The organism is Stenotrophomonas sp. YJH_SMC_53 (assembly GCF_059369995.1).
Genome location: NZ_JCAFTF010000005.1, coordinates 283,113 through 338,303 on the forward strand (window position 1 = coordinate 283,113; position 55,191 = coordinate 338,303).

56 protein-coding genes (2 of these 56 running past the window's edge) are annotated in these 55,191 nt (G+C 67.9%); 19 read left to right on the forward strand and 37 right to left on the reverse strand.

What is annotated here, in order from left to right; genetic code table 11:
* Positions 1-141 carry the 3' portion of a dihydrofolate reductase gene (locus AC5P7X_RS10390; RefSeq protein WP_495214784.1) on the forward strand. 351 nt of this gene lie to the left of the window's left edge, so the window shows 141 of its 492 coding nt (coding positions 352-492); the start codon falls outside the window, past its left edge; its stop codon occupies positions 139-141.
* 86 nt (positions 142-227) lie between these two features.
* Here the strand turns inward: AC5P7X_RS10390 and AC5P7X_RS10395 are convergent, their stop codons facing one another.
* The 10 genes from AC5P7X_RS10395 to AC5P7X_RS10440 form a co-directional block, all read right to left on the reverse strand.
* Positions 228-875 carry a DUF1287 domain-containing protein gene (locus tag AC5P7X_RS10395; RefSeq protein ID WP_346608023.1) on the reverse strand — a complete coding sequence of 216 codons (648 nt, stop codon included), beginning with the start codon at positions 873-875 and terminating at the stop codon, positions 228-230.
* A complete protein-coding gene (locus AC5P7X_RS10400; RefSeq protein WP_005415345.1) occupies positions 872-1,894 on the reverse strand; it encodes a symmetrical bis(5'-nucleosyl)-tetraphosphatase in 1,023 nt (340 codons plus the stop codon). Before AC5P7X_RS10400 ends, AC5P7X_RS10395 begins: the two co-directional genes overlap by 4 nt.
* A 15-nt stretch (positions 1,895-1,909) precedes the next feature.
* Positions 1,910-2,293 carry a Co2+/Mg2+ efflux facilitator ApaG/CorD gene (apaG, locus tag AC5P7X_RS10405; protein ID WP_008268668.1) on the reverse strand — a complete coding sequence of 128 codons (384 nt, stop codon included), beginning with the start codon at positions 2,291-2,293 and terminating at the stop codon, positions 1,910-1,912.
* A gap of 13 nt (positions 2,294-2,306) precedes the next feature.
* Positions 2,307-3,110, reverse strand: a complete 804-nt coding sequence (rsmA, locus tag AC5P7X_RS10410; RefSeq protein ID WP_053500476.1) for a 16S rRNA (adenine(1518)-N(6)/adenine(1519)-N(6))-dimethyltransferase RsmA — start codon at positions 3,108-3,110, stop codon at positions 2,307-2,309.
* Positions 3,107-4,087 carry a 4-hydroxythreonine-4-phosphate dehydrogenase PdxA gene (gene pdxA / locus AC5P7X_RS10415; protein ID WP_005415348.1) on the reverse strand — a complete coding sequence of 327 codons (981 nt, stop codon included), beginning with the start codon at positions 4,085-4,087 and terminating at the stop codon, positions 3,107-3,109. Before pdxA ends, rsmA begins: the two co-directional genes overlap by 4 nt.
* Before the next feature lie 3 nt (positions 4,088-4,090).
* Complete coding sequence (locus AC5P7X_RS10420) at positions 4,091-5,434, reverse strand: peptidylprolyl isomerase (RefSeq protein WP_053500472.1); 1,344 nt, start codon at positions 5,432-5,434, stop codon at positions 4,091-4,093.
* On the reverse strand, positions 5,431-7,911 hold the full coding sequence (lptD, locus tag AC5P7X_RS10425) for an LPS-assembly protein LptD (protein ID WP_111129210.1): 2,481 nt from the start codon (positions 7,909-7,911) through the stop codon (positions 5,431-5,433). The genes AC5P7X_RS10420 and lptD overlap by 4 nt, the downstream gene beginning before the upstream one ends.
* An 89-nt stretch (positions 7,912-8,000) precedes the next feature.
* Positions 8,001-8,939 (reverse strand): histone deacetylase family protein, encoded by a 939-nt coding sequence (locus AC5P7X_RS10430; protein ID WP_188247877.1) that lies wholly within the window; start codon positions 8,937-8,939, stop codon positions 8,001-8,003.
* Positions 8,940-8,948: 9 nt separating this feature from the next.
* Complete coding sequence (locus AC5P7X_RS10435; RefSeq protein WP_053500465.1) at positions 8,949-9,503, reverse strand: cob(I)yrinic acid a,c-diamide adenosyltransferase; 555 nt, start codon at positions 9,501-9,503, stop codon at positions 8,949-8,951.
* A gap of 8 nt (positions 9,504-9,511) precedes the next feature.
* On the reverse strand, positions 9,512-10,096 hold the full coding sequence (locus AC5P7X_RS10440) for a hypothetical protein (protein ID WP_005415353.1): 585 nt from the start codon (positions 10,094-10,096) through the stop codon (positions 9,512-9,514).
* A gap of 109 nt (positions 10,097-10,205) precedes the next feature.
* On the opposite strand from AC5P7X_RS10440, the gene ubiH reads away from it, so the two are divergent.
* Positions 10,206-11,414 (forward strand): 2-octaprenyl-6-methoxyphenyl hydroxylase, encoded by a 1,209-nt coding sequence (ubiH, locus tag AC5P7X_RS10445; RefSeq protein WP_206621025.1) that lies wholly within the window; start codon positions 10,206-10,208, stop codon positions 11,412-11,414.
* Entirely contained in the window at positions 11,411-12,592 is a 1,182-nt protein-coding gene (locus tag AC5P7X_RS10450) for a UbiH/UbiF family hydroxylase (protein WP_053500461.1), read from the forward strand. Before ubiH ends, AC5P7X_RS10450 begins: the two co-directional genes overlap by 4 nt.
* 176 nt (positions 12,593-12,768) lie before the next feature.
* Here the strand turns inward: AC5P7X_RS10450 and AC5P7X_RS10455 are convergent, their stop codons facing one another.
* The 6 genes from AC5P7X_RS10455 to AC5P7X_RS10480 form a co-directional block, all read right to left on the reverse strand.
* A complete protein-coding gene (locus AC5P7X_RS10455) occupies positions 12,769-13,164 on the reverse strand; it encodes an EF-hand domain-containing protein (RefSeq protein ID WP_495214785.1) in 396 nt (131 codons plus the stop codon).
* A gap of 49 nt (positions 13,165-13,213) precedes the next feature.
* Complete coding sequence (rlmM, locus tag AC5P7X_RS10460) at positions 13,214-14,281, reverse strand: 23S rRNA (cytidine(2498)-2'-O)-methyltransferase RlmM (RefSeq protein ID WP_329843637.1); 1,068 nt, start codon at positions 14,279-14,281, stop codon at positions 13,214-13,216.
* Positions 14,265-14,825: a nucleoside deaminase gene (locus AC5P7X_RS10465; protein ID WP_005415358.1), complete on the reverse strand. Its 561-nt coding sequence runs from the start codon at positions 14,823-14,825 to the stop codon at positions 14,265-14,267. The genes rlmM and AC5P7X_RS10465 overlap by 17 nt, the downstream gene beginning before the upstream one ends.
* Positions 14,826-14,921: 96 nt before the next feature.
* Entirely contained in the window at positions 14,922-15,644 is a 723-nt protein-coding gene (locus tag AC5P7X_RS10470; RefSeq protein WP_053501225.1) for a DUF6348 family protein, read from the reverse strand.
* Positions 15,645-15,692: 48 nt separating this feature from the next.
* Positions 15,693-16,346: a hypothetical protein gene (locus AC5P7X_RS10475; RefSeq protein ID WP_053501222.1), complete on the reverse strand. Its 654-nt coding sequence runs from the start codon at positions 16,344-16,346 to the stop codon at positions 15,693-15,695.
* A 43-nt stretch (positions 16,347-16,389) separates the two neighbouring features.
* The gene (locus tag AC5P7X_RS10480) at positions 16,390-18,138 is read right to left on the reverse strand and encodes a glutamine--tRNA ligase/YqeY domain fusion protein (RefSeq protein ID WP_053501255.1); all 1,749 of its coding nucleotides are present in this window, start codon (positions 18,136-18,138) and stop codon (positions 16,390-16,392) included.
* 212 nt (positions 18,139-18,350) lie between these two features.
* Between AC5P7X_RS10480 and AC5P7X_RS10485 the strand changes: the two genes are divergently transcribed.
* Positions 18,351-18,614 carry a putative signal transducing protein gene (locus tag AC5P7X_RS10485; RefSeq protein ID WP_005415362.1) on the forward strand — a complete coding sequence of 88 codons (264 nt, stop codon included), beginning with the start codon at positions 18,351-18,353 and terminating at the stop codon, positions 18,612-18,614.
* A gap of 30 nt (positions 18,615-18,644) precedes the next feature.
* The gene (gene msrA, locus AC5P7X_RS10490) at positions 18,645-19,310 is read left to right on the forward strand and encodes a peptide-methionine (S)-S-oxide reductase MsrA (protein ID WP_495214798.1); all 666 of its coding nucleotides are present in this window, start codon (positions 18,645-18,647) and stop codon (positions 19,308-19,310) included.
* A 576-nt stretch (positions 19,311-19,886) separates the two neighbouring features.
* On the opposite strand, the gene AC5P7X_RS10495 is transcribed toward msrA, so the two are convergent.
* The 5 genes from AC5P7X_RS10495 to ahpC form a co-directional block, all read right to left on the reverse strand.
* Positions 19,887-20,843 (reverse strand): transaldolase, encoded by a 957-nt coding sequence (locus AC5P7X_RS10495; RefSeq protein ID WP_495214786.1) that lies wholly within the window; start codon positions 20,841-20,843, stop codon positions 19,887-19,889.
* A 50-nt stretch (positions 20,844-20,893) separates the two neighbouring features.
* Entirely contained in the window at positions 20,894-21,298 is a 405-nt protein-coding gene (gene rnk, locus AC5P7X_RS10500; RefSeq protein WP_053501173.1) for a nucleoside diphosphate kinase regulator, read from the reverse strand.
* A gap of 123 nt (positions 21,299-21,421) precedes the next feature.
* Positions 21,422-22,384 (reverse strand): LysR substrate-binding domain-containing protein, encoded by a 963-nt coding sequence (locus tag AC5P7X_RS10505; protein WP_049414506.1) that lies wholly within the window; start codon positions 22,382-22,384, stop codon positions 21,422-21,424.
* 85 nt (positions 22,385-22,469) lie between these two features.
* Entirely contained in the window at positions 22,470-24,062 is a 1,593-nt protein-coding gene (ahpF, locus tag AC5P7X_RS10510; protein WP_005415367.1) for an alkyl hydroperoxide reductase subunit F, read from the reverse strand.
* Positions 24,063-24,287: 225 nt separating this feature from the next.
* A complete protein-coding gene (gene ahpC, locus AC5P7X_RS10515) occupies positions 24,288-24,851 on the reverse strand; it encodes an alkyl hydroperoxide reductase subunit C (protein ID WP_005415368.1) in 564 nt (187 codons plus the stop codon).
* Positions 24,852-25,206: 355 nt separating this feature from the next.
* Between ahpC and prmC the strand changes: the two genes are divergently transcribed.
* From prmC to AC5P7X_RS10530, 3 genes are all read left to right on the forward strand, one after another.
* Positions 25,207-26,064, forward strand: coding sequence for a peptide chain release factor N(5)-glutamine methyltransferase (gene prmC / locus AC5P7X_RS10520; RefSeq protein WP_372485449.1), 858 nt, complete (start codon positions 25,207-25,209; stop codon positions 26,062-26,064).
* 48 nt (positions 26,065-26,112) lie between these two features.
* The gene (pip, locus tag AC5P7X_RS10525; protein ID WP_019661138.1) at positions 26,113-27,054 is read left to right on the forward strand and encodes a prolyl aminopeptidase; all 942 of its coding nucleotides are present in this window, start codon (positions 26,113-26,115) and stop codon (positions 27,052-27,054) included.
* A 370-nt stretch (positions 27,055-27,424) separates the two neighbouring features.
* Entirely contained in the window at positions 27,425-27,712 is a 288-nt protein-coding gene (locus tag AC5P7X_RS10530) for a hypothetical protein (RefSeq protein WP_495214787.1), read from the forward strand.
* A 163-nt stretch (positions 27,713-27,875) separates the two neighbouring features.
* Here AC5P7X_RS10530 and AC5P7X_RS10535 read toward each other — a convergent pair whose 3' ends face one another.
* The gene (locus AC5P7X_RS10535) at positions 27,876-28,760 is read right to left on the reverse strand and encodes a LysR family transcriptional regulator (RefSeq protein WP_329843626.1); all 885 of its coding nucleotides are present in this window, start codon (positions 28,758-28,760) and stop codon (positions 27,876-27,878) included.
* A 105-nt stretch (positions 28,761-28,865) separates the two neighbouring features.
* Between AC5P7X_RS10535 and AC5P7X_RS10540 the strand changes: the two genes are divergently transcribed.
* Entirely contained in the window at positions 28,866-30,278 is a 1,413-nt protein-coding gene (locus AC5P7X_RS10540; protein WP_053500500.1) for an MFS transporter, read from the forward strand.
* Between the two features lie 73 nt (positions 30,279-30,351).
* Here the strand turns inward: AC5P7X_RS10540 and AC5P7X_RS10545 are convergent, their stop codons facing one another.
* Genes AC5P7X_RS10545 through AC5P7X_RS10560 form a run of 4 tightly spaced genes read right to left on the reverse strand, consistent with a single transcriptional unit; the run spans position 30,352 to position 33,206 of the window.
* Positions 30,352-31,149, reverse strand: coding sequence for an N-formylglutamate amidohydrolase (locus AC5P7X_RS10545; RefSeq protein ID WP_329843624.1), 798 nt, complete (start codon positions 31,147-31,149; stop codon positions 30,352-30,354).
* Positions 31,142-31,696 carry an NUDIX hydrolase gene (locus AC5P7X_RS10550; protein ID WP_065179592.1) on the reverse strand — a complete coding sequence of 185 codons (555 nt, stop codon included), beginning with the start codon at positions 31,694-31,696 and terminating at the stop codon, positions 31,142-31,144. The genes AC5P7X_RS10545 and AC5P7X_RS10550 overlap by 8 nt, the downstream gene beginning before the upstream one ends.
* The gene (locus AC5P7X_RS10555; protein WP_053500496.1) at positions 31,693-32,628 is read right to left on the reverse strand and encodes a 5'-3' exonuclease; all 936 of its coding nucleotides are present in this window, start codon (positions 32,626-32,628) and stop codon (positions 31,693-31,695) included. The genes AC5P7X_RS10550 and AC5P7X_RS10555 overlap by 4 nt, the downstream gene beginning before the upstream one ends.
* Entirely contained in the window at positions 32,625-33,206 is a 582-nt protein-coding gene (locus AC5P7X_RS10560) for a nitroreductase family protein (RefSeq protein WP_005415376.1), read from the reverse strand. Before AC5P7X_RS10560 ends, AC5P7X_RS10555 begins: the two co-directional genes overlap by 4 nt.
* Before the next feature lie 331 nt (positions 33,207-33,537).
* Between AC5P7X_RS10560 and pacR the strand changes: the two genes are divergently transcribed.
* Complete coding sequence (gene pacR / locus AC5P7X_RS10565) at positions 33,538-35,859, forward strand: PacR family protein (RefSeq protein WP_495214788.1); 2,322 nt, start codon at positions 33,538-33,540, stop codon at positions 35,857-35,859.
* Between the two features lie 51 nt (positions 35,860-35,910).
* Positions 35,911-36,990, forward strand: coding sequence for an NAD(P) transhydrogenase subunit alpha (locus AC5P7X_RS10570; protein WP_005415378.1), 1,080 nt, complete (start codon positions 35,911-35,913; stop codon positions 36,988-36,990).
* A gap of 62 nt (positions 36,991-37,052) precedes the next feature.
* Here the strand turns inward: AC5P7X_RS10570 and AC5P7X_RS10575 are convergent, their stop codons facing one another.
* The 3 genes from AC5P7X_RS10575 to AC5P7X_RS10585 are packed head-to-tail and all read right to left on the reverse strand — an operon-like array spanning position 37,053 to position 38,425.
* A complete protein-coding gene (locus AC5P7X_RS10575; protein ID WP_053500492.1) occupies positions 37,053-37,514 on the reverse strand; it encodes a DUF3106 domain-containing protein in 462 nt (153 codons plus the stop codon).
* Between the two features lie 3 nt (positions 37,515-37,517).
* Positions 37,518-37,844, reverse strand: coding sequence for a hypothetical protein (locus tag AC5P7X_RS10580; RefSeq protein WP_053500490.1), 327 nt, complete (start codon positions 37,842-37,844; stop codon positions 37,518-37,520).
* On the reverse strand, positions 37,841-38,425 hold the full coding sequence (locus AC5P7X_RS10585; protein ID WP_171958462.1) for an RNA polymerase sigma factor: 585 nt from the start codon (positions 38,423-38,425) through the stop codon (positions 37,841-37,843). The genes AC5P7X_RS10580 and AC5P7X_RS10585 overlap by 4 nt, the downstream gene beginning before the upstream one ends.
* Positions 38,426-38,523: 98 nt before the next feature.
* On the opposite strand from AC5P7X_RS10585, the gene AC5P7X_RS10590 reads away from it, so the two are divergent.
* Complete coding sequence (locus tag AC5P7X_RS10590; protein ID WP_171958463.1) at positions 38,524-38,844, forward strand: NAD(P) transhydrogenase subunit alpha part 2; 321 nt, start codon at positions 38,524-38,526, stop codon at positions 38,842-38,844.
* On the forward strand, positions 38,841-40,301 hold the full coding sequence (locus tag AC5P7X_RS10595) for an NAD(P)(+) transhydrogenase (Re/Si-specific) subunit beta (protein WP_053500486.1): 1,461 nt from the start codon (positions 38,841-38,843) through the stop codon (positions 40,299-40,301). The genes AC5P7X_RS10590 and AC5P7X_RS10595 overlap by 4 nt, the downstream gene beginning before the upstream one ends.
* Before the next feature lie 111 nt (positions 40,302-40,412).
* Here AC5P7X_RS10595 and AC5P7X_RS10600 read toward each other — a convergent pair whose 3' ends face one another.
* Positions 40,413-40,832 carry a membrane protein gene (locus AC5P7X_RS10600; RefSeq protein WP_032953950.1) on the reverse strand — a complete coding sequence of 140 codons (420 nt, stop codon included), beginning with the start codon at positions 40,830-40,832 and terminating at the stop codon, positions 40,413-40,415.
* A 122-nt stretch (positions 40,833-40,954) separates the two neighbouring features.
* On the opposite strand from AC5P7X_RS10600, the gene sufT reads away from it, so the two are divergent.
* The 3 genes from sufT (at position 40,955) to AC5P7X_RS10615 (ending at position 44,853) form a co-directional block, all read left to right on the forward strand.
* Entirely contained in the window at positions 40,955-41,506 is a 552-nt protein-coding gene (sufT, locus tag AC5P7X_RS10605; RefSeq protein ID WP_005415385.1) for a putative Fe-S cluster assembly protein SufT, read from the forward strand.
* Between the two features lie 59 nt (positions 41,507-41,565).
* Complete coding sequence (locus tag AC5P7X_RS10610) at positions 41,566-42,660, forward strand: branched-chain amino acid aminotransferase (protein ID WP_005412326.1); 1,095 nt, start codon at positions 41,566-41,568, stop codon at positions 42,658-42,660.
* 450 nt (positions 42,661-43,110) lie between these two features.
* A complete protein-coding gene (locus AC5P7X_RS10615) occupies positions 43,111-44,853 on the forward strand; it encodes a S8 family peptidase (RefSeq protein WP_329843622.1) in 1,743 nt (580 codons plus the stop codon).
* Positions 44,854-45,042: 189 nt separating this feature from the next.
* Here the strand turns inward: AC5P7X_RS10615 and AC5P7X_RS10620 are convergent, their stop codons facing one another.
* From AC5P7X_RS10620 to wrbA, 3 genes are all read right to left on the reverse strand, one after another.
* Positions 45,043-45,528, reverse strand: a complete 486-nt coding sequence (locus AC5P7X_RS10620; RefSeq protein ID WP_053501049.1) for an asparaginase domain-containing protein — start codon at positions 45,526-45,528, stop codon at positions 45,043-45,045.
* Positions 45,529-45,607: 79 nt separating this feature from the next.
* Positions 45,608-45,943 (reverse strand): DUF2069 domain-containing protein, encoded by a 336-nt coding sequence (locus AC5P7X_RS10625; RefSeq protein WP_171958465.1) that lies wholly within the window; start codon positions 45,941-45,943, stop codon positions 45,608-45,610.
* Positions 45,940-46,533, reverse strand: coding sequence for an NAD(P)H:quinone oxidoreductase (gene wrbA / locus AC5P7X_RS10630; RefSeq protein WP_053501045.1), 594 nt, complete (start codon positions 46,531-46,533; stop codon positions 45,940-45,942). The genes AC5P7X_RS10625 and wrbA overlap by 4 nt, the downstream gene beginning before the upstream one ends.
* A 77-nt stretch (positions 46,534-46,610) precedes the next feature.
* Here wrbA and AC5P7X_RS10635 point away from each other — a divergent pair, with 77 nt between their 5' ends.
* Both AC5P7X_RS10635 and AC5P7X_RS10640 read left to right on the forward strand, forming a co-directional pair.
* A complete protein-coding gene (locus AC5P7X_RS10635; protein ID WP_005415390.1) occupies positions 46,611-47,885 on the forward strand; it encodes a YihY family inner membrane protein in 1,275 nt (424 codons plus the stop codon).
* Positions 47,882-48,457 (forward strand): TlpA family protein disulfide reductase, encoded by a 576-nt coding sequence (locus AC5P7X_RS10640; RefSeq protein WP_053501043.1) that lies wholly within the window; start codon positions 47,882-47,884, stop codon positions 48,455-48,457. The genes AC5P7X_RS10635 and AC5P7X_RS10640 overlap by 4 nt, the downstream gene beginning before the upstream one ends.
* Before the next feature lie 534 nt (positions 48,458-48,991).
* Here the strand turns inward: AC5P7X_RS10640 and ppk2 are convergent.
* From ppk2 to hemA, 4 genes are read right to left on the reverse strand one after another with little or no spacing between them, the layout of a single operon-like run.
* Positions 48,992-49,774 (reverse strand): polyphosphate kinase 2, encoded by a 783-nt coding sequence (gene ppk2, locus AC5P7X_RS10645; protein ID WP_005415392.1) that lies wholly within the window; start codon positions 49,772-49,774, stop codon positions 48,992-48,994.
* Positions 49,775-49,820: 46 nt separating this feature from the next.
* The gene (locus AC5P7X_RS10650) at positions 49,821-51,527 is read right to left on the reverse strand and encodes an O-linked N-acetylglucosamine transferase, SPINDLY family protein (RefSeq protein WP_495214790.1); all 1,707 of its coding nucleotides are present in this window, start codon (positions 51,525-51,527) and stop codon (positions 49,821-49,823) included.
* Between the two features lie 5 nt (positions 51,528-51,532).
* A complete protein-coding gene (prfA, locus tag AC5P7X_RS10655) occupies positions 51,533-52,615 on the reverse strand; it encodes a peptide chain release factor 1 (protein WP_005415394.1) in 1,083 nt (360 codons plus the stop codon).
* Complete coding sequence (gene hemA / locus AC5P7X_RS10660; protein WP_005415395.1) at positions 52,593-53,876, reverse strand: glutamyl-tRNA reductase; 1,284 nt, start codon at positions 53,874-53,876, stop codon at positions 52,593-52,595. Before hemA ends, prfA begins: the two co-directional genes overlap by 23 nt.
* 63 nt (positions 53,877-53,939) lie before the next feature.
* On the opposite strand from hemA, the gene AC5P7X_RS10665 reads away from it, so the two are divergent.
* Positions 53,940-55,191, forward strand: the 5' portion of a protein-coding gene (locus tag AC5P7X_RS10665; protein WP_329843562.1) for a tetratricopeptide repeat protein. It continues 434 nt past the right edge of the window; the window shows 1,252 of its 1,686 coding nt (coding positions 1-1,252); the start codon lies at positions 53,940-53,942; the stop codon falls past the right edge of the window.

The following is a 55,191-nucleotide window of genomic DNA, read 5'->3' on the forward strand; positions in this document are numbered from 1 at the left end:
TGGGTCGATGCCGAAGTCCCCGCCGACACCCATTTCCCCGAGGTGGCCGTGCAGGACTGGCGGGAAGTGAGCAGCGAGCCGCATCCGGCCGATGACCGCCACGCCTATGCGTTCCGCTTCGTGCATTACGTGCGCCGCTGAGGATGGTTTTCTGTAGAGCCGAGCCATGCTCGGCTGCTGTTGCCTGATACCTCCCGTAGCTGAGCATGGCCCGGCTCTGCAGGTGCCTACGGCATCCGGTAATGCCCGATGATCGCGTGCTGGAACAGCAGGTTCTCTTCACGCGTGCCGCGCGCGATGTTGTGCAGCACCAGCGGTGTGCCATTGGCCAGCCTCCGGTCGGAGACGATGCCGACATGCAGCAGACCGTTGCCGTTGAGCTTCCAGGCCACGATGTCACCGGCCGCATAGTCGGTGGCGAGGGCGGTGATCGGTTGCTGCCAGCCCTGCCGTTCGAACCAGCGCATCAGGTTCGGCACACGTCGATGATCAATGTTGCGGTCCGGCCGTGACAGGCCCCAGATCGCGGGATACGCGCTGAAGTTGCCGCGCATGTCTTCATGCACGCGCGCCTGCAGGTCCAGGCCCTGGCTGCGCAGGGCGCGCACCACCACGTCGGTGCACACGCCGCGATCAAGCGGGACGTCGCCGCCGGGATAGGACAGGACCTGGTAGGCGGAATCGTAACGGGTGGTGACGCCGATCTGTGCGCGCGCTGCGGCCACCAGTGGCGGTGAAGGGGCCTGCGGCTGCGATGGCGTGGGGGCGGCATTTCCGCCGCCGGTGGGAGCCGGGGGCGAAGCAGGCTGGCAGCCGCTGGCCAGGGCCAGCGTCAGCAGCAGCACCCTCCATGGTGCCCAGCCGCGCCGCGTCATGCCTGCGGCGCGGCGCCGTTGTTGTGGGGTCCACCGGAGCCTCCACCGCCACCACCTCGACGGCGACGACGGCGCGGACCACGGTTGCCCGGGTTGGCAGCAGCGGCGTTGCCGCCGCCCTGTTCCTTGCCCTGCACCGCAGCGGCGGGGCGCTCGTGCGCCGGTCGCGCCGGCGGGCGGGCGTGGGGTACGGGTGCCGGTACATCACGGCCCGGCACCTGCACCACGCGCAGCTCGTCGGTATCGAGCTGGATCGCGGTCAGCTTGCCGCCCCAGACTGCGCCGGTGTCGATGGCGTGCACGCCCTGGGTGATGGTCAGGCCCAGCGCCGACCAGTGGCCGCAGACGATCTTGAGGTCGCGCTCGACCCGTCCCGGTACTTCGAACCAGGGGTAGAGTCCCTGTTCCTGCGTGCCAGGGGTGCCCTTGTCCTCGATGCCGATGCGCCCGCGCGGGGTGCAGTAGCGCATGCGGGTGAGCACGTTGATGATCGCACGCGAACGGTCGTAGCCGGACAGGTTCGGCGCCCAGCTTGGCTTGTCGCCGTACATGTTGCGGAACAGCTTGCGGTAGCCGGCGCCGTGCAGCTGCACCTCGACTTCGGCGGCGTGCTTCTCTGCCATCTGCGTGGTCCACTTCGGCGCCAGGCCGGCGTGCACCATCATCCAGCCCAGCTCGCGATCCACATGCACCAGCTTCTGCAGGCGCAGCCAGTCCAGCAGTTCGTCGCGGTCCTCGGCCTGCACGATGCGCAGCAGGTCCGGGTTGACCTTGCGCTGCTCCTCTTCGGTGCGTGCACCGACGGCCAGCAGCGAAAGATCATGGTTGCCCAGCACCACCACGCTGTGCTCGCGCAGCGAATGCACCAGCCGCAGCGTTTCCAGCGACTGGCCGCCACGGTTGACCAGGTCGCCGCAGAACCACAGGGTGTCCTGGGCCGGGTCGAAGCGGATCTTCTCCAGCAACCGCTGGGTAACGTCGTAGCAGCCCTGCAGGTCGCCGATCGCCCACACACTCATCGTTCGGCCTCCGTGTCAGTGCAGGGTACGCGGGACGGCCAGCACGAACGGTGCGACCGGCGCGGCAAATTCGGTGCCATCGTCGGCGACCATGTCGTAGTGCCCCTGCATGGTCCCGTGATCGGTCCCCAGCATGACACCGGACGTGTAACGGAAGTCTTCACCGGGGCGCAGCCGCGGCTGCTCGCCGATCACCCCGTCGCCATCGACATGCTCGACACGGCCATTGGCATCGGTGATGCGCCAGTGGCGTGCGACCAGGCGTGCGGCGACCCGCCCCTGGTTGTGGATGCGGATCGTGTAGGCGAACGCAAAGCGACCGTCTTCCGGCGCGGATTGATCGTCGAGGAAGCGCGGCGCGACTTCGACGGAGATGGCGTAAACGTCAGCGTCTTCCATACCGGCAGTGTAATCAGGAGGCATTGGCCAAAGCGATGAATTCGGCCACGTCCAGCTGTTCGGCGCGGGCATCGGGACGCACGCCGGCAGCGATGAACTGCTCGGCGGACACCACGTTGTTCAGGGCATTGCGCAGGGTCTTGCGGCGCTGCCCGAAGGCGGCCTTGACCACCTCGGCAAAGCGCGTGTGGTCGTTGATGCTGATCGAGGCCGGGTCACGCGGCACCAGCCGAACCACGGCCGAATCGACCTTCGGCGGCGGCCGGAACGCGCCCGGCGGCACCACGAACAGCGAGGTCACCTGGCAGTAGGCCTGCAGCATCACGCTGAGGCGGCCATACACCTTGCTGCCGGGGCCGGCGGCCATGCGGTCGACCACCTCCTTCTGCAGCATGAAGTGCATGTCGCGGATCACTGCGGCATGCTCCAGCGCATGGAACAGGATCGGCGAGGAGATGTTGTAGGGCAAGTTGCCGACCAGGCGGATCGGCTGGCCATTGGCCAGTTCGGTGAAGTCCACGCGCAGCACGTCGCGATGGACGATGGTCAGCTCGCCCAGCGGCTCGGCGGCGGCGGTCAGCGGCGCGATCAGGTCGCGGTCGAACTCGATCACCGTCAGCTTCGGGTGCACGCGCAGCAGCGGCAGGGTGATGGCGCCCTGGCCTGGACCAATTTCAACCAGGCGGTCGCCATCTTTCGGGTTGACCGCCATCACGATCTTGTCGATGTAGTGGCGATCGGCCAGGAAATGCTGGCCAAGCTGCTTCTTGGCCGGTGCGGTGAACACCGGGCCGGAGGGGGAATGCGGGGAATTCATGCGCTCAGTGTACGTTGCCGCGCCAGCTGCGCACACAGCGTCGTTGCCGCCTGCAGGCTGGAAGGATCGGCGATGCCGCGGCCGGCCAGGTCCAGCGCGGTGCCATGGTCGACCGCCACGCGCGGGTAGGGCAGGCCGAGGGTCAGGTTCACCGCCTGTTCGAAGCCGGAATACTTCAGCACCGGCAGGCCCTGGTCGTGGTACATCGCCAGCACGGTGTCGAAACCGGCCAGCTTGGCCGGCAGGAAGGCGGTGTCGGCCGGCAGCGGCCCGACCAGGTCCATGCCCTCCGCGCGCAGGCGCTGCAGCAGGGGGATGACCAGGTCCAGTTCCTCGCGTCCCAGATGACCGTCTTCGCCGGCATGCGGGTTCAGCCCGAGCACCGCGATGCGCGGCGCAGGCAGGCCGAACTCGCGGCGCAGCGCGGCATGCACCGTGCGCAGGGTGTGTTCCAGGCTGGGCGCGGTGATCGCATCGGCCACCTCGCGCAGCGGCAGGTGGGTGGTGGCCAGGGCCACGCGGACAATGTGATTGGCCAGCATCATCACCACCTTCACTCCGGCCTGGTCGGCCAGCAGTTCAGTGGTGCCGCTGTAGGCGATGCCGCCCTCGTTGATGACCGCCTTGTGCACCGGGCCGGTCACCACACCGTGCAGCTCACCGGACAGGCAGGCCTGGCCGGCGCCGAGCAGGGCGCCGATGACCGCGCTGGCATTGGCCGGATCGGCCTGGCCGAAGTGGCTGGGCACCGCGTTGCGGACGGCGCGCAGGCGCAGATCGCCGGGGACGCGTGCTTCGGCGTGCTCGGGCAGCAGTTGCAGGGGCAGGTTCAGGGCGGCCGCAGCCGCGCGCAGGGTGTCCGGGTCGGCGAAGGCCAGCAGCCGGCAATCTTCACGCGGCTGCTGGACGAGGCGGACACACAGCTCCGGGCCGATCCCGGCGGGCTCGCCCGGTACCAGAGCGAGCTCGGGGCGCATCGGTCAGGACTGCGGCGGCGTGGCGGTGTTTTCCGCGCGGTCGCCGCTGCGGAAGCTGACGTAGGCTTCGCCACGCAGTTCCTGCAGGAAGCGGTTGTACTCGTCTTCCAGCTTGCGGCGGCCGATGGTCTCGCGGACCTGGGCGCGCTGGTTGTCGGTGGTCACGTCGGTCTGGCGGGTCGCCACGCGCTGCACGATGTGCCAACCGGCGTCGGTGCGGAACGGCTGGCTGACGCCACCATCCTGCAGGCCACTCACCTGCTGGCCGAAGGCCGGACCGAACGCGTCCGCCGGGAACCAGCCGAGATCACCGCCCTGGCCCTTGCTGTTGTTGTCCTCGGAGGACTCCCTGGCAACGGTCTGGAAGTCGGCGCCGCCGGCAATGCGGGCGCGCAGGGTATCGATCTTGGCCTTGGCAGCGGCATCGGTCTGGTGGTCGTCCACGCGGACCAGGATGTGGCGGCCGTGGAACTCGGTGACCGTCTGCTCACCGGCGGCGGAACTGCTGTCACGCACTTCCACCAGCTTCAGCAGCTGGAAGCCGCTCGGGCCGCGGATCGGGCCGACCACCTCGCCCGGCTTCATCTTTTCCATCAACTGGGCAAAGGCCTGCGGGATTTCATCCAGGCTGCGCCAGCCCAGATCGCCGCCTTCCAGCGCGTTCGGGCTGTCCGAATAGCGCACGGCCGCCGCGTTGAAGTCCAGCTCGCCCTTGTCCAGCAGGGCCTTCACGCCATCGGCCTTCTTCTGGCCGGTGGCGATCTGGTCGGCGTTGGCACCGTCGGGCAGGGCGATCAGGATGTGCGCCAGGTGATACTGGTTGCCTACCGTGGCCTGCTGCTTCAGCGCGGCGTCGACTTCACCCTCGCTGACGCTGATGCGGCTCTGCGCGAAGCTCTGGCGCAGGCGCTGCACGGTGATCTCGTCACGCACCGACGCGCGGAAATCGTTGAAATCGATACCGTCATGGGCCAGGCGCTGGCGAAGGGCATCCAGGTTCGAACCGTTCTGCTGGGCGATGGCGTTCATCGCCTGGTTCAGCTCCTGGTCGCTGACACGGATGCCGCTGCCCTGGGCGCGGGCCACCTGCAGCTTGACCAGCACCAGGCGTTCGAGCACCTGGCGGCTGAGCACGTCTTCCGGCGGCAGCTGGTTTTCCCGGCCGGCATACTGCGCCTTGATGTTGGCGATCGCACGCTGGAGCTCGCTCTGCAGGATCACGTCCTCATCGACGACGGCAGCGATGCGGTCAAGCGGCTGCGCCTCCTGGGCAAGCACCTGCAGGGGGGCGGACACGCTGGACACCGCCAGCAGCGAGGCGAGAAGAACGGGGAAGCGCTTGGTCATGGGATCAGGTTCGGATCGTAGTCATCCCGGGTCGCCCCGGTGTTGCTCGGCGGCACGAGATAGAGGTCGTCGCGGTTGTAGCCGAGGATAGCACGGCGCAGGGTACGGTCCGTGTCCTGCCCCAGGGAGCTCAGGCCCTTGAGCACGAACTCCACCTGGATGGAGTTGTTCATCTCGCCTTCGCGGTTGCGGACATAGCGGCGGCCGACCACACGCACGGCCAGGCAGCAGCTGTCCCACTGGACACCGCCGATGATTTCCAGCGGCTCCTTGTCCTGCAGCGAGTAGTAGTAGCGACCGACCAGGCTCCAGCGCGCATTCAGCGGGTACAGGAACGACAGGTCGGCCTGTTCCAGCAGGGTACGGTCGTGCTTGTTGGCGTTGGCCGGGGCGCCCGAGTTGATGCGGTAGCGGTAGCTCAGGTTGATCACGCCATCGTTGGGCATCAGGTAGCGGGCACGGACGCTGGCCAGATCCTCACGCTTGTACTTCGGGTCCCACTGGTAGGTGGCACCCAGGGTCCAGCGGTCGTTGATCATGTAGTTGCCGTCGGCGATCCACGCCGACTTGCCCTTTTCCACCGGCGCGCCGCCCGGGGTGACGGTCACCCGCGACTCGTCGAAATACTGGATCTGGCCGATGGCCGCCGAGAAGCGTTCCTTGCCGGTGGTCTGGTCGATGAAGCGGGTGCCCAATGCCAGGGTCAGCTGGTTGGCATCGTTCTGGCGGTCGGCGCCGGTGTAGCGCGAGTCGCGGAACAGCTGGCCCCAGCTGAACGTGAAGTCACGGGTGTCGAAGATCGGAAGGTCGTCCTGGTTGCGGTACGGCGTGCGCAGGTAGAACAGGCGCGGTTCCAGCGTGTGCAGGAATGACTTGCCGCCGATCGTGGTCTCGCGATCGAAGAACAGGCCGGCGTCGATGCTGCCGATCGGCAGGCTGCGGCTGGGCGATTTGTTGCCGCGCAGCTGCTCCGGCGTGGCGGTGTTCGGGTCGATGCCCTGCGAGGCCAGCACGTTGCGGCGGACGCTGTCAGCCAGGCCCTGGTCCAGGTCGTAGCCGGTGTAGCGGTAGGCCAGGGTCGGGGTGACGTACCAGGCCGCGCCACTGATCGGGAACGACACGTACGGCTTCACGTCCAGGCGCGAGCCGCCGTACATGCGTTGGGTCTGGCCGTTGCGCGTGTACTGCAGGTCGGGTCCCGCATCGGCGCCGTACTTGAAGTTGATGTCGTCGTGGGTGAAGCGCACGGCTTCGGCATAGATGCCGGTTTCCAGCCACGGCAGGACCGGCTTGTCCCAGTTGAAGTACAGGCGCGGCTGGCGGTTGTACGGCAGCGCGCTTTCATTGAGCGTGTAGTCGGTCAGCTGCCAGCGGTCGGCCATGATGCCGGCCGTCCAGTTCCTGCCGGTGCCGTACAGGCCCACGGTGCTCTGCAGGTTCGAGGCAGTCACCCCGACCAGGCGGTTGGCGAAGTCCTCGACATAGCGCTCGTCGCTGACCCAGGCCAGGTTCGCACGGGCCTGCCAGTGGCTGTCCACGTTGTGGTAACCGCTGAACATCACCCGGCCGCGGTCGCGGTCGCGCAGCTTGTCGTTGGGCATGAACGCGGTCAGCAGTTCGCCGCGGCCGCCGTTGTAGAGATAGCGGAACTCGTTGTCGAGCATCAGGCCGCGCCGGCTCATGTAGCGCGGGGTCAACGTGTCGTCGTAGTTCGGCGCCAGGTTGAAGTAGATCGGCTGTGCGTAGTCGAATCCGTTGCGCCCGGACATGCCCAGCTGCGGGAACAGCAGGCCGGTCTTGCGGCGGTCATCGATCGGGAACTTGAAGTACGGCGCCCATAGCACCGGCACCTTGCCGATCCGCAGCACGGCGTTGCGGGCGGTGCCGAAGCCCTCGTCGTTGTCCACTTCGATCTGCGGCGCCGACAGCTTCCACACCGGCTGTGACGGGTCGCAGGTGGTGTAGGTGGAGCGGTGCATCTGGCCGACCGCGCCCTGCAGGTCGACCGACTCGGCATCGCCGTTGCCGCGGCGCGACACCAGCTGGTACTTGATGTCGGTGATCTTGTGGGTGTCGCTTTCCTGGTTGCCCTCGGCGCGCTTGGCGACCATGCGGATCGAGGAGTCCTGGTAGCGGACATTGCCGTCGGCGATGTAGTTGCCGCTCTCGGTATCGAAGCTGAGCTTGTCGGTGCCGACGAACTGGTCGCCGCGGCGCAGGGCCACGTTGCCTTCGTACTGCGGCACGGTGGTCGTGCCCAGCAGCTGGTCACCCTCGATGTCGGTCGGCTGCTGCTCGCGCGCAGCGCTGGCGGCGGCCTTGTCCTGCCCCGGGACCGGGGTGGGCGCATCGGTGAACGCGGGAATCACGTCGGTAGCCGGGCACAGGCCCCAGTTGAGCGGCTTTTCATCGGCCATTGCCGGCAGGCAGATGGCGATGCTCAGAGGCAGGGGAAGCAGGCGGAGGGCTCGGCGCACGCGGTTCGGATTCGGGCGAAAACGGACGGTAGCTTGCCCCATCCCTTGCATAGGGGCAATGAAGGACGCCGCAGCCTGCCGGTTCGGGTTCATCCGGAGACGCTGCCGGGAGGGGGCAGCAGCAGGGCCTGGACATGGGCCACGCTGCACTCGGCAAGGGCCTGCAGGTCATAGCCGCCTTCCAGCATCGAGACCACCCGGCCGGCCGCATGACGGCGCGCCAGCGCATGAAGTTCCCGGGTGATCCAGGCGAAATCGTCGGTTTCCAGCATCAGGTCGGCCTGCGGGTCACGCAGGTGGGCGTCGAAGCCGGCCGAGATCAGCAGCAGCTGCGGACGGAAGTCGTCGATGGCCGGCAGCATTTCGTCTGCCCACACGTTGCGGAAGCGGAAACCGCCACTGCCGGGGGGCAGCAGGATGTTCATCAGGTTGCCGGCACCGCGGTCGCGGCGCAGGCCGGAATTGGGGAACAGGCCGGCCTGGTGGGTGCTGTAGTACGAGACCCGGGCGTCGTGCTGGAAGATGTCCTGGGTGCCGTTGCCATGGTGGACATCGAAATCGACCACCGCGATCCGCTCCAGCCCATGGCGGTCGCGGGCATGGGCCGCGGCAATGGCAATGTTGTTGAGCAGGCAGAAGCCCATCGCGGTGCTGCTGGTGGCGTGGTGGCCCGGGGGCCGCACCGCGCAGAACGCCAGCGGATCCTCGCCCAGCATCACTGCATCGACCGCGGCCACCCCGGCGCCGGCGGCGTGCACGGCGGCACTGGCCGAGCCCGGCGAGGTCCAGGTGTCCATGTCCAGCTGGCGCAGCGGCGCGGTCTGCGGCTGCAGCACGAAGTCGAGCAGGGCACTGTCGTGGACCCGGGTCAGTTCGCCGAACTTGGCCGGCGGCGCCTCGCGCCAGTCCAGCTGGCCGGGGAACGCGGCGTGCAGGGCATCGAGTACTTGCTGCAGGCGTTGCGGGCACTCCGGATGGCCGGGGCCGGGGTCATGCAGCAGGCAGGACGGATGGGTGAAGACCAGCATCGTGCCGACTCAGCGCTGGCGCTGCTGTGGCTGCCACAGCGCTTCGCCATGGCCGTCGGCGCGGGCCAGTACGCGCGCCAGCACGAACAACAGGTCCGACAGCCGGTTGAGGTACTGCAGCGCCTCGCTGCGCACGGGCTCAAGGCGGGCCAGGGTGACGGTCTCGCGCTCGGCGCGGCGGACGATGGTGCGGGCCAGGTGGCAGCGTGCGGCGGCCTCGCCACCAGCCGGCAGGATGAACTCCTTCAACATCGGCAGGTTGGCGTTGTAGTGGTCCAGCTGCTGTTCCAGTGCCGAGACATCGGCGGCGTGGATGGCGGCGTGGCCCGGGATGCACAGCTCGGCACCCAGGTCGAACAGCTGGTGCTGCAGATGCACCACCAGCGCGCGGACATCCTCGGGCAGCGCGGTGGCAAGCAGCAGGCCGAGCGCAGCGTTGGCTTCATCGACGGTGCCGTAGGACGCCACCCGGGCGTCGTCCTTGGCCACGCGCTGGCCGTCGCCGAGGCCGGTACTGCCGTCGTCGCCGGTGCGGGTATAGATGCGCGAGAGGCGATGACCCATGGCGCGGCTCAGTGCCGGATGTCGCGGCGGGCCTGCTGAAGCTTCAGTACCTGCTCCACCGCCAGCTGCAATGCCGCCGCCAGCGCCACGTAGATCGCGGTGGTGCGCAGGTAGGGGCCGAACCATTGTGCGTAGTTCTGCGCCCAACCGGCCAGCGTCGGCTCGGCCACGTTGCGGGTGGTCCAGTAGAAACCGCCCTGCGCCAGCAGGTGGCAGACCGCCACCGAGGCCACCAGCAGCAGTGCCCCCTTGGCCAGCACCGGCCAGCGTGCGCCCTGGTAGTTGCGGCCCAGCAGCATGCCGCCGGCCCACAGCGAGAAATACGCCGGCAGCAGCAGCCAGTAACCCGGCGACACGCAGTAGTGCTGCCAGAAATCCAGGCCGCTGCTGCGGATCACGATCCAGTCCACCAGCACGGCGAACACCATCAACAGCGGAAACGCCCAGCGTGTCCACGTGGCCAGGTAGAAGCCACCGATGAAGAACACCGCCCAGGAGGCATCGGGGATCGCCGCGAAGTGGTTGACCCGGGTCGCCGCCAGCAACAGCACGAGGACGGACAGGACGAAGGCGCGGTTGGCGGTGGCGGACATGGCAGCGGGCCCGGAGCGGATTCAGGTTTCATTCTAGCCCGCCGCGCCGGTTGGCGCAGGTCGGGTGGTGTTGGGCGTTCGGGCAGGGCGAGCGCGTATCATGAACATCATGAGTGAACGACATGACGTGCTGATCGTCGGTGGTGGCCTGGTCGGTGCCAGCCTGGCCATCGCCCTGGACCGCCTGGGCCGCGATGTGGGCCTGCTCGAGGCCAGCCCGGCCGGCGAGCTGCCGGCGGTATTCGACCAGCGCAACCTCAGTTTTGCCGCTGCCACGGTCAATGCGCTGACCGCGCTGGGGGTCATGCAGAAGCTGGCGATGGCGCCGGGCCCGATCCGCCGCATCCACGTCAGCCGCGCCGGCGATTTCGGCCGGGTGCTGCTGGAGGCTTCCGACTACGACCGGCCGTGGTTCGGCCAGGTGGTGGTGGCGCGGGACTTCGGCCAGGCGCTGGAAGCGCGCCTGCAGGAGCTGCCGCGGCTGCGGCGCTACCGGCCGATGCGCTTCCTGGGCCTGGGCGAGGTGGTCGATGGCTACCGCCAGGTGCGGGTGGCCGACGAGACCGGCGAACGCGTGCTGCAGGCCCGGCTGGTGGTGGGGGCCGATGGCACGACCAGTGGCGTGCGCGGCGCGCTCGGCATCGAGGTCGACCGCCATGATTTCCAGCAGACCCTGTTCGTGGCCCGCGTGCGCAGCCAGCGCGCGCCGGACGGCACCGCCTGGGAGCGCTTCACCGATACCGGCCCGACCGCCCTGCTGCCGCGTGGTGATCGCCACTTCGGCACCGTGCACGGTGTTGCGCGCGACCAGGCCGATGCGGTGATGGCGCTGGACGATGCGGCTTGGCTGCAACGCCTGCAGAACGCAATCGGCTGGCGCGCCGGCCGGCTGCTCGAATCCGGCCCGCGCAGTGCTTATCCGCTCATCCAGGTGCTGGCGCGCGCGTTGGCCGGAGAGCGCGCGGTGCTGCTCGGCAATGCCGCGCAGACCATCCATCCGCTGGGGGCGCAGGGCTTCAACCTGGGCCTGCGCGATGCGCTGACCCTGGCTGAACTGCTGGAGGATGCGCATGAGGATGCCGGCAGCGATGCACTGTTGCAGGCCTATGTCGCGCGCCGCGAAGAGGACCGCCGGCAGACGGTGGCGTTCTCCGGCGGGCTGGCGCGCCTGACCAGCAATCCGGCGCCGTTGATGCGGCCGCTGCGCAGCCTCGGCCTGGTGGCCGCGCAGCGCGCCTCGGTGCAATCGATGCTGGTCGGTGGTGCGATGGGCTTCCGCGGCGAGGTGCCGCGGCTGTGCCGTGGAGAAGCGGCATGAGCCGGCGCGCGCGTCTTGATGTGGCCATCATCGGCGGTGGCGTGGTCGGTGCCGCGTGTGCGCTGGCGCTGGCTGATGCTGGCCTGTCGGTGGCGCTGGTGGAAGGTCGCGAACCGGCGCCGTGGCAGGCCGCACAGCCGGACCTGCGCGTGTTCGCCTTCGCTGCCGACAACGTACAGCTGCTGAATCGTCTTGGTGTGTGGCCGGCGATCGCGCAGGCCCGTGCATGGCCCTACCGGCGCATGCAGGTGTGGGACGCGGCCGGTGGCGAGGATCTGCTGTTCGACGCCGATCGCTTCGGCCGTCGCGAACTGGGCTACATCGTCGAGAACGGGCTGCTGCAGGACCGCCTGTGGTCGGCGCTGCCGGCGGCGGGTGTGCAGCTGCACTGCCCGGCACGGGTGGACGCGCTGGAGCAGGACGAGGACGGCGTGCGCCTGCGCCTGGATGACGGGCGTCGCCTGGAAGCGGCGTTGGCGGTGGCCGCCGACGGCGCCGAATCGACCCTCCGCCAGCTGGCCGGGATCGAGGTGGAACGCCATGACTACCACCAGCGTGGCGTGGTGGCCTACGTGGACAGCGATCTTCCCAACCAGGCCACGGCCTGGCAGCGCTTCCTGCCAAGCGGGCCGCTGGCGTTGCTGCCGGTGGCCGAGCGCCGCAGCTCGATCGTCTGGACCCTGCCCGAGGACGAGGCGGCGCGTGTTCTGGCACTGGACGAGGACAGCTTCAACCGCGAACTGACCCGCGCCTTCGCGGCACGCCTGGGTGAGCTGCGGTTGGCCTCCCCGCGAGCGGCATTCCCGCTGCGCCGCCAGCTGGCCCGTCACTACGTGGCCGGTCGTGTACTGGCGTTGGGTGACGCGGCGCATGTGGTGCATCCGCTGGCCGGGCAGGGCGTGAACCTGGGGCTGCGTGATGTCGCCGCCCTGCAGCAGTGGCTGGCACCCTCGGCAGAGCGCCGCGGCCAACCGCGGTTGTCGCCGCAGCGCCTGCAGCGCTGGGCACGCGAACGGCGGAGCGACAACCACATCGCCGCCTACAGCTTCGATGCGATCAACCGCCTGTTCTCCAACGACGAAATGCACCTGACCCTGGCCCGGGGCCGTGCGCTGGGCTGCGTCGGCCGATGGCCGCCGCTGGTGCAGGCGTTCTGGAAGCGCGCCGCTGGGGTGTAAGCGGAGTACATGCCGCACGACGCTGCGGGCATCGCTGGCGCGCTACCAACCACGGGACGCTGCTCTTGTAGGTACCAACCTAGGTTGGCACGCTCCCGGCATCGGTGAACAAAAAAGGGGACGGAGGGGATTAAGCCGTATGTGCACATACGACTTAATCCCCTCCGTCCCCTTTTTCAATCCACCAGCCAGCCGGCCAGGTCGGTGCGGTCCAGCTTGCCGCGATGCCTGCGGTCCAGCGAATTGAATTCGTCGGCCAGCGCCGGGTTGGCCTGCGCTTCCTCGCGGCTGATGAAACCGTCGCCGTTCACATCCAGCGCGGCGAAGTAGATGCGGTACTGGCCAACCACGCTGCTGGGCTCCAGCGAACGCACCGTCACCTGTGCCTCGCCGGCCGGCTGTGCAATCTCGACGCTGCCGCTGACCCGACCGGCATCCAGTGGCTGCTGGCGGATCGCGCCGCCGGTGGGGCCCAGCGGCTGGCTCTGCGCAGGGGTGTGCGGCAGTTGCTGGGCCATGGCCGGTGCGACTGACAGCAAAGTGATCAGCAGGGTGAGCGAGTGGTAGCGCATGGTTCCGTTCCCCGGTAGCGCCGGGCCATGCCCGGCGGATGCAATGGGATCAGCGCAGCGGCGAGGCCAGCACGGTGATCTCTTCACGATCGTGATAGAGCTGCTTGGCGCGCACCACCAGCGGCTTCCCGGCCTGGTCCTGGAACAGGTCCAGGCACAGCCGGGTCTCGTCCCAGCGCTTCTTCATCGGCAGCTTCAGATTGAAGATCGCATGCCTGCACCAGCCTTCGCGGAACCAGGTGGCCATGCGTTCGGCGACGCGGCGCGGCTGCTCGACCATGTCGCAGACCATCCAGTCCAGCGGTTGTTCCGGGTGCCAGTGGAAGCCATCGGCGCGCAGGTGCTCGACCAGGCCGGTGTCCAGCACGTGCTGGCGCAGCGGGCCATTGTCGATGCTCAGCACGTGCATGTGCTGCCGGGTGAGCACCCAGGTCCAGCCACCGGGGGCGGCGCCAAGGTCGGCCGCGCGCATGCCGGGCTTGGCCAGCGCCTCGCGTTCTTCAGGCGTCAGTAGGGTCAACAGCGCCTCGTCCAGCTTCAGCGCCGAACGCGAAGGCGCTTCGGGCAGCAGCTTCAGGCGCGGAATGCCCAAGGCCCACGGCGCGCTGTCGGCCGGGTCGGCCACGCAGACGAAGGCATGGGTACCGTCGACGAACACCACATGCAGGCGCGGCAGGCGGGTGTTCGGCTTGTCGCTGAGCTTGCCGGCCTTGCGCAGCGCCGGGCGCAGTGCATTGCCAAAGGAACGCGCCAGGCCGGACAACGGCTTGCCAGCGTCGGAATCGGGATGCTCCACCCACAGGTCGCCGAAGCGCGGCGCATCAGCCAGCACCTCCAGCATCGGCGTAATGCGGTCGGCCGGATCCAGCTGTGGCAGCTCGGCCAGCACAACCAGCTTCTGCCGCGCGAAGATCAGTTCGCGCCAGCGCAGGCGCGGTGCCAGCGCCGCGGCCTCGTCGCACATGAAAAGCACGTAGCCGTCATTGCGCTGGGTGCGTGCATAACCGGCGAAACCGGCCTCGCCGGCACGGAACTGCAGTTCGCCGGCCAGCTCGGGCTCGAAACCCTGCCGGCACAGGCACAGCAGGCCGATGCCGGTTTCAGTAACGGGCGCCATCGCTTTCCCCATAGGCACGCAGCACGCTGCGCGCGGCGTCGCGGTTCAGGCCCTGCACCACTTCGATGCCACGCTTGTTGAGCTCGCCGACCCAGTCGGCCGGCAGCGGGCCTTCGTCGAACGGGGTCAGTTCTTCGACGTCGGCTGCACTGGCACCGATCAGCAGGCGGTCGATGCCCGCCCACACGGTGGCGCCGTAGCACTGGCAGCACGGCTGCGAGCTGGTGGCCAGGGTGACCGGCGACAGCACCGCGTTCAGGCGCGGGGTCTGCAGGCGTTGCTGGGCCAGCATGTAGGCCATGTTCTCGGCGTGCGCCAGCGAGGTCGCGTGTGGCATCACCCGGTTCACGCCGGCAGCGATCACCTTGTCGTCCGGGCCGAACACCACGGCGCCGAACGGGCCGCCACTGGCGTGCTCGACGTTCAGCCGCGACAGCTCGATCGCCAGCGCGACCTTGGCCTCATCGCCCGGATATCGACGATCCAGGTCGATCTGGTCGTGGATCCAGGCGGGAAGGGTCAGGTGGACTTGCGCGTACAGCATCGCGGGGGTGCCTCGTAGGGATGGAAGAAAGTGCGGTTGCTTGGGAAACCGGCGCGCAGTGTAGCCGCACCGGCCTGTATCGGGTGTGGCGGTGGGTCAGCCGGGCGAGCCGGTGCGGATCACCACATATTGCTTGCGGAACTCCAGCCCGGCCTGCGGCCAGCTGGCCGCATAGGCACGCAGCAGGGGCAGGGCGGCGGCGAAATCGTGGCCGTTGACCCGGCAATCGGCCTCGCACAGGCCATCGGCATCGCGCGAGGCGAACAGGCGGATGGCCAGGAACGGGCGCGCCTTCAGCAGCTCGTCGAAGGCGTCCATGCTCCTGGTGAACAGGCAGCACGGACAGGACCCATGGTCGTCCTCGCTGCAGGTGCTGGCGTCCACCTCGTGCTCGCGGTAATGCGCCAGCGGACCCAGCACCACGGTGCGTTCGTGTTCCCGGGCCCCATCGCCGGCCGGATAGGTCAGGCCCATCATTGGCAGGGCCTGTGCGTCTTCGGCGCCGATCGCGGTCTGCAGGGTCACCAGGTCGACCCGTGCCCAGGCCTGGAAGCCGGCCAGCAGTGATGTCTGTTCATCGGTACCGTTGGCGTGCTGGTACTCGAACAGGCCGTCAGCGAACAGCAGCGGATGCTGGCTTTCGATGACGGTGGAGGTCTGCCAGCCCCCGTTGTCGCGCGCGTGTGCGGCCATCGCATGCGGGGTCAGGCGCAGTCCGCTGTCCAGCAGCAGCGCGTTGCCGTCGATGCGGCTGGCGACGCTGGCGTCCTGCAGGGCCTGCTGCAGCAGTGGGAGGAGGGCGGTGGACGTCGTGGTCATGTCAGGCCTGTGGATGGATCGGGTGGAGCATCCAGGCCGGGCCTGGTGCTAGCGGTCGAGCGCGTCAAGTTCGGCGCGATAGCGCTGCGCGTCGGACTGCTGCTGCGGGTCGTTGCCGTGGTCGCGCAGCCAGCTTTCCAGTTCGCGGCGATACTCCGCGCGGAAATCGGCATTGCCCGGGCTGAAATGCAGCTTGCGTGCTGCCACCTCCACGCGCTCGCGCGCGCTGGACCGGGCCTGGGCGATGCCGTGGGGTGATTCGTTGGTGAGGATGACGAAGTTGCGCGGGAAACCCGGCGTGTACTTGATCACGAACGGCTGGTCGCGCGCCGGGATGCGGATGGCGTTTTCCAGCGGCCACAGCGAGGCGGTGTTGGTGTGGAACACCGCCTCCACATCGCGCCCTTCGGCCGTGCGCAGCACCGCTTCGTAGCGCCAGATGTACTGTTCGTTGAGCGTCGAGCTGGTTCGCTCTGCCTTGACGATCACCGCTTCGCCGCGCTCGCCCACCAGGTTGAGGAAGGTGGCGTTGAGGAAGTGGCCGAAGAACATGTTGAGCATCGCCAGCGGGAACACCACGATGGCGTAGCCTGGAAAGCGTCGCCACCACGAGACCAGCCCGGCCAGCACCATCGCTGCAAAGAACGTCAGCAGCGGATGCTGCGAGATGAACCAGAGCAGGACGGACAGGGCGGTGATCATCGTCGGGGGCGTGCGGGCGCCGTGTGGGCGCCCGCGCAGGTGCTCAGGCCGACCAGGTGTCGCGCAGGGTCACGCTGCGGTTGAACACCGGCTTGGCTTCGGTGTGATCGCGGCGGTCGGCGACGAAATAGCCGGTGCGCTCGAACTGGAACGACTGCTCCGGTGCGGCGCTGGCTGCGGCCGGCTCGACATAGCCGGTGACGGTACGGCGCGATTCCGGGTTCAGGTAGTCGCGGTAGGTCTTGCCTTCCGATTCGTCGTCAGGGTTCGGCACCGAGAACAGGCGGTCGTACAGGCGGATCTCGGCCGGCACGCCGTGCACGGCGCTCACCCAGTGGATGGTGCCCTTGACCTTGCGGTTGGCGCCTTCCATGCCCGGACGCGATTCCGGATCGAGCCAGCCGCGCAGTTCGATGATGGTGCCGTCGGCATCCTTGATCACTTCGTCGCAGCGGATGATGCCGGCGCCACGCAGGCGCACTTCGCCGCCCGGCACCAGGCGCTTCCAGCCCTTCGGCGGCACTTCGGCGAAGTCCTCGCGATCAATCCACACTTCGCGGGCGAACGGAACTTCGCGGCTGCCGAAGCTCTCGTCCTTCGGGTGGTTGCTGAAGGTCAGCAGTTCTTCGTGGCCTTCCGGAAGGTTGGTCAGCACCAGCTTGACCGGGTCGACCACGGCCATGCGGCGCGGCGCGGCGCTGTCGAGGTCCTCGCGCAGTGCGCCTTCGAGCACGCTGAAGTCGATCAGCGAATTCTGCTTGCTGATGCCCACGCGCTCGGCGAACAGGCGCATCGCGGCCGGGGTGTAGCCACGGCGTCGCAGGCCCTGCAGGGTCGGCATGCGCGGGTCTTCCCAGCCGTCCACCAGCTGTTCAGTGACCAGCGCCATCAGCTTGCGCTTGCTCATCACCGTGTAGTTGATGTTCAGGCGCGAGAACTCGATCTGGCGCGGCTTGGCCGCTTCGCGTGGCAGCCCGGCATCGACCAGGGGCTGGGTCAGCGCGTCGTCATGGGCGAAATCGACGTTGTCCACGCACCAGTCGTACAGCGGGCGGTGGTCTTCGAATTCCAGCGTGCACAGCGAGTGCGTGATGCCCTCGATCGAATCACCCAGCGCATGGGCGAAGTCGTACATCGGGTAGATCGGCCACGCGTTGCCGGTGTTCTGGTGCTCGACGTGCTTGATGCGGTACAGCGCCGGATCGCGCAGGTTGATGTTGCCACTGGCCATGTCGATCTTCGCGCGCAGGGTGCGCGCGCCATCGGGGAACTCACCGGCGCGCATGCGGCGGAACAGGTCGAGGTTTTCGTCGACGCTGCGGTCGCGCCACGGCGACGGGCGACCCGGCTCGGTCAGGGTGCCGCGGTAGGCACGCACTTCTTCGGCCGACAGGTCGCAGACATAGGCCTTGCCCTGTTCGATCAGCTTCTCGGCGGCCAGGTAGTAGGCCTGGAAGTAGTCCGAGGCGTGGCGCAGCTCGTTCCAGCTGAAGCCCAGCCAGCGCACGTCGTCCTGGATCGCGGCCACGTATTCCGGATCTTCCTTGGCCGGGTTGGTGTCATCGAAGCGCAGGTTGCAGACGCCGCTGAATTCACCGGCGATGCCGAAGTTCAGGCAGATCGACTTGGCGTGACCGATGTGCAGGTAGCCGTTCGGCTCCGGCGGGAAGCGGGTCTTGATCGCCTGGTGCTTTCCGCTGGCCAGGTCCTCGCGCACGATCTGGCGGATGAAATCGCGCTTCTCGTGGCTGTCGGCGGGGGTCTCGGGGCTGGCGGGGGTGTGCTCGGACATGAGTCGGCGAAAAGAAAGGCAGAAAGACCAACAGTCTAGCGCGTACCGGGCGGGGCTGCCCGGTAGCGCCTCGGGATGCTGGCCAGCGGCCGGCACGACCAGCCCATCTTCCGGTAATGCCGGCCGTTGGCCGGCGGAACGATCATTACGCCGTCACCGGCGGCATTCAGCGCCCGGGCGTATGCTGGACCCTTGCCCCGAGGAGCCGCCACATGCACATCGTGTACAAGGCCGACAACCTGTTCGACGCCCATCTGGTCAAGCACGCCCTGGAAGACGCCGGTATCCCCGCGTTCGTGTTCGGAGAGCAGTTGCTGGGCGGGATGGGCGAGCTGCCGCTGTTTGGCGTGTTGCGGGTCGGCATCCCCGATGCGGCGCGGCCGCAGGCCGAGGACATCGTAGCGGCGCTGGACTTGGGCCAGGCCCCGTCCGACCCCATTTCCGATGCAGACGACATTGCCGGCCTTCCGGCGTAGGAGCGCATCATGTTGGGAATTGGCCAGGGCATCCTCGGCATCGGCGCCTTCAAGCAGCGCTTGCCGCGCCCGGAAGAGGCGCTACCGGGGCGTGACCAACCACTGCCGTTGCACAGCAACCAGCACTTCGTGAACAGCCATCCGCTGAAGGACCGTTTCGCCGGCCTGCAGCAGATCCGCTTTGCGCTGGGCTGTTTCTGGGGCGCCGAGCGCAAGTTCTGGACCGAGCCGGGCGTGTACAGCACGTCGGTCGGCTATGCAGGCGGCATCACGCCGAACCCGACCTATGAAGAGGTCTGCTCGGGCCTGACCGGCCACACCGAAGTGGTACAGGTGGTGTTCGACCCGGCGGTGGTGAGCCTGGAGCGGCTGCTGCAGCTGTTCTGGGAAAGCCACGACCCGACCCAGGGTATGCGCCAGGGCAACGACACCGGCACCCAGTACCGTTCGGCGATCCATGCCACCGACGAGGCCCAGTACAAGGCCGCGCTGGCCAGCCGCGAGGCTTACCAGGCGCAGCTGGATGCGGTCGGCTACGGCCCGATCACCACCGAGATCGTGTACCCGGCACCGGCGTACTACTACGCCGAGGACTACCACCAGCAGTACCTGGCGAAGAACCCGAACGGCTACTGCGGCATCGGCGGCACCGGCGTGAGCTGCCCGATCGGGTTGGATGTGGAGGCGCCGCGCTGACGCGCGGTGGTCCGCCTGCGGCGGGCTGAAGCTGAAAGCAACTGCCAAAGCCAAAGCCAAAGCGGCTCTGGGTTGCTGCTTGTTGGGTGGGGCGGTGTGGGTTGGCAGGACACGCCGTGAACCCGTCCCTGGGGGCTCGATGGCGCCATCCATGGCGCCAACGGTCCTGCCAACCCACACCGCCCCACCCCCGAGAGTTTCCCGGTGACGGTGGGAAAGAACATTGGGTTACTGACGAACTGATGGAAAACAAAAAGGACGCGGCGTTCGCCGCGTCCTTTTTGTTTGGTTCTGCATTGCCCTTGTAGAGCCGAGCCATGCTCGGCTCCGAGCAAGCGAAGCGCGCGACCCGCTGTTGCTCTTCTTTCTTTCTTCCGTGGCGGGCGGCCGCAGGAAACTGTCGAAGGCAGGGTGGGTAGGCCGTGCAGGGGCGTGAGCCGCATGGATGCGGCGACAGAGCTTACAGGGACGTACTTGCAGCGTCCCCTGCACGGCCTACCCACCCTGCCAACCACATGACCCGCTCTTCGCGACCAAGCCCCCCGCCACGAGGGGCTCAGCCGTTGGCCGAAATCCTCACAGTTCCGAACGAATGCGCGCGCGCAGCGCTTCCAGATCCTTGGCAAACGCATCGATGCCGGTCGCCAGCTTCTCGGTGGCCATCGGATCGGCCGCCAGATCCGCCGCGAACTTGGCCGCATCGATCGGGGTCACCGCCGCGCCATCGGCGGCACCGGCCACCAGCTTGCGCGGCAGCTCGCCGTGGTCGGCGTCCAGCTTCTCCAGCAGGTCCGGCGAAATCGTCAGGCGGTCGCAGCCGGCCAGTGCTTCGATCTGCGCGGTCGAACGGAACGAGGCGCCCATCACCACTGTCGGCGAACCGCGACGCTTGAATTCGGCATACACGCCGCGCACGAACTTCACGCCCGGGTCTTCATCGATGGTGGCCGGGGCCTGGCCGTTGGCCACGTACCAGTCCAGGATGCGGCCGACGAACGGCGAGATCAGGAACGCCCCGGCTTCGCTGCAGGCCAGCGCCTGGGTCGGGTTGAAGATCAGGGTCAGGTTGCAGTCGATGCCCTCGGCCTGCAGGATGCGTGCGGCTTCCACGCCTTCCCAGGTCGCGGCGATCTTGATCAGGATCTTCTCGCGCGGCACGCCGGCATCGGCGTACATCTGGATGAACTGGCGGGCCTTGGCCACGGTGGCAGCGGTGTCGTGAGCCAGGTCGGCATCCACCTCGGTGGACACCCGGCCCGGCACCAGCGTGCTCAGCAGCGCGCCGACGCCGATGGTTAGGCGGTCGGCCACGGCGTGCACCACGGCTTCGCGGTCGCCACTCTGCTGGCGGCCCCAGGCCAGTTCGCGTTCGATCAGCTCGGCGTAGACCGGCAGGTCCAGCGCCTTCTTCACCAGGGTCGGATTGGTGGTGCAGTCCACCGGCTGCAGGCGCTTGATCGCCTCGTAGTCACCGGTATCGGCAACGACCACGGACAGTTCGCGCAGCTGGGACAGTTTGGACGGGGTACTCATTACGGCTCCTGGGACAGGGGGATCGAATCGCGCGCGGTGCGCAGCGGTAATCAGGGGCGGTCGTTGTGGACCGCGGTCACGCGCAGGCGCAGCTTGCGGCCGCCGGGCGCGGTCCAGTCGATGCTCTGGCCGATCGAAAGGCCGAGCAGGGCACTGCCGACCGGGGCCAGCACGGAAACCTTGCCTTCATCGACGTTGGCTTCGCGGGGGAAGACCAGGGTCAGGACGTGCTTCTCGCCCGACACTTCATCTTCGCACTCCACACGCGAATGCATCATGACGATGCCTTCGGGAATCTGGTCCGGTGCCAGCACGGTGGCCCGGTTGAGTTCTTCAGCAAGCGCGAGCGCGGCAGGCGTCTGGCTCAGCGCGGGAGATTCGAGCATGGCGTCCAGGCGGTCCATGTCGAAGGTGGAAACGGTGATCGACGGCGGCAGGCCGCTGGCGGTACTCATGGTGAAGCTCCTTGGTTGAAAGCCATGCAAAAGGCGGCACCTGCTGGCGCCGCCTGTCTGTATTGTGGGGACAAATGCGGCCGGAATCGACTCCTGCCGATTCCAGGCCGGTACTGCGGGGGCTCAGCCGTTCAGCGCGGGGCCGGGCAGGGCCGGTGCATCGCTGCCGGCATCGAGCGCCTCCAGGGTGAACAGCGCCTGCGGCAGGCGCTTGAACTGGTCGGCCAGGTCCATCAGGAAGTCGTTCATGGCCGAGCTGCGGCGCCAGATCATGGCGATGCGGCGGCTGGGACGGCCTTCGCCGGTGAAGTCGAGCAGGCGGATGTTGTTCGAGCGCGGCACTGGCGGCTGCACCGACAGACTCGGCAGCAGGGTGATGCCGACGTCGGCGGCGACCATCTGCCGCAGCGTTTCCAGGCTGGTGGCGCGGAACTCGGACTTCTCGTTGGCGCCGAACAGGCGGCAGACTTCCAGCGCCTGGTCGCGCAGGCAATGGCCGTCCTCCAGCAGCAGCAGCTTCTGCGTGGCCAGTTCCTGCACGTCCAGGTGCTCGCGACGTGCCAGCGGGTGGCGACCGGAGACGGCCAGCAGGAACGGTTCCTCGAACAGGAACTCGGCATGCAGCTGGTCGTCGATCACCGGCAGCGCCAGCAATGCAGCGTCGAGCTTGCCTTCGCGCAGGCGGTCCAGCAGCACATCGCTCTTTTCCTCGACCAGCAGCAGTTCCAGCTCCGGGAAGCGCTCGCGGATGCGCGGGATCACATGCGGCAGCAGGTACGGGCCCAGGGTCGGGAAGATCCCCAGGCGCACCGTACCGGCTTCCGGATCGCGGCTGCGTCGCGCCGCTTCCTTCAGCTGTTCCACTTCGGACACGATCACCCGCGCCCGTGCGGCCGCTTCCTGGCCGGCCGGGGTCAGCATCACCTTGCGCGGTGCGCGTTCCACCAGCGGCAGGCCGAGCTCTTCCTCCAGCTTGCGGATCTGCGTGGACAACGTCGGCTGGCTGACAAAGCAGGAAGCGGCAGCCCGGCCGAAATGCTTGTGGTCGGCCAGGGCTACCAGGTACTTCAGATCACGTAGGTTCATCCTTACACCCCAGGGGTAACGGACCGGCTGACGGCGTGGTTACCCGACAGGCAGACAATGTTCCCGGTGATCTGGGAACGGTGGATCAGGCCGCTTCAGCAACGGCACCGCTGCTGTTGCTCACCGACGAGCGGATCAGGTGGTCGAACGCGCTCAGTGCGGCGGTGGAACCGGCGCCCATGGCGATGATGATCTGCTTGTAGGGCACCGTCGTGCAATCGCCAGCAGCAAACACACCCGGCAGGTTGGTCTGGCCGCGATCGTCGATGACGATCTCACCACGCGGCGACAGCGCCACCACATCCTTCAGCCACTCGGTGTTGGGCAGCAGGCCGATCTGCACGAAGATGCCTTCCAGCTCGACGCGGTGGGCATCGCCGCCGATGCGGTCCTTGTAGACCAGGCCGGTGACCTTGCTGCCGTCGCCGAGCACTTCGGTGGTCTGTGCGCTGGTCAGCACGGTGACGTTGCCCAGGCTGCGCAGCTTCTTCTGCAGCACTTCGTCGGCACGCAGGCTGGAATCGAACTCCAGCAGGGTTACATGCGACACGATGCCGGCCAGGTCGATGGCCGCTTCCACACCGGAGTTGCCGCCGCCGATCACCGCCACGCGCTTGCCCTTGAACAGCGGACCATCGCAGTGCGGGCAGTAGGCCACGCCCTTGTTGCGGTACTGGTCCTCGCCCGGCACGTTCATCTGCCGCCAGCGCGCGCCGGTGGACAGGATCACCGAACGCGACTTCAGCACCGCGCCGTTCTCCAGCTGCACCTGCACCAGGCCGTCTTCGCCGGCCGGCACCAGCGCACTGGCGCGCTGCAGGTTCATGATGTCCACGTCGTACTCGCGCACATGCTGCTCCAGCGCCGTGGCCAGCTTCGGGCCTTCGGTTTCCTTCACCGAGATGAAGTTCTCGATCGCCATGGTGTCCAGCACCTGGCCACCGAAGCGCTCGGCAGCGATGCCGGTACGGATGCCCTTGCGCGCGGCATAGATCGCCGCTGCGGCGCCAGCCGGGCCACCACCGACCACCAGTACGTCGAAAGCATCCTTGGCGGCGATCTTCTCGGCATCGCGCTTGCTGGCATTGGTGTCCAGCTTGGCCACGATCTGCTCCAGGGTCATGCGGCCCTGGTCGAACACTTCACCGTTGAGGTACACGGTCGGCACCGACATGATCTCGCGCTTCTCGACTTCGTCCTGGAACAGCGCACCATCGATGGCCACGTGCTGGATGCGTGGGTTGAGTACCGCGGCCAGGTTCAGCGCCTGCACCACGTCCGGGCAGTTCTGGCAGGACAGCGAGAAGTAGGTTTCGAACTTGTATTCACCTTCCAGGTTCTGCACCTGCTCGATCAGCTCGGCGGTGGCCTTGGACGGGTGGCCGCCGACCTGCAGCAGGGCCAGCACCAGCGAGGTGAACTCGTGACCCATCGGCAGGCCGGCGAAGGTCAGGTGGATGTCCTGGCCCGGCGTGCCCAGGTCGAAGGACGGCACGCGGCCCTGGCCATCGCGCAGGACCTGCAGCGTGATCTTGTCCGACAGGTTTTCCAGGGTCTGCAGCAGTTCCAGCATTTCCTGCGACTTGGCGCCGTCGTCGGCGTGCGCGGTGATCTGGATCGGGCGGGTCACGCGCTCCAGATAGGTCTTCAGCTGCGACTGCAGGTTGGCGTCCAACATCGGGTCATCTCCTGGCTTCAGGCAAACAGGGGGCGTGGCACCGCTGTAGAAGGTAGCGGACCAGCAGGGGGTAGGGGTGAACCCAAGACAGCGACCGTGGAAGGGGCTGGCTGGCCAAGGCGGGCGAGCGTTGGCTGTCTTGGGTTCACCCCCACGCCGGCGGGGGGACCGGCACGGGGATGAAGGGCGCGCCGTGGCGTGGGGCCACGGCAGGCCGGTACTGCTTTAGATCTTGCCGACCAGGTCCAGCGACGGGGTCAGGGTCTTCTCGCCTTCCTTCCACTTGGCCGGGCAGACCTGGTTCGGGTTGGCGGCGGTGAACTGGGCAGCCTTCAGCTTGCGCAGGGTCTCGGACACGTCACGGGCGATCTCGTTGGAGTGGATCTCCAGGGTCTTGATCACGCCTTCCGGGTTGATGATGAAGGTGCCGCGCAGGGCCAGGCCTTCTTCTTCAATGTGCACGCCGAAGGCGCGGGTCAGCTGGTGGGTCGGGTCGCCGACCAGCGGGAACTGGGCCTTGCCGACGGCCGGCGAGGTCTCGTGCCACACCTTGTGCGAGAAGTGGGTGTCGGTGGTGACGATGTAGACCTCGGCGCCGGCCTTCTTGAACTCGGCGTAATGGTCAGCGGCGTCTTCGATCTCGGTCGGGCAGTTGAAGGTGAAGGCGGCCGGCATGAAGATCAGGACGGACCACTGGCCCTTCAGGCTGGCGTCGGAAACCTTGATGAACTCGCCGTTGTGGTAGGCGTTGGCTTCGAACGGCTGGATCTGGGTATTGATGAGGGACATCATTTTTCCTCTTGGTGAAGGGGAGTGGGTGAATCGACAGGAGCTAGGTTACCCATTCGCTCGCGATAAGAACAATCCATTGATTGCATCTATTTGATAGATGGAGTCTATCAAATAGCCATGAGCAGGCACTGAACCCTGCCGCTCCCATCCTGCAACTGCTTGTGTGACAAGGAAAATCGACCGGGACGTGTGAAGAGGGCTGATAGCCCCTCCTTATACCCTCTGGCGAAACCTGAACGGATTCCAGCGTTTTGTAGCGTCGAGCCATGCTCGACGGTGGATCGGTAGAGCCGAGCCGATGCTCGGCTGTTCCAGCAGCAGCCGAGCATCGGCTCGGCTCTACAATTGAGGCATGTCTTCCCAACCCGAACCCACCCTGCGTCAGGTCGTAGCTGACGCCAGTGCCCGCTTGGGCGGTGTCGACGCCCGCCACGAAGCCGAACTGCTGCTGCTGCATGTACTGGAGCGCCCGCGCAGCTGGCTGTTCGCCCATGCCACCGATCCGCTGGCCGCCAATGACCAGGCCGCCTTCGAAGCCTTGCTGGCCCGCCGTGTGGCCGGTGAGCCGGTTGCCTACCTGACCGGGCGCCGCGGTTTCTGGACGCTGGACCTGGAGGTCGACCCGGCCACGCTGATCCCGCGCCCGGAAACCGAGCTGCTGGTCGAGTTGGCGCTGGAGCGACTGCCGCCGGACCAGGCGTTGCAGCTGGCCGACCTCGGTACCGGCAGCGGTGCGATCGCACTGGCACTGGCCAGCGAACGGCCCCGGGCACAGGTGCTGGCCACCGATGCCAGCCCGGGCGCGCTGGCCGTGGCCGCGCGCAATGCGGCCCGCCATGAACTGGACAACGTCCGTTTCGCCGAGGGCGGGCACGACTGGTATGCGCCGCTGCAGGGCGTGCGCTTCGACCTGATCGCCAGCAATCCGCCGTACATCGCCAGCAACGACCCGCACCTGGAACAGGGCGACCTGCGCTTCGAACCGTCTACCGCGCTGGCCTCGGGCATGGACGGCCTGGATGACATCCGCCGCATCGTCGAGGGTGGCCAGGCCCACCTGCGGCCCGGCGGTTGGTTGCTGATCGAGCACGGTTGGGACCAGGGCGCGGCGATCCGGGCACTGTTCGAGGCGACGGGATTTGCCGAGGTGCAGACCGTGCAGGATCTGGAGCAGCGCGACCGCATCACCCTGGGCCGGCGTCCGGCCTAGAATGGAGGTTCTCCTGCCCCGGCAGGGCATCACCCTGGAGCTGCAAGCATGCGTACGCTGTACCCCGCCATCACCCCCTACGACGTCGGCACCCTGAAGGTCGACGACCGCCACACGCTGTACTTCGAACAGTGCGGCAACCCGGAAGGCAAGCCGGTGGTGATGCTGCATGGTGGCCCGGGTGGCGGCTGCAGCGACAAGATGCGCCAGTTCCACGATCCGTCCAAGTACCGCATCATCCTGTTCGATCAGCGCGGTGCCGGCCGTTCCACCCCGCACGCGGACCTGGTGGACAACACCACCTGGGACCTCGTCGCCGATATCGAGAAGCTGCGCGAGCACCTGAAGGTCGATCGCTGGCAGGTGTTCGGTGGCAGCTGGGGCTCGACCCTGGCGCTGGCCTATGCCGAGACCCATCCGCAGCGCGTGACCGAACTGGTCCTGCGCGGCATCTTCATGCTGCGTCGCTGGGAGCTGGAGTGGTTCTACCAGGAAGGCGCCAACCGCCTGTTCCCGGATGCGTGGGAGCACTACCTCAAGCCGATTCCGCTGGTGGAGCGTCATGACCTTATCTCGGCCTTCCACCGCCGCCTGACCAGCGAAGACGAGACCACCCGCCTGGAAGCGGCCAAGGCGTGGGCGGTGTGGGAAGGCGCGACCAGCTTCCTGCACGTCGATGATGACTTCATCAACAGCCACGAAGACCCGCATTTCGCGCTGGCGTTTGCCCGCATCGAGAACCACTACTTCGTCAACGGCGGCTTCTTCGAGGTGGAAGACCAGCTGCTGCGCGACGCACACCGCATCGCCGACATTCCGGGCGTGATCGTGCACGGCCGCTACGACGTGGTCTGCCCGCTGGCCAACGCCTGGGACCTGACCAAGGTGTGGCCGAAGGCGAAGCTGGAAATCACCCCGGCTTCGGGCCATTCGGCGTTCGAGGCCGAGAACGTGGACGCGCTGGTGCGCGCCACCGATAGCTTCGCCTGATGCCCACGGGGTCGGATCTCCATCCACGCATGGCGTGGATCTACTGCACCCGGTAGTGCCGGCCGCTGGCCGGCAACGCCTCACCGGTAGCGCCGGGCCATGCCCGGCGGCGATTCTCTCCCTTGTTCAAGGCTGTCGCTATTGGCCTTGAACCGGGGCGAGGCGCGCTGGCACCGTGGACGTCCGTGCAGTTTTCGGCGACCCCCATTGGTTCTATCCGCAGGGCGTTGCTGAGGATTTCTGGTTCTCAGTCTTCATCCCCACCGATACGCGGGATCATTCCCACTTCCGTCGGCTGCGCGCGGTGCAGGGAACTAGCGACGCAGTTGTGCTCGCATACAGGCGTGGCGGCGCATCCAGAAGCCGATGCATGAGCGACTCGCTTGAGCGCGGCCGTATCGAGCGTGTGGAGTGTTTGGAACCCGACGATGATGGGAACCTGGATTCCAAGCTGGATGGAGTCGATGCATGGCTGCAATCACCTTTGACGTGGAATGGCGGTCGCCGTCGCTTGATGCTCTACGGCGCGGACATCGACGGCATTCTGCCTTCGCAAAAAGGCGTACTGTCCGACGGCATGGCGTATCTGTGCCTCCGGGATAAGCCTGATTTTTCTCCGGTAGGACGCGCCGGGGCGTTCTTTCTCCAATTGGGCTGAATCAGTTTTTGCTGCGTCGCGCGTGCCGGCCGCTGGCCGGCAACGCCCTACCGGTAGCGCCGGGCCGTGCCCGGCGGCATTCCGTTCCGTCGCCGCGATGCGGCTCGCCGGGCATGGCCCGGCGCTACCGCGAAGCCGAACTCCATCCACGCATGGCGTGGATCTACCAGTCCCCCGCCAGCAACGCGTCGGCCAGTACCTGCAGTTTCGGCGAATGCTGGCGCGACGGCGGGTAGATCAGTGACAGCGCGCGGCTGCGGCCCTCAAACGGCTGCAGCACGCGCTGCAGGCGGCCATCGGCCAAGGCGTCGGCCACCGCGAAATCCATCACCTGCACGATGCCGATGCCGGCGATCGCCGCTTCCACCAGCGGATCGCCGCTGTCGAACACCATCCGCGCCGGTGGCGTGAAATCATGAAGCTGGCCGTCCTGCAGGAACTGCCAGTCCACCAGCCGGCCACTGCGCAGGTTGCGCACCGCCAGGCAGGCGTGATCCCGCAAGGCGGCCACATCGTCGGGCGTGCCACAGCGGTCGAGGTAGTCCGGGCTGGCCACCGTCACCCAGCGCAGCGGCCGCAGTGGCCGCGCGACGATGCGCTGGTCGGCGATGACGCCGGTGCGCAGCGCGGCATCGAAACCTTCCTCGACCAGATCGACCAGGCGGTCGTTGAGCACGGCTTCCACCTGCAGTTGCGGGTGCTGCTGCAGCATCGGCCCCAGCAGCGGTACCAGCACCTTGCGCCCGAACATCGAGGGCGCACTGATCTTCAGGGTGCCCGAGGGCGTGCACGGACGGTCGGCCAACTGGCGTTCGGCATCCTCGAGACCGCACAGCAGGGGCGCGACCTGATCGACGAACTGGCGACCATCCGGGGTCAGTGCCACGTTGCGGGTGTTTCGCTGCAGCAGCTTCACCCCCAGCGTGGCCTCCAGCCGACTGATCGCGCGCGACAGGCCTGACTGGCTCAGGCCCAGTTGCCCGGCGGCGACGGTGAAACTGCGTGCTTCGGCCACCTGCACCAGCATGCGCACGGCATTGAGGTCCATCGAGGTTCCATTCATGCTGAAAATCATGACAGATATGGACGGAAAGGGGTTTATTGATAGCTCTGCATCAATGAGACTGCGCTCCCCCACAGCACCGGAGCGTCGATGCCTCCCCTCAAGTACCCGCGCTGGGCGCTGGCCCTGCTGGCCACCGCCCAGCTGATCATCGCCCTGGACGCCACCATCATCTTCGTCGCCCTGCATGACATGGGGCGCGCGCTGGAGATCAACGCACAGCAGCTGCAATGGGTGGTCAGTGCCTACACCGTGGCCTTTGGCGGCAGCCTGCTGCTGGGGGGCCGTGCCGCCGACCTGATCGGCCGTCGCCGCTTCTACCGGCTGGGCATGCTGCTGTTCGCACTGGCGTCGCTGCTCGGCGCGCTGGCGCCGAACGCCACCCTGCTGATCATCGCGCGTGCGGCGCAGGGCATCGGCGCGGCATTGCTGTTCCCGGCCACGCTGGCGCTGATCAACACGTTGTATGCGGAAGGTCCGGTGCGCAACCGTGCACTTGCGATCTGGAGCATGGCCAGCGCGGTGGGCCTGGCGCTGGGCACGCTGCTCGGCGGCGTGCTGACCCAGGCGTTCGGCTGGCCGGCGGTGCTGGCGGTGATCGTGCCACTGGCCACCACCTGCGCGGTGGCTGCGGGTGCGTGGTTGCCGGCCGATGGCCCGCGTGCGCAGGGCCGCTCGTTCGATCTGGCCGGCTGCATCACCGTCACTGCCGGCGGCAGCCTGCTGGTCACTACCCTCGTGCAAGGGCCGGAGTGGGGCTGGACTGCGCCGGCCACGCTGGGCTGCCTGCTGCTGTCGGTGCTGCTGCTGGTGGCGTTCGTGCAGATCGAACAGCGCAGCCGCGATCCGCTGATGCAGTTCGCGTTGCTGCGGCTGCCCGGACTGCGCGCGGCACTGGGGCTGACCTTCGCCTTCATGAGCAGCTATGGGGTGCAGTACTACTTCATGGCGCTGTACTTCCAGGACGGCTACGGCTGGAGCCCGCTGCAGGCCGGCCTGGCATTCCTGCCCGCCACCGCGGTGTGTACGGTCGGCATCCAGCTGGCCGAGTGGACGCTGCAGCGCTGGAGCGCGCGCAAGGTGCTGGTGGTCGGGCAGCTGGCCGGCGCCATCGGTATCGCCTGGGTGGCCGCGACGCTGCCGCACGGCGCGAACTTCTGGCCGCTGCTGCCCGGCGTGGTAGTGCTGAGCATCGGCCAGGGCATGACCTGGACCTCGATGTGGATCGTGGCCGGGCAGGGCGTGCCGTCCGCACAGCAGGGTGTTGCATCTGGCATGGCGGCGACCGCGCAGCAGATCGGTGGTGCGCTGGGCCTGGCGGTGCTGGTGATGGTGGCCAATGCCGATGCGGGTGCAGCCGGGTCGCTGAGTGCACTGGCCGGGCTGGTGCGCGCCGAATACGGTGCCGCCTTGTTTTCACTGTTCGGCGTGGTGATCGCGCTGGGCCTGCGCCCGGCGCCGGCCGAATCGGCCGCCACCGTCTGCCCGGCCAACGAGGCATGATTGAAGGCGCTGCCGTGGGTGGATGTGCCGGCCAGCGGCCGGCACTACCGGTTCGGCATGGATGCACGCGCGTTCAACCCAGCGCCAGCAACTCCGGTTGCAGCGCGCTGAACATCCGCGCCAACCGCTCGGCCCACGCCTGCTGCCCTGCCATATCGGCAATGAGGTCCTGGCGGATCTCCAGTTCCACGTGCACCAGCCCACGGCCTTCGCCGTGTACCGGCACCGCATAGTCGCTGGTGCTGCTGACCGAATACGGTTCGTTGTCCCCCACTACCAGGTCGCCTTCGTCGCGCAATGCCTGCAGCAGGGCATGGGCAAAACGCATGTCCTGGTGGTACAGCACGCCGGCGTGCCAGGGCCGCTGCGTGCCGTTCATCACGGGGGTGAAGCTGTGCATCATCACCAGCAGGGTGGGCTGGCCGGCATCACGGCGCGCATCAAGCTCGGTCTCGATGCGTGTATGGTACGGCGCGTGGATCGCATCGATGCGCTGCTGTCGCTGCGCCGCCGACAGCCCGGCATTGCCCGGCACCACGGTGTGGTCGCTCACCTCCGGAATCAGCGTCGGTGAGGCCAGTGGGCGGTTGCAGTCGATCAGCAGCCGCGAGTACGTCTGTTCGATCGCCCAGGCATCGAGCCGTTCGGCCAGTGCACGGGTGGTGCCGGCGATGCCGATGTCCCAGCCGATGTGGCGGTCCAGCTCGGCCTGCGGCAGGCCGAGCCCGGTCAACGCACGCGGCACCTGCTGGCCGGCGTGGTCGGCCAGCAGGAGGTAGGGCGAGACGCCCTGCGCCCGGTGGATCGTGTAGATCGCCGGGTCGTCGGCGCCGAGCAACGCAGGCAGCCTGTGCAGGTCCGCGTCAGCCACGCGGGCGTCCGTCCAGATGGTGCTCGATCATCCACAGCCCGGCCCACAGCTTGGCGTCCAGCTCGTAGCCTTCGCCCATCTTCTGCACCAGCCAGGCCGCAGCCTCGCTGCGTGGAATCTCGTGCACGGTGATGTCCTCGCTGTCATCACCGCCCCCTTCGCCGATGCGGCGCAGGCCGGTGGCGCGCACGAAGGCGATCTTCTCGCTGCTGGCGCCGGAAGACGTCGGGCCGATCATCAGCACTTCGGCGTGATCGGCGGTCCAACCTGTTTCTTCTTCCAGTTCACGCACCGCCGAGACTTCGATCGATTCGCCGGCGTGGATGTCGCCGACCAGGCCGGCCGGCATTTCGATGGTGGGCGCCTGCAGCGGTACACGGAACTGTTCGACGAACAGCACCTTGTCCTCCGGGGTGACGGCGATGATGATCGCGGCCAGGCCACCGGCATGGGTGCGTTCGCTGTATTCCCAGGTACCGCGCACCAGCATGCGCTGGTACTTGCCTTCGTAGACGACGCGCGGGGCTTCGGTATTGCGCTTGCTCATGCGGGCTCGCTGTGGGAGGGAAGAGGATCGGCCACGCCGGCGGCGTCGAACAGCCGGCGGCGGGTCATCGGGCCGAAGCGCAGGGTCTGGCACAGGCCACCGAGCAGCTCTGGATCGGCCGATTGGCGCAGCAGTCCGGGCTGGCTGCCCTCCAACGGCGCATCCAGCGCGATGGTGGTCAGCTGGCGCCAGAGCTGGGCGTGCTCGCGCTGCTCGCGCAGCCGCACTGCCATCTGTGCAGCGCCACGCAGGCGCAGGAACGGCACTTCGTCCAGTCGTTCGAACAGCGCATCCATGCTGCCGAAATGGGCCAGCAGCACGGCGGCCGATTTGCTGCCGACGCCACTGACACCGGGAATGTTGTCCACCGCATCGCCACACAGGGCCAGGTAGTCGGCGATCTGGTGCGCGTGCACGCCGTGCCGCGCCTTCACCCCTGCCACGTTCCAGCGCTGGTTGCGGGCGTAATCCCACTGCTCGTCATGGTCGACCAGCAGCTGCGACAGGTCCTTGTCGGCGGAGATGATCACCCCGCGATGGCTGCCCCGGTGTACGTGCAGGGCGCTGCCGATCAGGTCGTCGGCCTCGTATTCGTGGTGGGCCAGGACGGCAAGGCCCAGCGCCGCGCACAGCGCCTTGCAGTGCACGAACTGGCGCTTGAGCGCTTCCGGTGCTGGCTCGCGGTTGGCCTTGTAGGCCGGATACAGCCGGTGGCGGAAACCACTGTCAAGCGCTTCATCGAAGGCGATGGCGATGTGCCGCGGGCGCTCGCGCTCGAGCAGGTCCAGCAGGAAGCGGGCGAAGCCGTGCACCGCATTGGTGGGCCAGCCCTGTGCGTCCTGGAACTGGTCTGGCAGTGAATGCCAGGCACGGAACACGTAGATGCTGGCATCAACCAGGTACAGCGACGGCGGGGCAGCCGGCAGGGTCATGCCGGGGGCGTCCAGTCGCGCAGCAGGGCCGCCGGGTCGGGGCGCTCGCGCTCGGGTACGTCGGCCTTGGGCGTACCGATGTGGATGAAGCCGGCGATGCGTTCGCCGTCGACCAGGCCCAGGTGGGCCTGCACGGCCGGATCGAAGGCCATCCAGGCGGTCAGCCACTGCGCGCCGAAACCCAGCGCCTGCGCGGCCTGCAGCAGGGCGAAACAGACGCAGCCGGCGGTCATCAGCTGTTCCTGTTCGGGCACCTTCGGGTCCGGCCGCGGGCTGGCCACCACCACGATCACCAGCGGTGCGTGGCTGAAACGCTGGCGGTCCTTCTCGAACACGGCCTCGCCCGCATGTGGGTCGCGCTGGCGGCTGCGTTCAGCCAGGAAGTCGCCCAGAGTGTGACGTGCATCGCCTGCGATTTTCAGGAAGCGGAACGGTACGCGCTTGCCGTGGTCGGGCACGCGCACCGCTGAGGCCAGCATCCGCTGCAGGGTGGCCGGGTCCGGCCCGGGCTCGCCCAGTTGCCGCGAGGGCACCGAGCGGCGGGCATCCAGGGCGAGCAGGGCGGCAGGATCGGGCATGGAGGCTGAACCGGTCATCACGGGCGTTTGATTATAGTCGGGGTGGTCAATGACGCCGTCTGTGTCGCGTCCGGCCCCTGAATACCAAACTGTGATGAACATCATGCCACTGGCGGGAAACGGACAGCCGCTTCCCCTCGCCTCGTGGGCCTTGCACGGCTTACGATATCTGTCTTGCCGGGCCGCCGGTCATGAGGTTTGAAGTGAGGACTGTTTCACTGTCCGTGACGGGCTGGCCGGCCTACCATCGACGTTCCGGTACATGGGGTGTGCCGGAAACCGCGATGTCCATGCTGTCTGTCGTACCAGAGAAGGTGGGGAGCCTTCCCGAATGATGAGCGTGCCCACACCGATGGGATCGCCGGGCCATGACCCGGCCCAGCTCCAGCGTGCCCGGGACATGGTCCTGCCCGCGCTGTGCCAGGCCTTCGGGGCGGCACTGGCGCGCTTCGACGATGCCCTGTTCGACCGCGCCGGCAATGCCGGCTCGTCACAGCTGCTGTTCCTGGACGCAATGCGCGAACTGCGCCGCCGCCGTGAGGACATCGCGGCCGCTTTCGCAGGCCACCTGCAGCAGGCCTGGGCCGCATTGGCGGCGGGTGAGCCGCTGTCAGCCGAGGCGACCCTGTCCGGGCCGGCCGAGGATGGGCTCAGCCTGCTGGCCGAGCATGTGCTGGAATCCCGGTTGGCGGTGCGCAATTTCGCCACTGTCTTGCTGCGTGACTTCAAGCCGGTTCTGGCGCGGCTGGATCGCCGCCTGGGCCGGTTGATCGGCGGCGCGGAACTGGACGCGGACCACAACCCGATCAGCCCCGAACACCTGGGCGTGGCCATCCACGAAGCCTTTGCCGGCTGTGAACTGGCCCCGGAAGTGCATCTGGTGCTGATCAAGCTGTGCGAGCGCGACCTGCGTGCACCGGTCGGTCGCATCTACGAGAAGCTGGACGAGCAGCTGGCCGCAGCCGGCGTGATGTCGCAGATGGGGGCTCCGCAGCGCCCACAACCGCCGGCACCGGATCCGCGCATGGCCGGGATGCTGGATGACCTGGTCGAGCATCGCCACGGCGCGGGCGTCGATCCGGGGTTCAGCGATGACGAGCAGGCCGCACCGGCCTGGGCGCAGCGCTTCGCCGCCCGCTGGTCCGAGCGCCGCGGGCATATGCAGCAGCACCTCGGCGGCGATGATGGCGCCACCGGCGAGGCCTACGCTGGCCAGCAGGGCATGCTGCTGGAAGCGCTGCACGAGCTGCTGCAGCAGACCCGCCACGTGCGTGAGGACGCTACGTCTGCGGCACAGGTGGCGGTTGGCCAGCAGCGCCCGCTCAGCCAGCGCGAAATGATGTCGGTGCTGTCGCTGCTGCAGGCCACGCCCAGCGCCACCCTGCGCGCGGCCATCGGCGAGGACGGCGAATCGCTGGCGCAGCGCCTGAAGAGCGAAGTGCTGTCCAGCGCCACCCAGCTTGGCGTCGATCCGGGCCAGACCCGGCTGGACCCGCAGGATGAGGATGCCATCGACCTGGTCGGCATGCTGTTCGACGTGATGCTGGACGAGCGTGAACTGGAAGGCCGCTCGCGCGAACTGATCGGCCGCCTGGTGGTGCCTTTCGTCAAGGTCGCCATGCTCGACCGCCGCATGTTCGTGCAGAAGACCCACCCGGCGCGCAAGCTGCTCAACTCGCTGGCCGAGGCCTGCGAGGGCAACACCGGCGAGAGCCAGGCCGAGCGCATGCTGATGGCCAAGGTCGAAGAGATCATCGAGCGCCTGGTGGCCGAGTTCAACGAGAACCTGGCGATCTTCCTGACCCTGGAAGAGGAATTCCGCGAGTTCCTGGTGCAGCATCGCCGCCGCGTGGAAATCGCCGAGCGCCGTGCCGCAGAAACGCAGCGCGGCCAGGAAAAGCTGGAAATGGCCCGCAGCCGGGCCGGTGCGGAACTGGACCGCCGCATCGGTGACGCCACGCTGCCGCCGGCCATTGCCGAGTTCCTGCGCCAGCCGTGGCAGCATCATCTCACCCTGGCGCTGCTGCGCGAGGGAGAAGAAGGCGCGTCGGTGGCCGAGGCATTGAGCCTTGGCGATGGCCTGCTGGAGGAAGTGGCCGAGGCCCGCCGCCAGATCGTCGGCAAGCCGTGGCTGCAGGCCTGGCAGCCGGTGCTGGCCAAGGTGTTTGCCAGCGTCGGCGTGCACGGCGATGCGGCAACCGCCGCCATCGATGCCCTGCATGACACCCTGCAGGGCATCGCCGAATCGCGGCCGGAACTGCAGCGTGCGCTGCCGGAGCTGCCGCAGGTTGCCTTGCCGGCGCCGCCAGTGGCTGAATCGCCGGCGGTTGAGCTTGGCGGGCAGATTGACGCCGACGATTTCGACAACGCCGATGCCGACCGCTTCCGCCGCATGGAAATCGGCAACTGGCTGGACTTCGTCGACAAGGATGGCAAGGTGCAGGCGGGCAAGCTGTCCTGGGTCAGCCCGATTTCCTCGCGCCTGCTGTTCGTCAACCGTCGCGGCGTGCGCTTCTGCGTGGCCTCGCCGGAAGAGCTGGCGGTGATGATGCGGCTGGGCCGCCTGCGTGCCCACGTTGATGATGGCGCCTTCGACAGCGCCATGCAGGGCGTGATCGATCGCCTCGACCCGGGCAGCGCCACGCTGCACTGAGCGGGTGCTGCCTGCTAGGATCGGGAAACTCACCGATCAGCGGGGACCTGCATGGCCGTGGCGTTGCTGGGGATCAAGGAGACCGCGCCGGGCGAACGGCGCGTGGCACTGACGCCGGAGACCGCGCGCAGGCTCGGGGCCTTGGGCATTGCCGTCTGGTATGAGGCGGGCGCGGGTTTGGCCGCTGGTTTCACCGACGCCGCCTATGACGATGCCGGTGCACGCGTCTTCGACGCGGGCCGCTGGGCCGAGATCGATATCCTGCTGTGCGTGCAGGCCCCCCCTGCGGCGGTGCTGGAACAGCTCAAGCCCGGCGCCAGCGTGGTCGGCCTGCTGGCCCCGGCCAGCGATCCGGCGCTGGCCGCGCTGGCGGCCGATGGTCGCCTGCAGCTGTTCCCGCTGCAGCAGCTGCCGCGCACCACCCGTGCGCAGGCGATGGACGTCCTCAGTTCGCAGGCCGGCATGGCCGGCTACAAGGCGGCGCTGATCGCCGCCGAACGCGCGCCGCGCTTCTTCCCTATGCTGACCACTGCGGCCGGCACCGTGCGGCCGGCCAAGGTGCTGGTGATCGGTGCCGGCGTGGCGGGCCTGCAGGCCATCGCCACTGCGCGCCGCCTCGGTGCACAGGTGGAAGGCTTCGACGTGCGCCCGGAAACCCGCGAGCAGATCCAGTCACTGGGTGCACGCTTCCTCGACCTCGGGGTCAGCGCGGCGGGCGAGGGAGGCTATGCGCGGGCGCTGACCGATGACGAGCGCGCCGAGCAGCAGCGTCGGCTGGCCGACCACCTGCGCAGTGTGGACGTGGTGATCTGCACGGCTGCGGTACCCGGCCGCCCGGCGCCGACCATCGTGACCGCTGCGATGGTGGAAGGCATGGCCACCGGCAGCGTCATTGTTGATCTGGCAGCGGAAAGCGGCGGCAACTGCGCACTGACCCTGCCGGGGCAGTGCATCGAACACCAGGGCGTGACCATCGACGGTCCGCTGGGCCTGGCCAGCCGCGGCGCGACCCAGGCCAGCGAGATGTATGCACGGAACCTGCTCAACTTCGTTGCGCTGTTCGTGCGCGACGGGCAGCTCGGTTTCGATTGGGACGACGAACTGCTGGCGAAGACGCGCTGGCAGGCGTGAGTGATACGGGGTCAGATCCCTTTGCCTCTGGCAAAGGGATCTGACCCTGGTATCCCGAAGGCTTACCGTGGCTTCGCCGGCGGCGGGTTCTCCCGCACCCAGTCCTTGCGTTGCTCCGGCGTCATCTGCGACCAGCGCTCGCGCAGTGCGTCGCGCTGCGCGGGCGGCAGATCCCGCATCTGACCGAACAGGGCCCGGGCCTGCTCACGCTGTTCCGGGCTCATGTGCTCGAAGCGGCGCAGGCCGCGGCGGGCCTTGTCGCGTTCCTCCGGGCTCATCGATTGCCAGCGCTGGCCATGCGAGAGCATCCGCTGGCGCTGGCCGGCATCGGCGCTGTTCCAGCGGTCGCGCAGCGGCGCCAGCAAGGATTCCCGCTGCGCTTCACTCAACTGTTCCCAGGCCGGCAACGGTGGGGCTGGCGCGGGGCGTGCGGCAGGGGCGGGCGCGGCGTTCTGCGCCAATACCGGGAAGGCCGGCAGCAGCAACAGGGTCAACAGCAGCGGCAGGGTATGCAGTCGGGACATGGTTCACTCCATCGCCAGGTCGGTATCGCCCAGCCACAGGTACAGATCGGGATTTTCGTCGTACAGCACGCTGTTGTCTTCCACCGAGGCCAGCACCGGTGCCGGCACGGCGGGCGACAGGGGGCTGTGGCCGCTGAACTGCAGGCCGATCCCCAGCGCCACCACCAGAGAACAGGCGCTGGCCAGCCACCAGCGCCAGCGCCCGTGACGCGCCGCGCTGGCGCCGTGGCGGGCCTGGCGCAACCGTGCCAGCGTGGCCGGCGACAGCGCCTGCAGCGACTGCGCGTGCAGGTTGCGCAGCATGTCATCGGAGGGCAGGGAGCGGTTCACGGGTGAGTCTCCAGGTAGTCCTGCAGCGCCTGCCGGGCGCGTGCCAGATGGGTTTTTACCGCGCCTTCGCTGCAGCCCATGGCGCGGGCAGTGGTGGTTCCGTCCAGGTCCTGCAGCACCCGCAGGGTGAAGGCCTCGCGCTGGCGTGCGGGCAGGGTACGCAGGGCCTGCACCAGGTGCTGGTACTGCTGGCGCTGTTCGTGCGCCTGCGCCGGGTCCGGGCCGGGGTCGGCCCAGTCGATTCCGCCTCCGTCGGCGTCCTGGTTGTCGCGCCAGAACGGCAGGCGGAAACGGCGCCGGCGCTGCAGGTCGATCACGCGGCGGCGCAGGATGCTCCAGAAAAGGGGCGCCCATTCGGCCGCCGGCTTGTCGGCGTAGTCCAGCATGCGCATCAGCGCGTCCTGAACCGCGTCCATGGCGTCTTCGCGCTGGCGCAGGCCGGCCTCGGCGAAACGGAACGCGCGCGGGCCGACGCTGGCCAGGAACGCCTCCAGCGATGCTGGCAGGGCATCGGTGTCGGCGCTCGGGGGGACGGGGCTGCTCACCAGCACAGGGTACGGTTCCTCGCTCGGGGTCACCATCGACAACGCGTGAGCGTCACCGCGGTTGACGCCGGGTGCGCGCCGGGTTCAGCCCGTGGTTATGATGGGCCGACGAAGACAGAGCGGGAGCGTTGCCAGTGAGTGACGGGTTCGTAGCGCTGTACATCTTCATGCTGGCGGCCATCGCCGGCCACGTGATCATTTCGCGGGTGCCGGTGATCCTGCATACCCCGCTGATGTCGGGTTCCAACTTCATCCACGGCATCGTGCTGATCGGCGCGATGGTGGTGCTGGGGCACGCGCAGACGCCGCTGGAAAAGGCGCTGGGCTTCCTTGCCGTGGTGCTCGGTGCCGGCAATGCCGCCGGTGGCTACGTGGTCACCGCGCGCATGCTGGAGATGTTCAAGCCGAGCGCGCCCAAGGGCGGCAGGGACGAACCGAAGGAGCCACAGGGTTGAACATCAGCACCGTCGAACTGCTCGACTGGCTGGTCAAGGCCAGCTACCTCGTCGCCGCCACGCTGTTCCTGCTGGGTCTGCAGCGCATGGCTTCGCCGCTGACCGCGCGCAGCGGCATCCGCTGGGCCGGGCTGGGCATGCTGCTGGCCACGGTGGCGACCTTCTTCCTGCCTGAACTGCACAACGTGCCGCTGATCCTGGTGGCACTGCTGCTGGGCGCGGGCCTGGCCTGGTGGTCGGCCGGCAAGGTGGCCATCACCGACATGCCGCAGATGGTGGCGTTGTACAACGGCATGGGCGGTGGTTCGGCCGCGGCGATCGGTGCGGTGGAACTGCTGCGCTATGCCTTCCTTGCCAACCGCGATACCCGCCATTGGAGCGAGCAGGCGCTGGCCGACCTGGCCGCGCGCCAGCCGTCGGGCATGGTGCTGCTGCTGGCGGTGGTCGGCGCGGCGATCGGTGCGGTCTCGCTTTCCGGTTCGGTGATCGCCTGGGCCAAACTGGACGGACGACTGGACAAGCGCGTGACCTGGCCCGGCCAGCAGGTGATGAACCTGATGGTGGCACTGGTAGTGGCGGTGCTGGCGATCATCGCGGCCAGCACGCTCAACACCTCGGCAATCGTCGCCTTCTTCGTGCTGGCGCTGGCACTGGGCGTGCTGATGACGTTGCCGATCGGTGGCGCCGACATGCCGGTGGTGATCTCGCTGTACAACGCATTCACCGGCCTGGCGGTGTCCTTCGAAGGTTATGTGCTGGGCAATGAGGCGCTGATCATCGCCGGCATGATGGTCGGCGCGGCCGGCATCCTGCTGACCCGGCTGATGGCCAAGGCGATGAACCGGCCGATCCGCAACGTGCTGTTCTCCAACTTCGGCGGTGGTGCCGGAGGCGAGGCACAGGCGATCACCGGCGCGCAGAAGCCCATCGAAGCGTCGGACGTCGCGGCGATGATGGCCTTTGCCGAGCGCGTGGTGATCGTGCCCGGCTACGGCATGGCGGTGGCACAGGCCCAGCACAAGATCTGGGAACTGGCGCAGCGGCTGGGCCAGCGCGGCGTGAAAGTGAAGTTCGCGATCCACCCGGTGGCCGGGCGCATGCCCGGACACATGAACGTGCTGCTGGCCGAGGCCGGCGTGCCCTACGACCTGATTGCCGACATGGACGACATCAACCCCGAATTCGCCAATACCGATGTGGTGCTGGTGATCGGTGCCAACGACGTGGTCAATCCGGTGGCGCGGACCGACCCGGCCAGCCCGATCTACGGCATGCCGGTGCTGGACGTGGTCAACGCGCGCAACGTGGTGGTGATCAAGCGTGGCAAGGGCACCGGCTTTGCCGGCATCGAGAATGCGCTGTTCTACGCCGACAACACCCGCATGCTCTATGGCGACGGCGCCGAAGCGGCGGCCTCGCTGGTGAGCGAACTGAAGGCGCTCGACGGCGGGCATTGAGGCCGTACCGGTAGCGCCGGGCCATGCCCGGCGGCGTTTCGTGCGGACCGCTGCGCTCGCCGGGCATGGCCCGGCGCTACCCTCATCCACGCGTGACGTGGATCTGCGCGCTCAGCGCGCCAGCCAGGCACCTACGGCCACGGCCACGGCCAGCCACAGCCATTCCACCGCGCCATTGGCCAGGCTGATCAGGGTCCAGGCCAGGTGCGGGCCCATCCGCGTGGTGGCATCCCACAGGTCCAGGCCGATCGAGCCGCCCATCCAGGCGCTGGCGATGGCCCAGTTGGCCACGGCGGCCACCAGCAGGGTGCCGAGCACGACCAGGGCGACGCGCAGCCGGCCTGGGCCCAGCGTGCCCAGGCGCAGCATGAACACCAGTTCCAGGGCGGCCAGCACCGCCATCCAGCCGACCTGCCGGCCGGTCATCAGCGCCAGGACCATCCAGGCGAGGGGAGCGACAAACAGGCCCAGCAGCAGCATGAGGGGCCAGAGCCAGGTCACGGTCCTGGCACGCGCGGCATTGGAGGACATCGAAGCTCCCAGAAGATCACCCACAGGATACTGTGGTTTGCCGCAGTGCACCGGCGGTGCGGGGGCGGCTGGGCTAGAATGCCGTCTTGCGTGGCCTCAGCCACGGCCCCATATCGGTCCCCATGTATTCCCGTAGCAGCGAACCTGTCCACTTCGAACGCGATTGCGAGGCCGTGATGGTCCCGCAGGGCGATACCGTGACCCTGCCTGCCGGCAGCTATGGGTACATCACCCAGGCGCTGGGCGGCAGTTATTCGGTGTTCGTCGAGGGCAACCTGTTCCGCATCGCCGGCAAGGACGGCGATGCCATCGGCAAGGAGGCACCGGCGCCGCTCGAGCTGCCGGCCGACGCCACCGATGAACAGGTGGAGCAGCTGGTGTGGCAGCAGCTGCGCACCTGCTTCGATCCGGAAATTCCGGTCAACATCGTGGAACTGGGCCTGGTCTATGAAGTCGAGATCAAGCACCTGGATGAGGGCAAGCGCGAGATCGACGTGAAGATGACCCTGACCGCCCCGGGCTGCGGCATGGGCGAGATCCTGGTCGACGACGTGCGCAGCAAGCTTGAAATGATCCCGACGGTGGCCGAGGCCGACGTCGACCTGGTGTTCGACCCGCCGTGGAACCAGCACATGATGTCCGAGGCGGCCCGGCTAGAGACCGGCATGCTTTGACCCAGGGCCCGCAGTGACGCGGGCCCGGCACTACCCGCAACCAGAACAGGAATCCTCCGGTGTCCCAGTCCATCCCCAGCTTCGCCGTCACCCGTTCGGACCACCCGCGCAGCGCTGAAGAGCGCGCCAAGATCCTGGAGAAGCCGGGCTTCGGCCTGCACTTCACCGATCACATGGTGGAAGTGCGCTGGGACAAGGATGCCGGCTGGCACAATGCCAATGTGCGCGCCTACGGCCCGCTGCAGCTGGACCCGGCCGCCGCAGTGCTGCATTACGGCCAGGAAATCTTCGAAGGCATCAAGGCCTACCGCCACGCCGACGGTTCGATCTGGACCTTCCGCCCGGATGCCAACGGCCGTCGCCTGCAGCGTTCGGCGCAGCGCCTGGCGTTGCCGGAACTGCCGGTGGAGATCTTCGTCGAATCGCTGAAGCAGCTGATCGCCGTCGACAGTGACTGGGTGCCTTCGGCCGATGAGTCGAGCCTGTATTTCCGTCCGTTCATGATCGGCGACGAGGCCTTCCTCGGCGTGCGCGGCGCCCACAAGGCCGGCTACTACGTCATCGCCAGCCCGGCCGGCCCGTACTTCGCCAAGGGCGTTGCCCCGGTGTCGATCTGGCTGTCCACCGAGTACGCGCGTGCGGCCAAGGGCGGCACCGGTGCTGCCAAGTGCGGTGGTAACTACGCCGCCTCGCTGCTCCCGCAGCAGAAGGCGCAGGCACAGGGCTGCTCGCAGGTGCTGTTCCTCGACCCGGTCGAAGGCAAGTACCTGGAAGAACTGGGCGGCATGAACGTGTTCCTGGTCTACAAGGACGGCACGCTGGTCACCCCGGAACTGTCGGGCAGCATCCTCGAGGGCATCACCCGCGAGAGCATCCTGCAGCTGGCCCGCGACCGTGGCATGAAGGTCGAAGAGCGCAAGGTCAGCATCGACGAGTGGAAGGACGGCGTCGCCTCCGGTGCGATCAGCGAAGTGTTTGCCTGTGGCACCGCCGCGGTGGTCACCCCGATCGGCCAGCTGAAGGGCGAGGGCTTCTCGGTGGGCGACATCAACGCGCCGGCCGGTGAAGTCACCATGTCGCTGCGCAAGGAACTGACCGATATCCAGTATGGCCGCCTGCCGGACCGCCACAACTGGCTGGTCAAGCTGGGCTGATCGCCCACATCGAATCGTAGAGCCGAGCCCGCGCCCGGCTGCGCTTCTGGAAAGCCCGTCCCCGCGACGGGCTTTCTGCGTTTCAGGCCAAGGGTCAGATCCCTTTCCGCGTGAAAAGGGATCTGACCCCGGATCGGTGGACGCCGATGTCGGCAAAGTCATTCCAGGACACGTGACGACCCAGTCAGGTCTGTGCAGGGCACGAGAAAGTTCCTTCACCTTCACAAACCTTCGACCCGAAAAGTCTCAGAACGAACATTTCATCTTGCTGAAAAGACGCTGAAAATCTTGTGGTGTCCGGTTTCGGCCATTAGCGTCATCTGCACGGCGGATCGTTAGGGGGATCCGCTGACTCGCCGGACTTCGAACCTCGCCAACGCAAGCCAGCCCAGGGTTCGGGCCGGTGCTTCTGCCGATTCCGGCATTCACACCACAAGAAAGGGAAATACGATGTCCCAGGTAACGCAACCGCGTGTGCGTCGAGTGTGGGTGGTCCTTGGTGCGTCCGTTCTGTCATCGCTGCTGCTGGCCACGCCTGCGCTGGCCGGTGACGTCCAGCTCAGCGGCCTGCAGTCCGCGCCGACGCACCAGCGCTTCATCGTGAAGTACCGCGACGGTAGTGCGCCGGTGGCCAACACCACCGCACTGGCCTCTTCGCTGAAGAGTGCCGCCGCCGGCCTGGCCAGCAGCCAGGGCCGCGCGCTGGGCCTGCAGGAGGTCCGCAAGCTGGCCGTTGGCCCGACCCTGGTCAGGACCGATCGGCCGCTTGACCAGGCCGAATCCGAGCTGCTGATGCGCAAGCTCGCCGCCGACCCGAACGTGGAATACGTCGAAGTCGACCAGATCATGCGTGCGACGCTGACCCCGAATGACGCCCGCTTCAGCGAGCAATGGGGCTTCGGTACCTCCAACGCGTCGATCAACGTGCAGCCGGCCTGGGACAAGGCTACCGGCACCGGCGTGGTGGTGGCCGTGATCGATACCGGCATCACCAACCATCCCGATCTCAACGCCAACATCCTGCCTGGCTATGACTTCATCAGCGATGCCGCGATGGCGCGCGATGGCGGTGGCCGCGACAACAACCCGAATGACGAGGGCGACTGGTACGGCGCCAACGAGTGCGGCTCGGGCATCCCGGCCTCCAACTCCAGCTGGCACGGTACCCACGTCGCCGGCACTGTGGCTGCGGTGACCAACAACAGCACCGGCGTGGCCGGTACTGCGTTCAATGCCAAGGTCGTCCCGGTGCGCGTGCTGGGCAAGTGCGGCGGTTACACCTCCGACATCGCCGACGCGATCGTGTGGGCCTCTGGCGGCACCGTCAGTGGCGTGCCGGCCAACGCCAATCCGGCCGAAGTCATCAACATGTCGCTGGGGGGTGGCGGCAGCTGCTCCACCACCTACCAGAACGCCATCAACGGCGCGGTCAGCCGTGGCACCACCGTGGTGGTCGCCGCCGGCAACAGCAACACCAACGTGTCCTCGTCGGTGCCGGCCAACTGCCCGAACGTGATTGCCGTGGCGGCCACAACCTCGGCCGGTGCGCGTGCCAGCTTCTCCAACTACGGCACCGGCATCGACATCTCAGCACCGGGCCAGAGCATCCTGTCCACCCTCAACACCGGCACCACCACGCCTGGCAGCGCCAGCTACGCGTCGTACAACGGCACCTCGATGGCGGCGCCGCACGTGGCCGGCGTGGTTGCGCTGATGCAGTCGGTCGCGCCAAGCCCGCTGAGCCCGGCGCAGGTCGAAAGCATCATCAAGAGCACTGCACGCCCGCTGCCGGGCGCCTGCTCGGGTGGCTGCGGCGCCGGCATCGTCGACGCCAACGCGGCCGTGGCTGCGGCGATCAACGGCGGTGGCAACCCGAACCCGGGTGGCAACGTGCTGCAGAACAACGTGCCGGTGACCGGCCTGGGCGCCGCAACCGGTGCCGAGCTGAACTACACCGTCGCCGTTCCGGCCGGTAGCAGCCAGCTGCGCGTGACGATCAGTGGCGGCAGCGGCGATGCCGACCTGTACGTGCGCCAGGGCAGTGCCCCGACCGATACCAGCTACACCTGCCGTCCGTACCTGAGTGGCAACAGCGAGACCTGCACCATCAACAGCCCTGCCGCCGGCACATGGTATGTGCGGGTGAAGGCCTACAGCACCTTCTCGGGCGTGACCCTCAACGCCCAGTACTGAGCCCAAGTCCCTCTCCAAGGGCACGCCCTGGCTTCGGCCGGGGCGTTTTCGCTTCTGCAGAGCCGAGTCCATGCTCGGCTGCTCCGGCTGCCGACCGTTGTGCCACGCTGGCACGCCGTTGCCGAGCATGGCCCGGCACTACAAGGACAGTGCTCTGGCAGGTGCCGACCTTGGTCGGCACGCGGTTCCTCAGACCGACTCGAAGCGGTTCGCAGCCACGTTCTTGCGCACGTGCTGCGGGTCGAAGATCCGCCCGTTCATCGCGATGTACACGCCGCTCGGCAGCGACTGCACCGCACCGATCGCGCAGCCGATGTTGAACTCGGCATCCGAGCCGCGGAAGCGTGCCGGGCTCAGTGCGCCGGTCATCACGATGGTCTTGTCGGGGATCGTCGCCAGCACCTTGCCGGTGTGCACCATCGAGTCGGTGCCGTGGGTCACCAGGACGTGCCGGGTCGGCTGCGCGGCGATGGTGGCGCGGATCAGTTCGCGGTCCTCATCGTTGATGTGCAGCGAATCCTTGCGCAGGATCGGAATCACGTTGAAGCGGAACGTCACGCCCAGCTCGCGCAGGATCATGCCGATCTGCGGATCGCCGATCTGGTAGTCCGACTTGTCGTCGAAGTAGATCTTGTCGATCGTGCCACCGGTGGTGACGACCAGGAGCTCTTCCATCATGTGCATGCGCGAAACCAGGACAGGTACTGCGGCGCGGGGCCAGGAATGCAGATGATACGACCCAGCGGGCGCAGCGTCAGCGTTGCTTGCCGAAGCGGGCGCGCAGGCCGGGCAGGCTGGCGCTGAAGATCACCAGGAGGGCCAGCGCGATCTCGATCAGCGACAGCCAGCGCGTTTCCGGGTGGCTCCAGGCGCTCATCACGCCGTGGCTGAACCAGCCCAGCGCCAGTACCGAGGCCCAGAATCCGGCCTTGCGCCAGCCCAGGCGCACGGCGATGGCCAGCGCCAGCGGCGGTGCGGTGAACACCAGCTGGGTCGCCAGCCAGTGCTTGTCATTGATGAACCAGCCCGCGAACAGCGCGGCCAGCCCCATCAGGGCCAGCAGCAGGACCGTGCGCGGCGCGGCGCTCATCGGGCCAACCGCTGCGCGATGCCGGCCACCCGGCGCCCCAGCGCGCGCGCCAGCACGGCTTCGTCGTCGGTCGGCTGCGGGTCGTCGGCGGCACCGGCTACGTGGCTGGCGCCATAGGGTGTGCCGCCACTGGTGGTATGGCTCAGCGCCGGTTCGGTGAACGGGATGCCGACGATCACGCAGCCATGGTGCAGCAGCGGCACCTGCATCGACAGCAGGGTCGATTCCTGGCCGCCATGCATGGATGCGGTGGACGTGAACACGCCGGCCGGCTTGCCGGACAGGGTGCCATTGACCCATTCGGCGCCCAGCCCATCCAGGAAATGCTTCACCGGCGCGGCCATGTTGCCGAAGCGGGTCGGGCTGCCGAGCAGCAGGCCCTGGCATTCGACCAGGTCCTGCACGCTTACATAGGGGGCGCCATCTTCGGGTACCGGCGGCTGCGCGGTCTGGGTCACTGCGGCCACCGGCGGCACCGTGCGCAGGCGCGCGGTCATGCCCGGCACTTCGCCGATGCCCCGCGCGATCTGGCGCGCCAGCCGTGCCACCGAACCGCCCCGGCTGTAATACAGCACCAGAATCTCGCCCATCGTGCCCGCTTCTCCTCGTCGTGTGGCCACCAGTATGGCTATCCTGCGAGCATTCCGCATCGGGTACCCTTCCACCGATGGAACCTTTGGATACGCTCAACCTGTGGATGGAGCGCGCGCGGGATCGCGCACGGGCCATCAGTTTCGGCCGCTTCCTGTGGCATCGCTTCCTCGACGACCGCCTGTTCCAGGCAGCGGCGGCGCTGGCGTACACCACGGTGTTCGCGCTGGTGCCGCTGGCCATCGTGGTATTCGGCGTGCTCTCGGCCTTTCCCGTTTTCGACCGCTGGAGCGATCAGCTCAGCGACTACGTGTTCTCCAACTTCGTGCCCTCTGCTGCGCGCGCGGCCGAGGGTTACCTGCGGCAGTTTTCGGCGAGTGCCGGCCAGCTGACGGCCGCCGGCTTCATCGCACTGGTCGCCTCACTGCTGATCACGCTCAACAGCGTGGAAGAGACCTTCAACCAGATCTGGCGGGTCGGCTCGAGCCGGCCCAAGCTGACCCGCTTCCTGGTCTACTGGACCGTGCTGACCCTGGGCGCGATGCTTGCCGCCGCATCGCTGGCAGTATCGGCGAGGGTGTTCGCGATGCCGTTGTTCGGTACCCAGGAGGGCCGTTGGTTGGCCGAACTGGCGCTGCGGCTGGCACCGATCCTGATCGAGTTCGTCTGTATCACGCTGATGTTCCGCGTGGTACCGCACCACACGGTGAAATGGCGGCATGCCGTGCCCGGCGCGATCCTGGCGGCGGTCATCCTTGAACTGGTGAAGTGGGGCATCGGCGCGTATCTGGGCAGCTTCCAGTCCTATCAGAAGCTGTATGGCACGGTCGCCTTCGTGCCGATCCTGCTGCTGTGGATCTACCTGTGCTGGGTGGCGGTGCTGCTGGGTGCGTCGCTGGCCTCCTCGATGGCCGCCTTCCGCTACCAGCCGGTCGAGCTGCGCCTGCCGCAGGGGTACGAGTTCTATGGGCTGCTGCGCCTGCTTGGCCGCTTCCAGCATGCACGGGCCAAGGGCAAAGGCCTGGCCGATGACGAGATCCTGCGGCTGGAGCCGATGCTGACCGATTCACTGCTGCAGGACCTGATCTGCAACCTGCAGGAGATCGACCTGCTGCGCCGCGATGAGCGCGGCGAGTGGCTGCTGTCACGCGACCTGGACCAGGTCAGCCTGGCCGATCTGTACGAATGCACCCAGCTGCGCATCCCGGTAGCCGAGCAGCACCTCCCGTACCGCGACGACAGCCTGGGCCGTGCCGCCTTGGCGGCGCTGGATGACCTGCGACTGCCCCTGCGCGAACGCCTGAAGCGCAAGGTCAGTGATATCTATACCGACTCTGGAGACACCCCATGACCCGCAAGACGTCGTTGCCGCTACTGCTCCCGTTGACCCTGCTGCTGGCCCTGGCGGCCTGCAAACCGGCCCAAGAGCCGGCACCGGCCAGCAGCCAGCCACCGGCGCAGGCACCGACGCCGAGCACGCCGGCACCGGTCGAGGAAACCCCGGCCGAGCGCACCACCGCCGAGTTCCCGACGCTGAAGATGAAGGCGGTGGATGGCAGCGACTACGACCTGGCCGCGCATCGCGGCAAGTGGGTAGTGGTGAACTTCTGGGCCACCTGGTGCGCGCCGTGCCGCAAGGAAATGCCCGAGCTGTCGGCCCTGCATGCGATGCGTAGCAACATCGAAGTGGTCGGCTTGGCCTACGAGGACATTGAAGTGCCGGAGATGCAGTCGTTCCTGGCCAAGCATCCGGTGACCTATCCGATCGTGATCGTGGACCCGTTCGATCCGCCGGCCGACTTCGCCACGCCGCGTGGCCTGCCGCTGACGCATCTGCTGGACCCGCAGGGCAAGCTGGCGCACACGTTCCTTGGCCCGGTGACCGCCGCCGACATCGAAAAGCAGATCGCGGCTGCCAAGTAGTGGGTTGGTCGGCAGGGCCTGCGGCCCTGCACCCGCGGTAGTGCCGGCCGCTGGCCGGCAGCAACAGCAACAGCCGAAGCAACAGCAACAGCGGGCTATCCGTGGGATGGCGGGGCGGTGTCGGAGTGCGGGGAGGCCGCAAGTACGTCCATGTAGGCTTGGCAGCCGCATCCATGCGGCTGACACCCCGCACTCCGACACCGCCCCACCTCTGACAGATTCCTCATGTCTGGTAGATCCACGCCATGCGTGGATGATTCTCCAGACAAATCGAATATTTCGAATTGAATTCGAAGAGCATCCACGCATGGTGTGGATCAACGACAGATCGCGGAAATCTGTCGAAGGCGGGGTGGGTCCGGGTGCGGGGGCGTGAGCCGCATGGATGCGGCGACCGAGCTTACATGGACGTACTTGCAGCGCCCCCCGCACCCGGACCCGCCCCGCCATCCCTCAGGAAGCCCGCCGTTGCTGTTGCTGTTGCCGTTGCTCTGGCTTCGGCAGGTGCAGGGCCGCAGGCCCTCCCGACCCACCCTAATCCTCGACCGGGAAATCCTCGATCGGCTTCAGCACATCGTAGTGCTCGCGATGCAGCTTGCCCTTCAGCTTCGGCAGCTCCGGCAACGGCGCATCCACCCGCGTGTCCGGCAACCGGTCCAGCAGGTTGCGCACCAGCGTCAGCCGCCCCAGCCGCTGGTCGTTGAAGTCCACCAGCGTCCACGGCGCCGCCTCGCGATGCGTCGCGCGCAGCATCGCCTCGCGTGCCTCGGTGTACGCGCTGTACTTGCTGCGCGATTTCAGGTCGACCGGTGAGAGCTTCCAGCCCTTCAGCGGATCGAGATGGCGTTCGGCGAAGCGCTTTTCCTGTTGCTCCTGGTCCACGCACAACCAGTACTTGAACAGCAGGATGCCGTCGTCCACCAGCAGCTGTTCGAACACCGGCGCCTGGCGCAGGAACTGCTGGTACTCGGTTTCGCTGCAATAGCCCATCACCCGTTCAACACCGGCGCGGTTGTACCAGCTGCGGTCCATCAGCACGATCTCGCCGGCGGCGGGAAGATGCGCGGCGTAACGCTGGAAGTACCACTGCGTGGCTTCACGGTCGGTGGGCTTGGGCAGCGCCACCACCCGGCATTGGCGCGGGTTGAGATGCTGGCTGATGGCCTGGATCGCGCCGCCCTTGCCGGCTGTATCGCGGCCTTCGAACAGCACCAGCAGGCGTTGCCCGCTGTACTGCACCCAGCGCGCCATTGCAGTCAGTTCCAGCTGCAGCGGCAGCAGCAGTTCGTCGTAGTCCTTGCGCTTGAGCTTGGCCATCGTCACACCACGCGGGGAGGAAGCCGGAGCGTAGCGCACGGGTTGCTCAGGGGGTGTCGACGCCCTGCCAGCCTTGCTCGCCCGCCAGCGTCTGCAGCAGGGCGGAAAAGTCATGGGCAAAACCTGCCATGTCGAATACACCACTGTCTTCGCGTGCCTGCGCCAGTTCGGCACGCAACGCTGCCAGCGCCACCGGGTCGTTGCCCAGCGCGCTGGCGGTGGCGATGAACGCCGCATCGTCGGCAACGTTCATCCGCGAAAGACCCAGATGATGGTTGAGGCTGCCGGCCACGCGCGCGGCGAAGGTATCGCCCGGGCAGGTCAGCACCGGGCAGCCGGCCCACAGCGCATCGGAGGCGGTGGTGTGCGCGTTGTACGGATGGGTGTCGAGGAACAGGTCGGCCAGGTGATAGCGGGCCAGGTACTGCGGATGCGGCAGCTTGGCCATGAACACCAGGCGCGCCGGATCCAGGCCGGCGGCCTGCGCGGCCGCACGCAGGCGCGCATCGGCCTTGCCGGGCCCGGACAGCAGCCACAGCACGCTGCCGGGCACGGCCTGCAGCACTGCGAAGGCGCGGCCCATGCTGCGCGGGTTGAGCTTGTAGCTGTTGTTGAAGCAGCAGAACACCACGCCGTGTTCCGGCAGCCCGCACTCGGCGCGGGACGGTGCCGGTTCCAGTACGCGGGTGTTGTCCGAGGGCTGGAAGGCACGTGGCAGGCGCAGGACGCGTTCGCTGAAGTGACGTTCCAGCGATGCCGGCAGCACGAATTCGTCGGCGACCACGGCATCCAGCCAGCGCGCACCCGATGTGCCGGGGTAGGCCAGCCAGTTCAGCTGCAACGGGGCCGGGCGCATGGCCAGCACTTCGGGCGTGCCGCCGCCCCCCCAGCCGCGCAGGTCGAACAGCAGGTCGATGCCCTGTGCACGGATGCGGGCCGCGATGTCGGCATGCCGCAGTGCGGCCACGTCATGCAGGCGGGCCGCAGCCTGCAGGCGTTCGCGGATGCGGCTGCCATCGGCGCGGTTCAGCGCGAACAGGTGCAGCTGCAGCGCCGGGTCATGGCGCAGGTGTTCGAGCAGGGCCACGGTCAGCAGCCCGGTGGGATGGGCGCCGAAGCCATTGGAGAGGAAGCCGACGCGCAACGCGCCGTGCTCGCGAACCTTCACTGCAGGAAGGGGGCGCACCGCCGACGCAACGACCGCCGCGCGTGCGCGCGCACAGGCCAACTGCTCCGCAGCGCTTACGTCTTCACTGAGGAAGGCGAAGGGTTCCACTGCACCCTGCCCGGAAGCGAGCGCGGCACGTACCTGCGCAGCCAGCGTGTCCACGTCCTGCCAGTCACACAGGCGGCGCTGCCAGGCCAGGCGCTGGGCCGCGATGTAGGGTTCGCCCGGCATCAGCGCGTGCGCGCGGCGATAGGCCGCTGCTGCGCCTTCGGCATCATCGGCATCTTCCAGCGCATGCCCCAGCCACAGCGCGATGCCCGGGTGCTGCGGGGCCAATGCCGAGGCCTGGCCGAGCAGCTTCGCCGCGTCGGTGTGCGCGCCGGCCATCCACGCCACGCGGCCCAGCCGCGCCAGCGCTTCGGGGTGGTTCGGGCGCAGTTGCAGGGCGTGTCGTGCGGCCTGCTCGCCGGCAGCGATGTCGCCGGCTTCCAGTTCCAGGTCGGCCAGCATCACCCAGGCGACGAAGTCGCCGGGCTGGCGTGCGATCGCCTGCTGCAGGTGCTGCCGCTGCTGCCAGGCCGTCATCGTGCTCAGCCCGCCGACAGCTGGGCCAGGGCGTCGACCTGGTGTTCGTGGCTGAGCCGCTGCAGCAGCGGGTCGAGGTCACCGGCCAGGATGTTGGGCAGGTCGTACAACGTCAGGCCTTCCACGCGGTGGTCGGTGATCCGGCCCTGCGGGAAGTTGTAGGTGCGGATGCGCTGGCTGCGATCGCCGCTGCCGACCTGCAGGCGCCGCGACTCGGCCTGTGCCGCGTCCTGGCGCTGGCGCTCGGCATCGAGCAGCTGCGCCTTCAGGCGCTTCATCGCCTTGTCGCGGTTGGCGTGCTGGCTGCGCTCGGTCTGGCACTCCACCACCACGCCGGTTGGCACATGGGTGATGCGGATCGCGGACTCGGTCTTGTTGACGTGCTGGCCACCGGCGCCGGACGAGCGGAACGTATCCACCTTCAGGTCGGCCGGATTGATGACGATGTCATCGACTTCGTCGGCCTCGGGAATGATCGCCACGGTGGCGGCCGAGGTATGGATGCGGCCCTGCGATTCGGTGGCCGGCACGCGCTGCACGCGGTGCGTGCCCGATTCGAACTTCAGGCGCGAGAACGCACCCCGGCCGACCACACGTGCCACCACTTCCTTGTAGCCGCCATGCTCGCCGGGGTTGTCCGATTCGATCTCGACCTTCCAGCCCTGGCGTTCGGCATAGCGGGCGTACATGCGGAACAGGTCGCCGGCGAAGATCGCGGCTTCGTCGCCGCCGGTACCGGCGCGTACTTCCAGGAACAGGTTGCCTTCGTCGCGCGGATCGCGCGGCACCAGCAACAGGGCCAGTTCCTGTTCCAGCTCCTGCAGGCGCGCCTGGGCGGCGGCGATTTCCTCGTCGGCCAGCTCGCGCAGATCGGGGTCGGCACGCATGCCTTCGGCGGCGGCCAGGTCGGCCTTGGCACGGGCTTCATCGGCGAGCGCGGCAGCGACCGGCTCCAGTTGGGCGAATTCGCGCGAAAGGTCGCGGAAACGGGTGTTGTCGGCGACCACATCGGGTTCGGCGAGCAGGCGTTCCAGTTCTTCGCGGCGCTCGGCCAGCGCTTCCAGCTTACGGCGCAGGGTCGGCGTCATCGGGTCTCACGGGTGGGTGGCGGTAGCCCGGCGTGGCCGGGAACAGGCGCTCGGCGGCGCGGGTCAGGTCGGCATCGCCACTCAGCGCGGCGGCGCGCAGTGCGGCGGTCGGCGGGTGCAGCAGGCGGTTGGTCAGGCCGTGGGCCAGCAGTTCCAGCACTTCGTCGGCGGGCTTGCCGTTGGCCAGCTGCTGGCGTGCGCGCTCCAGCAACTCGGCGCGGGTGGCCTCGCCGAACGCACGCAGCTGCCGCAAAGGCGCCTGATGGGCACTGGCCTGCTGGGTCTCGACGTAACGCGATACCTGCAGGTCGATGATCGCCTCGGCTTCGGCGGCGGCCTCGCGGCGGCCACGACGGTTGTCTTCCACCGCGCGTTCCAGATCATCGACGGTGTAGAGGAAGGCATCGTTGAGCGTGCCGACCTCGGCTTCGATGTCGCGCGGAACGGCCAGGTCGAACAGTAGCATCGGCTTGTGCCGGCGTGCACGCAGGGCCTTGGCCACCATCTCGCGATGGATCACCGGCTCGCGCGCGGCGGTGGCCGAGAACACCACGTCGGCCTCGCCCAGGTGGCGGTCCAGTTCGGTCAGCGGCAGGGCCACGCCGCCATGGCGGCTGGCCAGTTCCTGCGCGTGGGCCAGGGTGCGGTTGGCGATCAGCAGCCGCCGCACCTTGCCTTCGCTCAGGTGCCGTGCAGCCAGCTCGATGGTCTCGCCGGCCCCGACCAGCAGCACGGTGGAGTCGTCCAGCCGGGCGAACGCGTTCTGCGCCAGGCGCACCGCGGCCGACGCCACCGATACCGGGTTGGCACCGACCTGGGTATCGGTGCGAGCCCGCTTGGCCACCGAGAAGGTCTGCTGGAACAGGCGGTCCAGGCGCTGGCCGAGCAGGCCATGGTCGCGCGCGGTCGACCAGGCGTCCTTCACCTGGCCGAGGATCTGCGGTTCGCCCAGCACCATCGAGTCCAGCCCGGTGGCGACCCGGAACAGGTGGCGCACAGCCTCGGCATCGGCATGCTGGTACAGATAGCCCTGCAGGTCGCCGGCCTGGCTGCGCAGCCACTGGTCCAGCGCCTGTGCCGACTCGGCCACGGCGTACAGCTCGGTGCGGTTGCAGGTCGACAACAGGACCGCCTCGGCGATCTGCGGGGTATCGCGCAGCGAGCCCAGCGCACGCGGCAACGCCTCACCGGCGAAGGCCGCGCGCTCGCGCAGCTCTACCGGTGCGGTCTGGTGATTCAGTCCGAGCACCCACAGGGTCATTGTTCAGTTGCTTGCGATAAGCTGCTGGCCATTGGACGACATTTTAAGGCCCCGATGCCGACGATGCCCGCATTGATTCGCATCCCCAGTGTTCTGCTGCTGTCCCTGGCCTGCGCCCAGGCCCTGGCGGCGGTGCCGGCCAAGGCCCCCGTGCGGGCCGCGGCCACCGGGGAACTGGCGCTGGAGCCGGTGATGGCCGGTGAGTTCGCCCTGCAGGCCGGCAAGCTGGCCGAGGCCGCGCGCTGGTACCTGCAGGCCGCGCAGCAGACCGACGGCGACGCTGGCCTGGCCGAGCGCGCGACCCGTATCTCCATGCTTGCCAATGATGACGCCAGTGCCGCCAAGGGCCTGGCCCTGTGGCAGCAGCGCGCCCCGCGTTCGTTGACCATGCGCAGCGCCGCCGGTGCGCTGGCCATGCGCCAGGGCGATGTGAAGGCCGCCCGCACTGAATTGCAGGCGCTGCTGGCCGACCCCGACGAGCGCGGCTGGAAGTTCGCCCTGGCCGCGCTGATCGGCGGTGGCCGCGACCCGGCGGTGCCGGCGCAGGTGCTCGGCGAGCTGGTCGATGCCAATGCGATTCCGCCGAAGATCGAGGCCTGGCAGGAGTTCGGCCGCCTCGCCCTGCGCATGGACAAGCCCGACCTGGCGCGGCGCATGATCGAAGAAGTGGTCAGGCGCTTCCCCGAAGAACCGCGCGTAGCGTTGCTGCGTGCCAGCCAGCTGCAGCAGGCGGGCGAGACCGACAAGGCCTTGTCGCTGCTGCACGACGTCGAGCCGAAGACACGGCAGGACCCCGAGCTGCGCAATGCGGTGGCCATCGCCTACGACAGCCTGGGGCAACCGGCTGCGGCCGAGCGCGTACTGGCATTCGGCCCGCAGGATGTGCAGACCTGGGGCATGCGCGCTTCACTGTTGGCCAAGCAGGGCGACAAGGCGGCGCTGTCCAACCTCTACAACGAACTGTCGCGGCAGGCGGCCAAGCCGGACCCCGCGCAGCGCCTGTTGCTGGGCAAGATCGCCGAATACCTGAAGCGCTATCCCGAGGCGGTGCAGTGGTACCACAGTGTGCCCGGCGGTGATGAGCTGAGCGAGGCGCGCCTGCGTGCGGCCAACGCCCAGGCCCTGGCCGGACGGCTGCCGCAGGCACTGGATGAGGTGCACGCGATCCAGTCCGACGCGGTGGTCGATGATGATGTGCGCCGTGACGCGTATCTGCTGGAGGCCGAGCTGCGCCAGCGCGGCGATGACAGTGCTGGCGAGCTGGATGCGCTGGCCCGCGGCCTGGCCGCCTACCCGGATGACAATGGCCTGCTGT

Coding starts and splice junctions, on each gene's coding strand:
- rnk (WP_053501173.1), bottom strand. CDS start 21,298: ATGAGTACCGCCAGCGGCCTGCCGCCGTCGATCACCGTTTCCACCTTC.
- ahpC (WP_005415368.1), bottom strand. CDS start 24,851: ATGTCCCTCATCAATACCCAGATCCAGCCGTTCGAAGCCAACGCCTAC.
- pip (WP_019661138.1), top strand. CDS start 26,113: ATGCGTACGCTGTACCCCGCCATCACCCCCTACGACGTCGGCACCCTG.
- AC5P7X_RS10475 (WP_053501222.1), bottom strand. CDS start 16,346: ATGATCACCGCCCTGTCCGTCCTGCTCTGGTTCATCTCGCAGCATCCG.
- AC5P7X_RS10635 (WP_005415390.1), top strand. CDS start 46,611: ATGGAACCTTTGGATACGCTCAACCTGTGGATGGAGCGCGCGCGGGAT.
- AC5P7X_RS10465 (WP_005415358.1), bottom strand. CDS start 14,825: ATGCTGTACGCGCAAGTCCACCTGACCCTTCCCGCCTGGATCCACGAC.
- ahpF (WP_005415367.1), bottom strand. CDS start 24,062: ATGTTGGACGCCAACCTGCAGTCGCAGCTGAAGACCTATCTGGAGCGC.
- AC5P7X_RS10470 (WP_053501225.1), bottom strand. CDS start 15,644: ATGACCACGACGTCCACCGCCCTCCTCCCACTGCTGCAGCAGGCCCTG.
- AC5P7X_RS10420 (WP_053500472.1), bottom strand. CDS start 5,434: ATGACCAAGCGCTTCCCCGTTCTTCTCGCCTCGCTGCTGGCGGTGTCC.
- AC5P7X_RS10400 (WP_005415345.1), bottom strand. CDS start 1,894: ATGAGTGTGTGGGCGATCGGCGACCTGCAGGGCTGCTACGACGTTACC.
- AC5P7X_RS10485 (WP_005415362.1), top strand. CDS start 18,351: ATGCACATCGTGTACAAGGCCGACAACCTGTTCGACGCCCATCTGGTC.
- rsmA (WP_053500476.1), bottom strand. CDS start 3,110: ATGAATTCCCCGCATTCCCCCTCCGGCCCGGTGTTCACCGCACCGGCC.
- AC5P7X_RS10620 (WP_053501049.1), bottom strand. CDS start 45,528: ATGGAAGAGCTCCTGGTCGTCACCACCGGTGGCACGATCGACAAGATC.
- AC5P7X_RS10600 (WP_032953950.1), bottom strand. CDS start 40,832: ATGTCCTCCAATGCCGCGCGTGCCAGGACCGTGACCTGGCTCTGGCCC.
- pacR (WP_495214788.1), top strand. CDS start 33,538: ATGATGAGCGTGCCCACACCGATGGGATCGCCGGGCCATGACCCGGCC.
- ppk2 (WP_005415392.1), bottom strand. CDS start 49,774: ATGGCCAAGCTCAAGCGCAAGGACTACGACGAACTGCTGCTGCCGCTG.
- apaG (WP_008268668.1), bottom strand. CDS start 2,293: ATGGAAGACGCTGACGTTTACGCCATCTCCGTCGAAGTCGCGCCGCGC.
- AC5P7X_RS10625 (WP_171958465.1), bottom strand. CDS start 45,943: ATGAGCGCCGCGCCGCGCACGGTCCTGCTGCTGGCCCTGATGGGGCTG.
- AC5P7X_RS10560 (WP_005415376.1), bottom strand. CDS start 33,206: ATGCCCGATCCTGCCGCCCTGCTCGCCCTGGATGCCCGCCGCTCGGTG.
- AC5P7X_RS10495 (WP_495214786.1), bottom strand. CDS start 20,843: ATGAGTACCCCGTCCAAACTGTCCCAGCTGCGCGAACTGTCCGTGGTC.
- prfA (WP_005415394.1), bottom strand. CDS start 52,615: ATGACGCCGACCCTGCGCCGTAAGCTGGAAGCGCTGGCCGAGCGCCGC.
- AC5P7X_RS10640 (WP_053501043.1), top strand. CDS start 47,882: ATGACCCGCAAGACGTCGTTGCCGCTACTGCTCCCGTTGACCCTGCTG.
- AC5P7X_RS10570 (WP_005415378.1), top strand. CDS start 35,911: ATGGCCGTGGCGTTGCTGGGGATCAAGGAGACCGCGCCGGGCGAACGG.
- AC5P7X_RS10650 (WP_495214790.1), bottom strand. CDS start 51,527: ATGACGGCCTGGCAGCAGCGGCAGCACCTGCAGCAGGCGATCGCACGC.
- hemA (WP_005415395.1), bottom strand. CDS start 53,876: ATGACCCTGTGGGTGCTCGGACTGAATCACCAGACCGCACCGGTAGAG.
- ubiH (WP_206621025.1), top strand. CDS start 10,206: ATGAGTGAACGACATGACGTGCTGATCGTCGGTGGTGGCCTGGTCGGT.
- AC5P7X_RS10540 (WP_053500500.1), top strand. CDS start 28,866: ATGCCTCCCCTCAAGTACCCGCGCTGGGCGCTGGCCCTGCTGGCCACC.
- AC5P7X_RS10480 (WP_053501255.1), bottom strand. CDS start 18,138: ATGTCCGAGCACACCCCCGCCAGCCCCGAGACCCCCGCCGACAGCCAC.
- AC5P7X_RS10615 (WP_329843622.1), top strand. CDS start 43,111: ATGTCCCAGGTAACGCAACCGCGTGTGCGTCGAGTGTGGGTGGTCCTT.
- rlmM (WP_329843637.1), bottom strand. CDS start 14,281: ATGGCGCCCGTTACTGAAACCGGCATCGGCCTGCTGTGCCTGTGCCGG.
- AC5P7X_RS10555 (WP_053500496.1), bottom strand. CDS start 32,628: ATGACCCTGCCGGCTGCCCCGCCGTCGCTGTACCTGGTTGATGCCAGC.
- AC5P7X_RS10505 (WP_049414506.1), bottom strand. CDS start 22,384: ATGAACCTACGTGATCTGAAGTACCTGGTAGCCCTGGCCGACCACAAG.
- AC5P7X_RS10435 (WP_053500465.1), bottom strand. CDS start 9,503: ATGGGTCATCGCCTCTCGCGCATCTATACCCGCACCGGCGACGACGGC.
- sufT (WP_005415385.1), top strand. CDS start 40,955: ATGTATTCCCGTAGCAGCGAACCTGTCCACTTCGAACGCGATTGCGAG.
- prmC (WP_372485449.1), top strand. CDS start 25,207: ATGTCTTCCCAACCCGAACCCACCCTGCGTCAGGTCGTAGCTGACGCC.
- AC5P7X_RS10575 (WP_053500492.1), bottom strand. CDS start 37,514: ATGTCCCGACTGCATACCCTGCCGCTGCTGTTGACCCTGTTGCTGCTG.
- AC5P7X_RS10530 (WP_495214787.1), top strand. CDS start 27,425: ATGAGCGACTCGCTTGAGCGCGGCCGTATCGAGCGTGTGGAGTGTTTG.
- AC5P7X_RS10455 (WP_495214785.1), bottom strand. CDS start 13,164: ATGCGCTACCACTCGCTCACCCTGCTGATCACTTTGCTGTCAGTCGCA.
- AC5P7X_RS10430 (WP_188247877.1), bottom strand. CDS start 8,939: ATGCTGGTCTTCACCCATCCGTCCTGCCTGCTGCATGACCCCGGCCCC.
- AC5P7X_RS10585 (WP_171958462.1), bottom strand. CDS start 38,425: ATGGTGACCCCGAGCGAGGAACCGTACCCTGTGCTGGTGAGCAGCCCC.
- AC5P7X_RS10550 (WP_065179592.1), bottom strand. CDS start 31,696: ATGAGCAAGCGCAATACCGAAGCCCCGCGCGTCGTCTACGAAGGCAAG.
- pdxA (WP_005415348.1), bottom strand. CDS start 4,087: ATGCGCCCCGAGCTCGCTCTGGTACCGGGCGAGCCCGCCGGGATCGGC.
- AC5P7X_RS10535 (WP_329843626.1), bottom strand. CDS start 28,760: ATGGACCTCAATGCCGTGCGCATGCTGGTGCAGGTGGCCGAAGCACGC.
- wrbA (WP_053501045.1), bottom strand. CDS start 46,533: ATGGGCGAGATTCTGGTGCTGTATTACAGCCGGGGCGGTTCGGTGGCA.
- AC5P7X_RS10395 (WP_346608023.1), bottom strand. CDS start 875: ATGACGCGGCGCGGCTGGGCACCATGGAGGGTGCTGCTGCTGACGCTG.
- AC5P7X_RS10450 (WP_053500461.1), top strand. CDS start 11,411: ATGAGCCGGCGCGCGCGTCTTGATGTGGCCATCATCGGCGGTGGCGTG.
- AC5P7X_RS10440 (WP_005415353.1), bottom strand. CDS start 10,096: ATGTCCGCCACCGCCAACCGCGCCTTCGTCCTGTCCGTCCTCGTGCTG.